General features: G+C 74.4%; 49 protein-coding genes and 1 tRNA gene. 26 read left to right on the forward strand and 24 right to left on the reverse strand.

What is annotated here, in order from left to right; genetic code table 11:
- Window positions 1-169 precede the first annotated feature (169 nt).
- Genes ACUN9U_RS16365 through ACUN9U_RS16375 form a run of 3 tightly spaced genes read left to right on the forward strand, consistent with a single transcriptional unit; the run spans window position 170 to window position 5,232 of the window.
- On the forward strand, window positions 170-2,170 hold the full coding sequence (locus ACUN9U_RS16365) for a proton-conducting transporter transmembrane domain-containing protein (protein ID WP_445486081.1): 2,001 nt from the start codon (window positions 170-172) through the stop codon (window positions 2,168-2,170).
- 17 nt (window positions 2,171-2,187) lie between these two features.
- Window positions 2,188-3,795 (forward strand): complex I subunit 4 family protein, encoded by a 1,608-nt coding sequence (locus ACUN9U_RS16370; protein ID WP_445486082.1) that lies wholly within the window; start codon window positions 2,188-2,190, stop codon window positions 3,793-3,795.
- Between the two features lie 21 nt (window positions 3,796-3,816).
- Complete coding sequence (locus tag ACUN9U_RS16375; protein ID WP_445486123.1) at window positions 3,817-5,232, forward strand: NADH-quinone oxidoreductase subunit N; 1,416 nt, start codon at window positions 3,817-3,819, stop codon at window positions 5,230-5,232.
- A gap of 143 nt (window positions 5,233-5,375) precedes the next feature.
- Here ACUN9U_RS16375 and ACUN9U_RS16380 read toward each other — a convergent pair whose 3' ends face one another.
- The 3 genes from ACUN9U_RS16380 to ACUN9U_RS16390 all read right to left on the reverse strand — a co-directional run bounded on the left by ACUN9U_RS16380 (window position 5,376) and on the right by ACUN9U_RS16390 (window position 8,820).
- Entirely contained in the window at window positions 5,376-5,708 is a 333-nt protein-coding gene (locus tag ACUN9U_RS16380; protein WP_109775253.1) for a metal-sensitive transcriptional regulator, read from the reverse strand.
- Window positions 5,709-5,924: 216 nt separating this feature from the next.
- Complete coding sequence (locus tag ACUN9U_RS16385; RefSeq protein WP_445486083.1) at window positions 5,925-8,327, reverse strand: heavy metal translocating P-type ATPase; 2,403 nt, start codon at window positions 8,325-8,327, stop codon at window positions 5,925-5,927.
- 283 nt (window positions 8,328-8,610) lie between these two features.
- Window positions 8,611-8,820 (reverse strand): heavy-metal-associated domain-containing protein, encoded by a 210-nt coding sequence (locus ACUN9U_RS16390; RefSeq protein ID WP_445486084.1) that lies wholly within the window; start codon window positions 8,818-8,820, stop codon window positions 8,611-8,613.
- A 217-nt stretch (window positions 8,821-9,037) separates the two neighbouring features.
- Here ACUN9U_RS16390 and ACUN9U_RS16395 point away from each other — a divergent pair, with 217 nt between their 5' ends.
- The 4 genes from ACUN9U_RS16395 (at window position 9,038) to ACUN9U_RS16410 (ending at window position 13,080) form a co-directional block, all read left to right on the forward strand.
- Complete coding sequence (locus ACUN9U_RS16395; RefSeq protein WP_445486085.1) at window positions 9,038-9,517, forward strand: hypothetical protein; 480 nt, start codon at window positions 9,038-9,040, stop codon at window positions 9,515-9,517.
- A 388-nt stretch (window positions 9,518-9,905) separates the two neighbouring features.
- Window positions 9,906-10,760 (forward strand): GNAT family N-acetyltransferase, encoded by an 855-nt coding sequence (locus tag ACUN9U_RS16400; protein WP_445486086.1) that lies wholly within the window; start codon window positions 9,906-9,908, stop codon window positions 10,758-10,760.
- A gap of 181 nt (window positions 10,761-10,941) precedes the next feature.
- Entirely contained in the window at window positions 10,942-12,138 is a 1,197-nt protein-coding gene (locus ACUN9U_RS16405; RefSeq protein WP_445486087.1) for an acyltransferase family protein, read from the forward strand.
- A gap of 285 nt (window positions 12,139-12,423) precedes the next feature.
- Entirely contained in the window at window positions 12,424-13,080 is a 657-nt protein-coding gene (locus ACUN9U_RS16410; protein WP_445486088.1) for a hypothetical protein, read from the forward strand.
- Window positions 13,081-13,592: 512 nt separating this feature from the next.
- On the opposite strand, the gene ACUN9U_RS16415 is transcribed toward ACUN9U_RS16410, so the two are convergent.
- Window positions 13,593-14,381 carry a DUF4352 domain-containing protein gene (locus tag ACUN9U_RS16415; RefSeq protein WP_445486089.1) on the reverse strand — a complete coding sequence of 263 codons (789 nt, stop codon included), beginning with the start codon at window positions 14,379-14,381 and terminating at the stop codon, window positions 13,593-13,595.
- Between the two features lie 767 nt (window positions 14,382-15,148).
- Here ACUN9U_RS16415 and ACUN9U_RS16420 point away from each other — a divergent pair.
- Window positions 15,149-16,069 (forward strand): hypothetical protein, encoded by a 921-nt coding sequence (locus tag ACUN9U_RS16420; protein ID WP_445486090.1) that lies wholly within the window; start codon window positions 15,149-15,151, stop codon window positions 16,067-16,069.
- Window positions 16,070-16,169: 100 nt separating this feature from the next.
- Here ACUN9U_RS16420 and ACUN9U_RS16425 read toward each other — a convergent pair whose 3' ends face one another.
- From ACUN9U_RS16425 to ACUN9U_RS16445, 5 genes are all read right to left on the reverse strand, one after another.
- Window positions 16,170-16,343 (reverse strand): hypothetical protein, encoded by a 174-nt coding sequence (locus ACUN9U_RS16425; protein ID WP_445486091.1) that lies wholly within the window; start codon window positions 16,341-16,343, stop codon window positions 16,170-16,172.
- Window positions 16,344-16,628: 285 nt separating this feature from the next.
- Entirely contained in the window at window positions 16,629-17,261 is a 633-nt protein-coding gene (locus tag ACUN9U_RS16430; RefSeq protein WP_445486092.1) for a phosphoesterase PA-phosphatase, read from the reverse strand.
- Window positions 17,258-18,463 carry an MAB_1171c family putative transporter gene (locus ACUN9U_RS16435; RefSeq protein WP_445486093.1) on the reverse strand — a complete coding sequence of 402 codons (1,206 nt, stop codon included), beginning with the start codon at window positions 18,461-18,463 and terminating at the stop codon, window positions 17,258-17,260. The genes ACUN9U_RS16430 and ACUN9U_RS16435 overlap by 4 nt, the downstream gene beginning before the upstream one ends.
- Window positions 18,460-18,885 (reverse strand): hypothetical protein, encoded by a 426-nt coding sequence (locus tag ACUN9U_RS16440; protein WP_445486094.1) that lies wholly within the window; start codon window positions 18,883-18,885, stop codon window positions 18,460-18,462. Before ACUN9U_RS16440 ends, ACUN9U_RS16435 begins: the two co-directional genes overlap by 4 nt.
- A gap of 106 nt (window positions 18,886-18,991) precedes the next feature.
- Complete coding sequence (locus ACUN9U_RS16445) at window positions 18,992-19,501, reverse strand: helix-turn-helix domain-containing protein (RefSeq protein WP_445486124.1); 510 nt, start codon at window positions 19,499-19,501, stop codon at window positions 18,992-18,994.
- Between the two features lie 285 nt (window positions 19,502-19,786).
- On the opposite strand from ACUN9U_RS16445, the gene ACUN9U_RS16450 reads away from it, so the two are divergent.
- The 3 genes from ACUN9U_RS16450 to ACUN9U_RS16460 all read left to right on the forward strand — a co-directional run bounded on the left by ACUN9U_RS16450 (window position 19,787) and on the right by ACUN9U_RS16460 (window position 21,862).
- A complete protein-coding gene (locus ACUN9U_RS16450; protein ID WP_445486095.1) occupies window positions 19,787-20,374 on the forward strand; it encodes a hypothetical protein in 588 nt (195 codons plus the stop codon).
- Between the two features lie 67 nt (window positions 20,375-20,441).
- Window positions 20,442-20,636, forward strand: coding sequence for a helix-turn-helix transcriptional regulator (locus ACUN9U_RS16455; RefSeq protein ID WP_445486125.1), 195 nt, complete (start codon window positions 20,442-20,444; stop codon window positions 20,634-20,636).
- A gap of 95 nt (window positions 20,637-20,731) precedes the next feature.
- On the forward strand, window positions 20,732-21,862 hold the full coding sequence (locus ACUN9U_RS16460; RefSeq protein WP_445486096.1) for a tyrosine-type recombinase/integrase: 1,131 nt from the start codon (window positions 20,732-20,734) through the stop codon (window positions 21,860-21,862).
- An 80-nt stretch (window positions 21,863-21,942) separates the two neighbouring features.
- On the opposite strand, the gene ACUN9U_RS16465 is transcribed toward ACUN9U_RS16460, so the two are convergent.
- Window positions 21,943-22,014 (reverse strand) — tRNA-Arg (locus ACUN9U_RS16465).
- 133 nt (window positions 22,015-22,147) lie between these two features.
- Here ACUN9U_RS16465 and ACUN9U_RS16470 point away from each other — a divergent pair.
- Window positions 22,148-23,923 carry an ABC transporter gene (locus ACUN9U_RS16470; protein WP_445486097.1) on the forward strand — a complete coding sequence of 592 codons (1,776 nt, stop codon included), beginning with the start codon at window positions 22,148-22,150 and terminating at the stop codon, window positions 23,921-23,923.
- Window positions 23,920-25,686, forward strand: coding sequence for a GTPase (locus tag ACUN9U_RS16475; RefSeq protein WP_445486098.1), 1,767 nt, complete (start codon window positions 23,920-23,922; stop codon window positions 25,684-25,686). Before ACUN9U_RS16470 ends, ACUN9U_RS16475 begins: the two co-directional genes overlap by 4 nt.
- A 26-nt stretch (window positions 25,687-25,712) precedes the next feature.
- On the opposite strand, the gene ACUN9U_RS16480 is transcribed toward ACUN9U_RS16475, so the two are convergent.
- Window positions 25,713-26,312, reverse strand: a complete 600-nt coding sequence (locus ACUN9U_RS16480; RefSeq protein ID WP_445486099.1) for a GNAT family N-acetyltransferase — start codon at window positions 26,310-26,312, stop codon at window positions 25,713-25,715.
- A 151-nt stretch (window positions 26,313-26,463) separates the two neighbouring features.
- On the opposite strand from ACUN9U_RS16480, the gene ACUN9U_RS16485 reads away from it, so the two are divergent.
- Both ACUN9U_RS16485 and ettA read left to right on the forward strand, forming a co-directional pair.
- Entirely contained in the window at window positions 26,464-27,090 is a 627-nt protein-coding gene (locus ACUN9U_RS16485; RefSeq protein ID WP_445486100.1) for a single-stranded DNA-binding protein, read from the forward strand.
- Between the two features lie 69 nt (window positions 27,091-27,159).
- The gene (gene ettA / locus ACUN9U_RS16490; protein WP_445486101.1) at window positions 27,160-28,842 is read left to right on the forward strand and encodes an energy-dependent translational throttle protein EttA; all 1,683 of its coding nucleotides are present in this window, start codon (window positions 27,160-27,162) and stop codon (window positions 28,840-28,842) included.
- Window positions 28,843-29,033: 191 nt separating this feature from the next.
- On the opposite strand, the gene ACUN9U_RS16495 is transcribed toward ettA, so the two are convergent.
- Complete coding sequence (locus tag ACUN9U_RS16495) at window positions 29,034-29,789, reverse strand: DUF6882 domain-containing protein (protein ID WP_445486102.1); 756 nt, start codon at window positions 29,787-29,789, stop codon at window positions 29,034-29,036.
- A 147-nt stretch (window positions 29,790-29,936) separates the two neighbouring features.
- Window positions 29,937-30,842: an acyl-CoA thioesterase gene (locus ACUN9U_RS16500; protein WP_445486103.1), complete on the reverse strand. Its 906-nt coding sequence runs from the start codon at window positions 30,840-30,842 to the stop codon at window positions 29,937-29,939.
- A 64-nt stretch (window positions 30,843-30,906) separates the two neighbouring features.
- Here ACUN9U_RS16500 and ACUN9U_RS16505 point away from each other — a divergent pair, with 64 nt between their 5' ends.
- Both ACUN9U_RS16505 and ACUN9U_RS16510 read left to right on the forward strand, forming a co-directional pair.
- On the forward strand, window positions 30,907-31,365 hold the full coding sequence (locus ACUN9U_RS16505) for an acyl-CoA thioesterase (RefSeq protein WP_445486104.1): 459 nt from the start codon (window positions 30,907-30,909) through the stop codon (window positions 31,363-31,365).
- A 22-nt stretch (window positions 31,366-31,387) separates the two neighbouring features.
- Window positions 31,388-32,011, forward strand: coding sequence for a hypothetical protein (locus ACUN9U_RS16510; protein WP_445486105.1), 624 nt, complete (start codon window positions 31,388-31,390; stop codon window positions 32,009-32,011).
- 90 nt (window positions 32,012-32,101) lie between these two features.
- Here ACUN9U_RS16510 and ACUN9U_RS16515 read toward each other — a convergent pair whose 3' ends face one another.
- Both ACUN9U_RS16515 and ACUN9U_RS16520 read right to left on the reverse strand, forming a co-directional pair.
- Window positions 32,102-32,860: an ABC transporter permease gene (locus ACUN9U_RS16515; protein WP_445486106.1), complete on the reverse strand. Its 759-nt coding sequence runs from the start codon at window positions 32,858-32,860 to the stop codon at window positions 32,102-32,104.
- Complete coding sequence (locus ACUN9U_RS16520; RefSeq protein ID WP_445486107.1) at window positions 32,860-33,831, reverse strand: ATP-binding cassette domain-containing protein; 972 nt, start codon at window positions 33,829-33,831, stop codon at window positions 32,860-32,862. Before ACUN9U_RS16520 ends, ACUN9U_RS16515 begins: the two co-directional genes overlap by 1 nt.
- A gap of 213 nt (window positions 33,832-34,044) precedes the next feature.
- Here ACUN9U_RS16520 and ACUN9U_RS16525 point away from each other — a divergent pair, with 213 nt between their 5' ends.
- Together ACUN9U_RS16525 and ACUN9U_RS16530 are read left to right on the forward strand one after the other, a co-directional pair.
- Window positions 34,045-34,863 (forward strand): SDR family oxidoreductase, encoded by an 819-nt coding sequence (locus ACUN9U_RS16525; RefSeq protein WP_445486108.1) that lies wholly within the window; start codon window positions 34,045-34,047, stop codon window positions 34,861-34,863.
- Window positions 34,864-34,917: 54 nt separating this feature from the next.
- The gene (locus ACUN9U_RS16530; protein ID WP_445486109.1) at window positions 34,918-35,271 is read left to right on the forward strand and encodes a PRC-barrel domain-containing protein; all 354 of its coding nucleotides are present in this window, start codon (window positions 34,918-34,920) and stop codon (window positions 35,269-35,271) included.
- A 223-nt stretch (window positions 35,272-35,494) separates the two neighbouring features.
- On the opposite strand, the gene ACUN9U_RS16535 is transcribed toward ACUN9U_RS16530, so the two are convergent.
- The 5 genes from ACUN9U_RS16535 to ACUN9U_RS16555 are packed head-to-tail and all read right to left on the reverse strand — an operon-like array spanning window position 35,495 to window position 42,103.
- On the reverse strand, window positions 35,495-35,968 hold the full coding sequence (locus ACUN9U_RS16535) for a globin (protein ID WP_445486126.1): 474 nt from the start codon (window positions 35,966-35,968) through the stop codon (window positions 35,495-35,497).
- Between the two features lie 10 nt (window positions 35,969-35,978).
- The gene (locus ACUN9U_RS16540) at window positions 35,979-36,875 is read right to left on the reverse strand and encodes an SDR family NAD(P)-dependent oxidoreductase (protein ID WP_445486110.1); all 897 of its coding nucleotides are present in this window, start codon (window positions 36,873-36,875) and stop codon (window positions 35,979-35,981) included.
- Complete coding sequence (locus ACUN9U_RS16545; protein WP_445486111.1) at window positions 36,865-38,487, reverse strand: DUF2867 domain-containing protein; 1,623 nt, start codon at window positions 38,485-38,487, stop codon at window positions 36,865-36,867. Before ACUN9U_RS16545 ends, ACUN9U_RS16540 begins: the two co-directional genes overlap by 11 nt.
- Window positions 38,488-38,542: 55 nt before the next feature.
- Entirely contained in the window at window positions 38,543-39,790 is a 1,248-nt protein-coding gene (locus ACUN9U_RS16550; RefSeq protein ID WP_445486112.1) for a mechanosensitive ion channel family protein, read from the reverse strand.
- Entirely contained in the window at window positions 39,791-42,103 is a 2,313-nt protein-coding gene (locus ACUN9U_RS16555; RefSeq protein ID WP_445486113.1) for a prolyl oligopeptidase family serine peptidase, read from the reverse strand.
- 256 nt (window positions 42,104-42,359) lie between these two features.
- On the opposite strand from ACUN9U_RS16555, the gene malQ reads away from it, so the two are divergent.
- A complete protein-coding gene (gene malQ / locus ACUN9U_RS16560) occupies window positions 42,360-44,546 on the forward strand; it encodes a 4-alpha-glucanotransferase (RefSeq protein ID WP_445486127.1) in 2,187 nt (728 codons plus the stop codon).
- Window positions 44,547-44,587: 41 nt separating this feature from the next.
- Window positions 44,588-45,850 (forward strand): GNAT family N-acetyltransferase, encoded by a 1,263-nt coding sequence (locus tag ACUN9U_RS16565; protein WP_445486114.1) that lies wholly within the window; start codon window positions 44,588-44,590, stop codon window positions 45,848-45,850.
- A 99-nt stretch (window positions 45,851-45,949) separates the two neighbouring features.
- Here the strand turns inward: ACUN9U_RS16565 and ACUN9U_RS16570 are convergent, their stop codons facing one another.
- The 3 genes from ACUN9U_RS16570 to pepN form a co-directional block, all read right to left on the reverse strand.
- Entirely contained in the window at window positions 45,950-47,026 is a 1,077-nt protein-coding gene (locus ACUN9U_RS16570; RefSeq protein WP_445486115.1) for a hypothetical protein, read from the reverse strand.
- Window positions 47,023-47,592, reverse strand: coding sequence for an RNA polymerase sigma factor (locus ACUN9U_RS16575; RefSeq protein WP_445486116.1), 570 nt, complete (start codon window positions 47,590-47,592; stop codon window positions 47,023-47,025). The genes ACUN9U_RS16570 and ACUN9U_RS16575 overlap by 4 nt, the downstream gene beginning before the upstream one ends.
- 249 nt (window positions 47,593-47,841) lie before the next feature.
- Window positions 47,842-50,496, reverse strand: a complete 2,655-nt coding sequence (pepN, locus tag ACUN9U_RS16580; RefSeq protein ID WP_445486128.1) for an aminopeptidase N — start codon at window positions 50,494-50,496, stop codon at window positions 47,842-47,844.
- 121 nt (window positions 50,497-50,617) lie between these two features.
- Between pepN and ACUN9U_RS16585 the strand changes: the two genes are divergently transcribed.
- From ACUN9U_RS16585 to ACUN9U_RS16600, 4 genes are all read left to right on the forward strand, one after another.
- Complete coding sequence (locus tag ACUN9U_RS16585; RefSeq protein WP_445486117.1) at window positions 50,618-51,262, forward strand: mycothiol-dependent nitroreductase Rv2466c family protein; 645 nt, start codon at window positions 50,618-50,620, stop codon at window positions 51,260-51,262.
- Window positions 51,263-51,372: 110 nt separating this feature from the next.
- Window positions 51,373-51,846 carry a ribose-5-phosphate isomerase gene (locus ACUN9U_RS16590; protein WP_445486118.1) on the forward strand — a complete coding sequence of 158 codons (474 nt, stop codon included), beginning with the start codon at window positions 51,373-51,375 and terminating at the stop codon, window positions 51,844-51,846.
- Between the two features lie 57 nt (window positions 51,847-51,903).
- Complete coding sequence (locus ACUN9U_RS16595) at window positions 51,904-52,863, forward strand: Fpg/Nei family DNA glycosylase (RefSeq protein ID WP_445486119.1); 960 nt, start codon at window positions 51,904-51,906, stop codon at window positions 52,861-52,863.
- A gap of 134 nt (window positions 52,864-52,997) precedes the next feature.
- Window positions 52,998-54,131: a PP2C family protein-serine/threonine phosphatase gene (locus tag ACUN9U_RS16600; protein ID WP_445486120.1), complete on the forward strand. Its 1,134-nt coding sequence runs from the start codon at window positions 52,998-53,000 to the stop codon at window positions 54,129-54,131.
- A gap of 21 nt (window positions 54,132-54,152) precedes the next feature.
- On the opposite strand, the gene ACUN9U_RS16605 is transcribed toward ACUN9U_RS16600, so the two are convergent.
- Window positions 54,153-55,661, reverse strand: coding sequence for a putative bifunctional diguanylate cyclase/phosphodiesterase (locus ACUN9U_RS16605; RefSeq protein ID WP_445486121.1), 1,509 nt, complete (start codon window positions 55,659-55,661; stop codon window positions 54,153-54,155).
- Window positions 55,662-55,865: 204 nt separating this feature from the next.
- Here ACUN9U_RS16605 and ACUN9U_RS16610 point away from each other — a divergent pair, with 204 nt between their 5' ends.
- Window positions 55,866-56,921 (forward strand): NAD(P)-dependent alcohol dehydrogenase, encoded by a 1,056-nt coding sequence (locus ACUN9U_RS16610; protein ID WP_445486122.1) that lies wholly within the window; start codon window positions 55,866-55,868, stop codon window positions 56,919-56,921.
- The last annotated feature ends 54 nt before the right edge of the window (window positions 56,922-56,975 follow it).

Consider the following 56,975-nt stretch of genomic DNA (forward strand, 5'->3'; position numbering starts at 1 on the left):
GCCCCGTGGGGGCGGGTGGTGGGGCCCCGGGTGTCCACGGTCCCCTGGGAGGGGGGTTGGGGGGGGGGGGTGGGCCCCCCCCCCCACCGCGGTTCGGACATGACCGACTCCGCCACGGAGCTGTCCCAGTGAGCCGGGTCAGAGCGGCGGCCACCGAGTGAGCGCGCAGATGAGCTCACTGCTGTGGGCGGTCGTGCTGTTGCCAGCTGCCATCGGTGCCGTCTTGGCGCTGGTCGGGCACCGGCTAGACAAGGCAGCTGCGCCAGCAGCGGTCGTGACCGCCGCAGCCGGCCTGGTGCTGGCGGTCACGGCAGCGGTGCTGCACCCCTCCGCCGGTGCCCCGCTGGTGGTGGCCGGTGGGCTCGACCTGGCAGTGGACCCCCTGGGCGCGCTGATGCTGGTCACCTCGGCCTCTGCCGTGCTGCTGATCGTGATCTTCGCCGCCGGCGACGTCCAGGAGCACCGAGCCCGCTTCTTCGGCCTGCTGCTCATCTTCAGCGCAGCAGCGGCCACGACGGCCACGGCGACGGCCCTGCCCGGGTTGCTGCTGGCCTGGGAGCTGATGGGGGCCTGCTCCTTCGCCCTGATCGGCTTTCCCTGGCGCCAGGCGCGGACGGTGGGTTCTGGGACCACGGCCTTCCTGGTGACGCGGACCGGTGACCTGGGCCTCTACCTCGCTGCAGCGGCCGCCGTGGCAGGGGCTCCAGGGCTGGCCCTGGCAGACCTGCCCGCCGCGCACGAGCCCTGGCGCTCGGTGGCCGCTGCTGGCGTCCTGGCCGCCGCGATCGGGAAGTCAGCTCAGCTGCCGGCCTCGTTCTGGCTGTCACGCGCCATGGACGGCCCCAGCCCGGTCAGCGCGCTGCTGCACTCCGCGACGATGGTGGCGCTGGGGACCTTCCTGCTGCTGCGCACCACCGACCTGCTGGCGGCCACGAGCTGGGCGTCGGCCACCGCCGCCTGGGTCGGGGTGGTGACGGCGGTGGTGCTTGGTGCGGTCGCCCTGGCCCAGCGCGACCTGAAGCAGCTGCTGGCCGCCTCGACGGCTTCGCAGCTGGGCTACGTGGTGCTGGCCGCGGGCATCGGGTCGGTCTCCGGTGGGGCGGTGCAGCTGGTCGCCCACGCGGCGACCAAGGCGCTGCTGTTCCTCGCGGCGGGCGCCTGGTTGTCCTTGCTGGGCACGAAGCAGCTGTCGGCCTTGCGCGGAGCGGGGCGGCGCTGGCCGGTGGTCGGAGTGTGCGCCGCGGTGGGCCTGGCATCGCTAGCGGGCTTGCCGCCGCTGTCGCTCTGGGCGGCCAAGGACGGCGTGCTGGCCGCAGCGCGAGAGGTCTCCCCGGCGCTGTACGTCGCTGGTCTGCTGGGCGCTGCCCTGGCGGCTGCTTACACCGCCAAGGCGTTGGCGGTGCTGTTGGGTCCTGAACCGAGAATCACCACGAGCCCTACGACCCGCGAGGACGAGGACCGCACGGGCACCGGGGACCACGGCTCTGCCGCCGCACACCGGACGTCCGACGCCGGTGGTGTCGTTGGGCTGCAGCGGGTGCCGCTGGTGGTGCTCGCGGCGGCAGCGGCGGTGCTGGGAGCACTTGTCCTGCCGCCAGTGGCGCAGCGTCTGCGAGGGGCTCTCGACGGTGCTGACGCTCCACCGGCCACACCGAGCGTCGGTGAGTTGGTGCTGTCGGGGGTGGTTGCTCTCGTGGTGGTTGGCGTGGTCACCGCGACACAGCTGCGCCGCTCGTCACCCACCACCTCGTCGGTGCCCTCCTCGTCGTCCTCCTCCTCCTCCTCTACTGCGGCGGGTCCGGGTGCCCGGTGGCGACAGGGCAGGCTGCGGACCTGGCTGCAGGACTGGCTGGGGCTGGAAGCCGCCGCACACGCCCTGGTGGTGCGCCCCGTGGTGGGCCTGGCCACCGTGCTGGCGCGCTGGGATGACCGTGGGCTGGACCGCGGCGTGAGCGCTGTTGCGGCCGCCGCCACCTCGACGGCGCGCGGCGCTGCTCGTTTCGATGACCGGCGCGTCGACGGTGCCGTGCGCAGCGTCGCCGCCGCCGCCCGCGCTGCTGGCCGTCTGGCGCGGCGCTCCCAGAGCGGACAGCTGCACCGCTACTACGCGGCGGCTGCGGTGGTGCTGCTGCTGGCTGCTGTCTTGCTCGCCCTGGCGCCGAGCGCCTGACCGGAAGTGGTGACCTCGTGCTGAGCCTGCTCGTCTTCATGCCGCTGGTCGCGGCCGGTGCCCTAGCCGTACTGCCGCGCGTGCCCGACGCGGCAGCGCGCTGGGCCTGGGTGGCTGTTGCCGGCGCCGAGCTGGTCCTGGTCGTCGCGATGGCCCTCGCCTACCGCACCCCCGCCCCCGGTGGCCTGGCCTTCGAGCAGCGGGTCCGATGGATTCCGGCTGTCGGGACCAGCTACCACGTGGGCCTGGATGGCATCTCCTTGCCACTGGCGGCGCTGACGTGTGTGGTCTTCCTGGCCTGCGCGGTGTACGCGCTGCGCGAGGCGCACCGCCCGCGGGCTCAGGCAGCGCTGTTCCTGTTCCTGCAGACCGCCTGCCTGGGCGTCTTCGCCGCGCAGGACCTGGTGCTGTTCTTCGTCTTCTTCGACCTGTCGATCGTGGGGATGTACTTCTCCATCGCGGGGTGGGGCCATGGGGACCGGGCGCGCTCAGCGCTGCGCTTCTTCCTCTACACCTTCCTGGGCTCCCTGGCCCTGCTGGTCGCCTTCATCGGGCTGTACCTGGGATCGGCACCGCACACCTTCGACATCGTCGAGCTGGCGGCGAACCCGCCGCTGCAGGGATCACCGACCACCGGGGTGCTGGTGCTGGTCGCGGCGCTGGTCGGGTTGGGCATCAAGACGCCCGTGGTGCCCGTGCACACCTGGCTGCCACCCGCGCACACCGACGCGCCGACCATCGGTTCGGTGGTCCTGGCGGGGGTGATGCTCAAGCTGGGCACCTACGGCCTGGTGCGGGTCGTGATGCCGCTGCTACCCGATGCCTGGCGCGCTGCGGCATGGGTCGTCGTGGCCCTCGGGGTCGTCTCCGCGCTGTACGGGGCGCTGGTGGCGTTGGCTCAGAGCGACTTCAAGCGGATGGTGGCCTACACCTCGGTGAACCACATGGGGTACGTGGTGCTCGCGCTCGGAGCGGCGGGCCTGGCGGGGGGTTCTGCAGCATCTGCGGCTCCCGGCGCGCCCGCAGGTGGGGCTGGCAGCGCCCTGGGGGCCGCCGCGGCCAGCAGCCAGCAGCTCGCGGTGATGGGGGCCGTGACGCAGATGGTCAGCCACGGCTTGATCACTGCTGCGTTGTTCCTGCTGGCCGGGGTGCTGCGCGACCGCACCGGCAGCTACGCGATGGGGCCTGGCAGCACCGGCAGCGGCCTGGGGCGGCTGGCGCCGCGGTGGGCAGCGCTGTTGGCGGTGGCCTCCTTCGCCTCTCTCGGGCTGCCGGCCTTCAGCGGCTTCGTCGCCGAGCTGCAGGTCTTCGCCGGCAGCATCGCGACAGCGCCGGTGACCGCGGTCGCACTGCTGGGCATCTTGATCACCGCCGCGCTGTTCCTGAGGGCACTGCAGAACCTGCTGACCGGTCCTGCGCGAGCCCCGCGGGGCGGGTTCGCCGACGTGCGGGCGGCCGAGGCGGTGCCCGTGGTGGTGCTGCTGGTGCTGGCAACGGCGATCGGTGTGGCACCCCAGCCGCTGCTGGACGTCATCGCCCCGACGTCGGCGTGGATCACCTCGGTGGTCACCCCCTTCGCGACGGACGCGGTCGCGGCCTCGGTGGCGGCACCGGCGGGGAACTGAGCCGTGGAGCACGACGTGGCCATGCTGACCCCAGAGGTCTGCCTCCTGGTCGGCACCGTGACGTGCCTGCTCATGGGCAGTTTCGTGGCGCGTGAGCGGCAGCGCTGGTCGCGGGTGGTCGCCGTCCTGGCTCTGGTTGCGGCCGCGGTCACCGCGCTGGTGGGGCCGGCCTCGCCCGCCACGGGTTCACTCGCCTTCCAGGCCAGCTACGCCCTGGACGCGCCGACCACGACGGCGCGGGTGCTGATCTGCGCTGCCACGCTGCTGGTGCTTCTGCTGGGACGCGATGAGCTGGCGGGTGACCCGCGCGAGAGCGAGATCTGCTCGCTGCTGCTGGCTGCAGCGCTCGGCGCGGTGGTCCTCGCCGGCGCCAGCGACCTGCTCGTGCTGGCGGTGGCCTACCTGCTGGCGAGCATCCCGCTGTACGCGCTGGTGGGACTGGCACGGACACCAGCAGCCGCTGAGGCCGCCTTGAAGACGTACCTGCTCGGCGCGCTGCTGGGCATCGTCATGCTCTTGGGCGTGGTGGTGCTGGTGGCGCTGGCCGGCGGCAGTACCTATGCGGAGCTGGTCAGTGGGCTGCGTTCTGGCCAGGTGCCACCACCACTGGTTGCTGTCGGGGTCGTGGCGACGCTGGGAGGGCTGCTGTTCAAGGCCGGGGCGGTTCCTGGTCACTTCTGGGTGCCCGACACCGCACAGGGAGCACGGACCGCGCTGGCCGCCTTCGCCACCACCGTGCCCAAGATCGGCGGCCTCATCGCGGCCTACCGGCTCGTCGATGCCACCGTCCAGGGCGGGGCCGTCCAGACCGGCACCGTCGTTGCCGGCATCGCGGCGGCGACGGCGCTGCTGGGCGTGCTGGCGGCCTTCGGGCAGGAAGACGTGCGCCGACTTCTGGGGTGGTCCACGGTCTCCCAGGCCGGCTTCCTGCTGTTCCCGGTGGCGGCTGCGGGCCGCAGCGATGTGGCGCAACCCTCGCTACTGCTGTACCTGGCCGGGTACGCCGCCGCCAACCTCGCTGCCTTCGCCGTGGTCGCTGCTGAGCCACACCGACGCACCCGCGAGGCTTGGCGCGGGGCCGCCCGGCGACGGCCCTGGGTGGGTGCAGCTCTGCTGGTGTCGCTGCTGGGTCTGGTGGGAACACCGCCCACAGCGGTCTTCGTCGGCAAGCTCACCACCTTCACCGCGGCCTGGGACGGGGGACTGGCCTGGCTGGTGGTGCTGGGCGCGGTCGCGACTGCCGCTTCGTTGTTCCCTTACCTGCGCTGGTTGGCGGCTGCTTTCGCGAAGGCACCAGCCGATGAGGACGCCGGACAGGTCAGCCGGGGACCTTCGAGTGCTGCGGCCGCAGCAGTCAGCGCCGCTGCCGTGGTCCTCGTGCTCGGAGTGGGGGCTGGGCCGCTGTGGACGGCCCTCAGCGGGCAGGTTCTGAGGTGATCTGCCGGCGGCTGGAGCTCCCCGCCGCAAGTGAGCTGACCCAGATCGTGTGGTGACCTACTGGTCAGGCTCCTGCCCAGCTGCCGGCCGGCTGCCGGTCAGTTGAGCCTCACCGCCGGCGACGGCCGGGCGGGCGAAGAGGATCAGGACTTCACCAGCCGGGCGATGGCCGCGGAGGCTTCGGCGATCTTCTCCTCGGCCTCAGGGCCGCCCGCACGAGCCGCGTCGACCACGCAGTGCTTGAGGTGGTCATCCAGGAGGCCGAGGGCGACGTTCTCGGTGGCCGCGGTCATGGCGCTGATCTGGGTGAGGATGTCGATGCAGTAGGCCTCGTTCTCCACCATGCGCTGCAGGCCCCGGACCTGACCCTCGATGCGCTTCAGGCGCGTGAGGTAGCGGTCCTTGTCGCTGATGTAGCCGTGGTGGTGGGCGCTCGGGGTGTCCTCGGTCGCCTCGGGGGCGGGGTGGTCGGTCATGGACGACTCCTTGGGCCTGCACCGACGTGCGGGTAGGGGTGACGGGGTGGGTGGGGTGGCTCAGCGCCACCATGGTGGCTCACGCGCTCGCTCGTGCGTGCAGGCCGGCTTCGGTCACCCGCGCAAGATCGCGGTCCGCTCCTGTGCGACGTTGGCCGGCCGTGAGCACCTGGACGCGTGCCGCGGGCAGGGCTCGGGGCCACCTGCACGGTGGTGCTAACGGGAGCCCATGGGCTCGGTCGCGGTGAAGCGGCGCAGGCGCAGGCTGTTGCCCACCACGAAGACGCTGGAGAGGGCCATGGCCGCTCCGGCCAGCATCGGGTTGAGCAGCCCCAGCGCAGCGACCGGGATCGCAGCGGTGTTGTAGGCGAAGGCCCAGAACAGGTTGGACTTGATCGTGGCCAGGGTCCGCCGGGACAGGCGGATCGCATCGACCACGCCGAGCAGGTCCCCTCCCACCACGGTCAGGTCTGAGGCCTGCATGGCGACGTCGGTGCCGGTGCCCATCGCCAGGCCGAGGTCGGCCTGGGCTAGGGCGGGGGCGTCGTTGATGCCGTCCCCGACCATGGCGACCTTCTTGCCCGCCTGCTGGAGGGCGCGCACGGTGGCGACCTTGTCCTGGGGCAGTACCTCGGCGATGACGTGCTCGATGCCCACCTGGGCGGCGACGTCACGGGCGACGGCCTCGTTGTCGCCGGTGAGCAGGACCGGGGTCAGGCCCAGCTTCTTCAGCGCGGCCACGGCCTGGGCGCTGGTGGCCTTGACGGTGTCGGCGACGACGAGCAGGCCGCGGGCCGCGCCGTCCCACCCGACAGCCACCACCGTCGACCCCCTGGACTCGGCCTCCGCCTTGGCGGCGGCCAGAACCTGGCTCAGGGGCGCGCCGTGCTCGGCCAGCAGCGAGGCCCGGCCCACCACGGCGGAGCGGCCTTCCACGGTGCCGTGCACCCCGCGGCCCTCGTCGGTGGTGAAGCTGGTGGGCGCGGGCAGCACCTGGCCGACGGTCTGGTCGTCCGCCCGGTCGTCCTCCCGCTCGTCCACCAGATCGTCGCCCTGGGCGCTGGTGCGGGCGCCAGCGACGACAGCTCGGGCGATGGGGTGTTCGGAGGCGTCCTCGAGTGCGGCCGCCAGGCGCAGCAGCTCGGCCTGGTCGACGCCGGGGGCGGGGATGGTCCGGACCAGGCTCATCTGGCCGGTGGTGACGGTGCCGGTCTTGTCCAGGACGACGGTGTCGATGCGGCGCGTGGACTCCAGTACCTCCGGGCCCTTGATCAGGATGCCCATCTGGGCGCCGCGCCCGGTGCCGACGAGCAGCGCGGTCGGGGTAGCCAGGCCCAGGGCGCAGGGGCAGGCGATGACCAGGACGGCCACTGCGGCGGTGAAGGCCGCCGAGGCGGGGAAACCAGCCCCCAGCCAGGCGCCCAGGGTGATGACGGCGATGACCAGGACGACCGGGACGAAGACCGCGGAGATCTGGTCAGCCAGGCGCTGGACCTGGGCCTTGCCGTTCTGGGCGGCCTCGACCAGGCGGGCCATTTGGGCCAGCTGGGTCTGCTCGCCCACGCGGGTGGCGCGCACCACCAGGCGCCCGCCGACGTTCAGCGTGGCGCCCACGACCTCGTCGTCGGCGCTGACCTCTACGGGCACCGACTCCCCGGTGAGCATGGAGGCGTCCACGGCGGAGGTGCCGCTGACCACGACACCGTCGGTGGCGATCTTCTCGCCGGGGCGGACGAGGAAGTCCTCGCCCACGGCGAGCTCGTCGATGGCGACGGTGTGCTCCACCCCGTCGCGCAGGACGGCGACCTGCTGGGCACCCAGGTCCAGCAGGGCCCGCAGGGCGGCTCCGGCGCGCCGCTTGGAGCGCTTCTCCACGTAGCGCCCCGCCAGGACGAAGGTGGTCACCCCCGCGCCGACCTCGAGGTAGATGTTCCCTGCCCCGTCCGAGGGGGCCAGGGTGAGCTTGAAGGGGTGGACCATCCCGGGCACGCCCGCGGTGCCCAGGAAGAGGGCGTACAGCGACCAGGCCAGCGCTGCGGCGGTGCCCACGGAGACCAGGGTGTCCATGGTGGCGCTGCCGTGGCGCAGGTTGACCCACGCAGCCCGGTGGAAGGGCCAGGCTCCCCACACGATGACGGGGGCGGCCAGGGCCAGGGAGGCCCACTGCCAGTAGGTGAACTGCAGCGCGGGGATCATGGCCATGGCGACCACGGGCACTGTCAGGACCGCTGCACCGATGAGCCGCTGGCGCAGGGAGGTCAGCTCGCGCTCGGCGCTGGTCTGCTCACCGCTGTCCGCGGCCGATGCCCCGGCTGCCGGGGCTGAGGCGTCGGTCTCCGAGCCATCACCGGGCACCGGTGGGCGCCTGGGGGCAGGGTCGGGAGGCAGGACCGCGGTGTAGCCGGCCTTGCTGACCTCGGTGATCAGCACTGCGGGGTCGAAGCCCTTGGGAATGCTGACCTGGGCCTTCTCGGTGGCGTAGTTCACCGTGGCGTTGACGCCGTCGAGCTTGTTCAGCTTGCGCTCGATGCGCATGGCGCAGGAGGCACACGTCATCCCTTGGATCTGCAGGGCGAGGGTGGACGAGTCCGCGGGTGCGGAGGGGTTCGTCGTGCTCATCGAGGTGCCTTCCGTGCGGTCTTCGAGCGGTGGGCCGACAGCCGAGTGAACGGTGCGGCCACGGTCAGCGGGCCCAACCGGTCCAGCCGGTCAGCTGATCGACCCAGCTTGTGGGCCTAAGGGTTCATCGCGTGATCGCTGTCTTCGCCGTGTGAGGTGTCCGCGGTGGACTGCTGCCAGCGCTGGGCTGCCTCAGGCGGCGCCAGTGCCGAGGCGGTGGCGTAGGAGGCGCCGAAGGCCAACGCGAGGCCGGCGGCGAAGACGCCGAGCCGTCCTGCGCTGTTCACGGCACGGGGACAGCGGTGTAGCCGGCCTCCTCGACCGCGGCCAGCACCTGGGAGGTGGGCACGTCCTGCGTGGCCTTGACGACCAAGACTCCGGTGCTGGCGTCCACCTCGACCTCACGCACTCCGGCCAGGACGCTGACCTCCTCGCGCACGGAGGCCTCGCAGTGGCCGCAGGTCATGCCGCTCACCTGGTAGCGCTTGTCCATCGTCAGCTCCTCTCGACCCGTGTACCCCTGGGGGGTACTACCTCGTCAATAGATTACCCCCCAGGGGTATTCCACAAACCCGTCTCCTCCGGGCGCTGTCCGCCTTCTAGAACACCCGCTTCCGGCCTGCCCATCTCCACCTGACCACTGGCGTTCAGACGGGTGATCAGAGGTCGGCTGCACCCGCCCGGGCGTTGAGAGCAGTTAGCCTGCTGGTGTGCCCGCCACAGCCACGGCGCCTGCTCAGGTGCAGGCGCACCTCGGCCGGCCGCGACGACGCGGCCACGTCGAGGTGTCCGGGCTGCCGGGTGCAAGCATCCTCCTGCTGGTACTGGCTCTGCTGGTGCTGACCATGGCCAGCCCGCTGGACCGGGCCGGGCGCAGCGCCCACGCCGGACCGCAGCTGAGCGCCTCAGGTGTGGCCGCTCACACCCACGCGAACCTGGCCACCCTCGCTCAGTCACCCCATGCCTCGGCCTCCACGGCGCCGAGCTCGGCCCAGGACGCTCCAGCGACCCCGGCCCTGGGACAGGACGCCCCCTCGGGGCACAACGGTGACCATCACCACCACGTCGACCTGGATCCCGTCGGCGCCGGTGCTCTGCACTCGGCTGGCGCTTCAGCCTTCGCTCTGACTCCCGCCCAGCACCTCTCGGTGCTGCTGGTTGCTGCCGTCACCTTGACCTACCCCGACTGAGCCTTCGGGCAGCGCTTCGCCCAGCAGGCCTCTTCGTGCCTGCCGCCACGCCGCCATCGCGACCCCCAACGGGGCGCTGAGTGCGGCTGTGACCTCGGGCGACTGCCGCTGCTCCCGCCCCGGCCCACACCCGGCGCCCCGCCCCCAGGCGACTGCGCATGCAGCGCCTGATGAAGCACACGGACGCCCTGCGTCGCGCCGCCGCGGGCTGCCCGGCTCATTCGACGACCCCACGCACCAGAGGTGACCCATGCCCTCCCACCAGCACAACGACCCCGGCCACCCCCGCTTCACCCCCCGGCCCCATGCGCGCGCGGGCAGAGCCCCCGGGTACAGCCCTGGACACCTCGACAGCGCAGATGGTCCGATGCGACTCAGCGGTGCTGGAGTGCGCGAGCGTCTGCGCGCCGCGACCTGGTCTGCGGCCGACACCGCGCACCTCATGAACATCCGCGAGATGACGCCTGCCGACCTGCCGCGCACCGCGTTCTGGCACCGCAAGGCTCTGCCACAGGCCTTCTTCACCCGGCTCGGTCCTCGCTTCTTGAGGCGCTGGCAGCACACCTACCTGGACTCCCCCCACGCCATCGCGCTGATGGCTGAGCGCACCGACGTCCTGCCGCCGCAGCCGGTGGCCTTCCTCCTCGCGGCCACTGACGCCCAGGCTCACCAGGCCCACGTCCTGCGCCACCACCGACTGCCGCTGACGGCCCTCGGCCTGGGCGCCCTGCTGGTCCGCCCGGCGGTGCTCGTGCGCTTCCTGCGCACCCGCGCCGGTCGCTACATCCAGCGCATGACCCACCTCCCCACCACCGGCGGGCTCGCTCGCCAGGCCAGCCCCATGGCCGCCGACGCTGCTCGTGGGTGCCCGACCCCCTCGTCCACCTCGTCCACCTCGTCCGCCTCGTCCACGGACCCGGCGCAGGCCCATCGAGCCCGTGTGGCCGTGGTCGTCGCGCTCGTGGTCGACGTCAAGGTCCGCCGCAGCGGCGTAGGACGAGCGCTCCTCGACGCCTTCACCACCCGGGCTGCCCAGGCCGGGGCCGACAGGGCCGAGCTGGTGACCGCATGGGCATCAGACGCTGAGGTCTTCTACGACGAGTGCGGCTGGTCGAGGTCCACCATGCGCCCCAACCGCGATGGCAGCTTCGTCACCCCCTTCCACCTCGCGCTGGGCGCTGAGGTGCCCCCGGCCGAGTGCGCGCGGCACGCCGCCGGCCCCGTCGCGACGTCCAGCGACTGACGCCGCGCGGGGCTGTAGCGACGTCACCGCTCACCGGCGCCACGTCCTGCCTCGCCCGTACTCGCTGACCTGCGCGCTCCCCTCGAACGCGCGGCACCTCGCGTCGCCACGACCTGCGTTGAGCGCTCCTTCCTCAGCGGTCCTGGCGGCGGCCCTCGCTCAACGACCTTGGAGAAACGTCGTGACCCAGACCGCTGTCCCCGTCCTCAGTGCCCGGCCACCTGCGCGCCGCCCGGGCTTTCGCCCTGACGTCGAGGGCCTGCGCGCACTGGCCCTCGGGCTGGTGCTGCTGTACCAGGCCGGAGTGCCCGGCACCGCAGGAGGACGCCTGGGCGTCGATGTCTTCTTCGTCATCTCCGGCTTCCTCATCACCGGGCTGCTGGTGCGCGAGGTGGAGACCACAGGCCGCATCGACCTACCTCGCTTCTACGCCCGCCGAGCACGGCGCATCCTGCCCAGCGCAGTCAGCGTCAGCATCGCCGTTCTGCTCATCGTCGCCGTGGTCGCCCCGACGACCTTGGCGCGCGTCGGCATCGACGCGGTCGCTGCAAGCCTGCAGGTCGCGAACTGGCGCTACGTCGTCGCCGACCTGTCCGGCCTCAACCCGGTCGGCGTCGGTAGTCCCCTGCTGCACTACTGGTCCCTGGCCGTTGAGGAGCAGTTCTACCTCGCCTGGCCACCACTGGTGGTCCTGACGGCGTGGCTGGCGCGCAGGCGCCAGCGGTCGCTGCGCAGGTGGCTGGCTGCTGTCGCCGGCGGACTGGCCCTGCTCTCCTTGGGCGCCTCGGTCTTCCTGACGCCCCTGTCCGGCACGGTGGCCTACCTTTCGACCCCCACGCGCGCCTGGCAGCTGGCCGCCGGTGCACTGCTGGCACTGGCGGTCCCGGCTCTGCTGGCGTTGGCGCGCAAGGCGTGGTGGCCCGCTGCTGCAGCTGGCTCCGCTGTTCTGGGGCTGGCGATGGTCTTGACCAGCGCTCACTGGACCGGCGCTGTGGACTACCCCGGTTCAGCCGCCCTGGTCCCCACGCTGGGCACCGTCGTCCTGATCGCCAGCGGCGTAGGTGCCCCAGGAGTGGTGCAGCGCCTGCTCTCGTGGGCGCCGGTGCAGGCCGCGGGACGCCTGTCCTACGTCTGGTACCTCTGGCACCTTCCGGTGATCTACGTCGCCGAAGAGATGGGGGTGCAGTCGTGGTTGGTCCTGTTGGGCGCAGAGGTCTTCCTCGGAGGCGCCTTGGCCTGGCTGACGGCTGTGCTCATCGAACGCCCCTGCCGTTTCGCGCCGAGATGGGCGGCCAACTCGAGCCGAGGGCTGATTCTTGGTGCTGGACTGACGGCACTAGGCGTGCTCGCGGGCATAAGCGCTGTCATCTTGAGCTGATCGGCGTTCGGGTAGCGATCGTCAGCGTGCCGCTGACCGGACAGCGATCGTCTTCGTGCCGCTGACCGGAGCGGGATCGCCAGCGGCACATGCTCGCGCCGAGGTCAGTAGCTCGGGCGGACTGACAATCACTGAGAAGCCGATCGCTTGCCCAAGTCCCTTCCCGTCATCGACACCTCTCACTGCTGGACGTGGGCTGCAACACGACGCCTTCGAGCACCGTCTGACCATCACACGCACACCAGCACCGCCAGACTGCTGCGCGACCACGACAGGGAGACCACGGTGCGTACACCACTTGGGGCCACCGCCATCCTCGCGGTAGTCGCGCTGACAATCCTCAGTGGTTGCGCCCGAGGCGGCACCAGCGCCATCAGCATCGCGGCTGCTCAGGCCGACCCGAGCACCCCGCAGCCCATTGCCTCCGCCTCAGCCACCTGCATCGCGGACTACCCGCAGTACACCTCCGCCAGCGACCTGGTCTCCCGCGCTGACCTCATCGTCCGCGTCACCGCCACCGGCCCCTCCCGCGACTACGACGCCTACCCGTTACCTCATTCCAGCGAGGGCTCAGGGCTTCAACCTCAACCACCTCAAGAGGGCCTGACGGCCCAAGAGCAGCAAGAGCGAGACCTCACCGCCCTCCCCGCAACAGCGATCACCGTGCGTGTCGAGGAGGTGCTCAAGGGAGAGGTCACTGTCGGAGACGTCTTCGAGGTCAACCAGAACCCCTGCACCGCTCGCCCGCTGCCCACCGGGGGCGACCTCCAGTACCTGCTGGCGTTGGAGTCCTACCAGCTACCACCCGGTACCCCGCGCAACCAACTCAACGACAGCCAGGCCGCCTGGCAGGTCGGCCAGGACCGCTCCTTGGTGCCGGTCAACCCCGACAACGACCTGGGCATCACCTCCGTCGACCAGCTCCTCGCTGTCGCACGGTGACGCTCCTGGATGTCGCCTTCCAGAGGGGACGATGACGAGGACGGACGCAGTCGGGCTCGATGCTCATCTTGATCCCGATGACGTTTCTCAGCGCCTGCGCCGAAGGCCACGCCGCCACGGAACCCCCGGCGAACGCCGGCACCGTGGAGGTGCTCCTGGACGGGGACGACGCCGGGCGACCCCTGCTTGTCCGAGCCGGTCGACGCAATGTGGCTCCGGCAGGTCTATTCTCTGACCCTGGCTCTGCAAAAGCTCGTCACCACTGTGGTCGCGGCGCAGGACGTCGCCTCGCACTACGCCGAGACGAAGGCTCAGGCCATCGGCGGCAGCCCTCACTCCCACCTGGCCCGCGACGAGCTTGATGAGACCTGGCACGTGGTGTCCCACAGCCTGCAGCAGCTTGAGGGCAGCACCAGGCTGCTGTCGATGATTGCGGAACAGTGCTGGCCCCCGAGACACACGAACGCCCCGCCCCTGATCAGGGGCGGGGCGTTGTGCGGTAGCGCGTCAGATCACTTCAGCGAGACCTGCACTCCACCGGAGAAGGCCGAGTCGTGCAGCTCCATGGTGGTGATGTCGGCGCCCTCAGGGACGTCAAAGACGACCTTGCCGTCGAGCTTGTTGCCGGGGTTGATCTCCTCCATGAGGCTGGAGGAGTCGTCGAGGTAGATCGCGGCCTCGGTGTCCGCGGAGTACTCCTGGCCCGCCGCGTTGATGAGCTTTGCGTTGTCGCCGAAGAAGTACTGCGCCTCGTCGCCGATGTTGGCCACGGTCAGGTCGACGATGCAGAACTGGCCCTGCGCCTTGGCGCCGAAGGCGTCCGAGCCGATGAGCGTCTCGCCGCATTCCATGCCGTGAACGGTGAACTCGAACTTGCCGTCGCGGACGGCAGTGTTCAGGCCAGCCACGTCCTCGGCGGGCTCCTCCGCGGCGGGCTCCTCGGCGGCGGGCTCGGCGGCCGGCGCGGCGGCCGCGTCCGCCGGTGCAGCCTCGGCAGCAGGGGCCGCCTCGTCCGTCGTAGACCCAGATGAGCCGCCGGCGAGAGCGGCGATGACCAGGATGCCAATGAGACCGAAGACGGCACTCAGGATCAGGCCGGCAAGAGCCAGGCCTCGTCCCTTCTTGCGGCCCGGCTTGGTGTGGCTGATGCCCACGATGGACAGCACCAGTCCAAGCGGCCAGAACAGGAAGGCGAAGACCAGACCGGTGATGGCCGCCACCGACGTCGGTCGGTTGTCGTAGCCGGCGGGCTGGCCGGTGTAGGGCTGCTGACCCGGCTGCGGGTCGATGGACGTGGACATGGATCCCCCGATGGTCATCAACAGGAACTGGGTAGTTGCCGTGAGTGCGGTCGCGGGAAAGTGTCAGTAGAACTGTTGTGATCGAGTGTGGCTATCGACGTGCGTCACCTTCGCGGCTTCCTATAGGCCCGCACGGCGCCGCGGAGCAGGTTCTGGGTTCTCGCTCTGCCCACGTCACAGCGTCTTGATCAGTTAGTGCACTCCAACACTGATCCACATCCTTGGTGTCCCCCGAACTTCATACAAGGATCGTCGTCGATCGGATAGCCGTTTCTAGCCAACCCCGCTACCGCCCCCTCCCTCCCGTGCCCGCCGAGCCGCCGAAGCCCTCAGTGATCGGGACAGAGATAGTCCTCGGCGGCGTACACCAGCGACATCGCGGTAGTCGGTCCCCGTGTGCGACGAGTCCGTGTGCGGCGGCGGCATAGGTGTGGTGGTAGCAAGAGAGCCGCGAGGGCCTCGTCGTCACCGCGGCTGCCTCCCAATCCAGCAGCGGTGTCTCCCACACCGCCCGGACCCTGGAGTGTCCGGAGGCGCCCGGTGGGTGTCGCATGAGCCACGATCTCCCTGAGAGAGCCGTCCAGAGGCCGACGAAGGGACCGCTTCCGTGTCTTATGACCTGCAGGTCTTCGCCCAGCGGCAGATCTCACCCGCCGAGATGAGTCGGTAATCAGCAAGAGGCGTGGTCAGTGGCGTGGGCCGGCCCTGACCACCTCGCGGTGGTCCGCGGTCACGCACGCATCAGCGGAGACGGTCCCGGGCAGCTGGTGCTGGCCGCTGCCGATGGCAGCGACGAGGGCACCCCCATCGGTGGCGTCGCCGACATCAGGGAGGTCACCAGCAGCGCCGACGGAAAGCACCTGGCGTTCCTGGGGCGCAGCGAGACGTCCTCGGGCGCCTGCCTGGACCCGGCACCGACCCAGCCGATGAGCCTGTACCTGGCCGCCGTCGACGGCAGCGGCACCCGACGCGTCGTCGACGTGCCGACCGCGTCGCGCTCCCTGGCCCTGTCCCCGGACGGACGCACCGCCGCTGTGGTCGACCTGGGCGACGACTCCGCCATCCCGGCCGGCAGGGACTGGTGCAATCCCGGGGAGGCCCGGCTGGTGCTCATCGACACCACCACCGGAGCCATCCGCGTTGTGGAAGGTGCGACCGCGATGCCGGGCACGCCCCGCTTCTCCGCCGATGGAAGGACCGTCGTCCTGGACGGTGGTGACTCCGGCTACCCCGACCGCGACATCGTCCTGGTTGACGTCGCCTCGGCCCAGGCCAGGCGGCTGAGCACGCCGGGGGTGGTGGAGACCAACCCGGTCTTCTCTCCTGACGGGCAGTTTCTGGCGGTGCTGCGCCACAGCGCCGACCAGGCTCATGGCGCGACGGCGGCCATCGCGGTGGGTGCTGCCGACGGCAGCGGGCTGCGCGACGTCGCGACAACGGGCACCGAGGATTACGGCTTGGCGTGGACCTCGGACGGGTCCCACCTGGTGGTGGCTGGCGCGAAGGTGGAGATGGCCTGCGGCGGCGGTGCGGTCGTCGACCTCGGCGCAGCCGCCCCTGGAGGTTGCGACGTCGCGACAGCGACCACGGACCTGCGCCTTGTCCCAGCCAGCGGTGGGCAGCTGCATCAGGTGTCGGAGACCGTCACCGGCTTCGACGCCGGTCTGGTGTCGGCACCCCTTGCTTGACGGCCCGTACGCCCGGCGGCGCGCTGAGCCCACTGCCCGATCGGCGTCTCGCTGACGACTCACATCGCCGGGCTCACCGGGCTTGAGGTCGTGGGGGCGCTCACGCCGTGAAGCTGCCGCCTTGGGCGCTGCTTTCCGGCATGCCCGCGATCGGCGGCTTCTTCGTGCCTGCCTTCGCTGGTGCTACGCCATCGAGCGGTGTCAGCAGGCCGCTGAAGGCTGCGGCCAGTGGCCGCAGCAGCCACCGGAAGAGCGCTGTGAGGTGTTGCGTCATCGTCGCCTCCCTGCGAGGGCTCCATGGTCATCGGCGGGGATGCCAAGTGCAATAGCCGACCGCTCACCGTGCACAGGCAGACACGGCGCGGAGGGTCCATGACAAACGGTGATCGAATCGCGAATACCCCACCCGGCGGTGGTGTCTCGTCTCGGTGGGCTCAACGGGACAGCGGGCAGCGCAAGGGCCAGCTCTCGTGACCGCCTGATGCGACTCCTCGCGGCCGGCCGCCTCCGGACGTGACAGGCGCTCTTGCCGCTACGGCAATCGCGCCGACGCGTCAGTTCAGGGGCTCAAGGCGATCAGTGACAGGACTGCTGCGCCAAGCAGTGCCCCCGCACTCACTTGCCCGGTCGTGTGGTCGCCGAGCACGACCCGGGCCCAACACACCGCCACCACCGCAAGCCCCGCCAGCAGGGCCCATGGACCTAGCACCACGACGAGCGCCGCGGCCGTGCCGGCCGCCACGGCCGCGTGCATCGAGATCTTCCAGGCCCTCGAGATGGCCAGGCAAATCAGCACGAGCAGCACCTCACCCGCCAGCAGCCAGACCAGCAGGACTGGCGCTCCGAGCAGCGCGAGGACGGCGATCCCGCCCGCCAGACACACCAGCACCGCGGCAAGCACCTTCGGGCGGTCCTCGCGGCGGGAGACGTGACGGTCCGTGGCCCCCCCAGTGCGGATCAGCCAGGCGATGTAGGCGTACGGCAGACCGATGGCGAAGACCGCCCCGAGCAGACCCAGCCTTGCACCGCGCCACGGGTTCGTGTCGCTGAGCGCTCCGACGGCCACGGGGCAGACCACGCCAGTCACCGACGGCGCCAGGACCTCGGTGAGCACCCGCGCGACACGCTCCCGCTTGGGCACCGGTCTTGCCGAGTCCGCGGCTTGCTTGGCGCCCGTCACCGGTTCGCTCATGCCTCGGTCTCCTCGCTTTGTTGTTGCTGCTGCCGGCGGCGCAGGCGGTACCAGCGGGCCACCCTGGACCACCACGCCACTTCCTGCTCGACAGATGCCGCGGCCGGCACCACCGGAACCATGAGCGGCGACACGGCCGCTCCTGCTTCGTCGGCGGCCACGGCCTCAGCCAACGCCGTCGCGGTGCGGTCCGCGGCGCGGTCGACCTCGCGAGGTGTAGCCGACTCGCGCATATGCACCGCGCGTCCGCGCAGCATGCGAACCGCGTCGCGCAGCTCGATAACGCGCCGGTACAAGCGCCAGCGCCCGTTGCGCGGGCTCAGCGCCGCGCGCACGGGGCCGGGATCGGGCTCCATCGCCACCGCTGGGCGCAAGCGCACCAGGTCGCTCCACATTGGGTAGAGCTGCACGCTGGTGGCGTGCGCCGACAGGTCTGCGGACAAGGCCCGGGCCCGGGACCGCGCGGCCGGCCACAGCGTCCCGGTCACGAGTAGGACGCTGGCCGCCGCTGCCAGCAGCGCTCCTGGCCAAGCCAGCACCGTGGGGACCTCCGAGCGTCCCGCTCCGACGGCGGCGAGCCCCAGCAGTCGAACCAGCACGAAGCAGCACCCGGCCGCCGCGCCGGCCGTGATGAGCCACCCGCTCGTCAGCAGCGGACCGACCAGGGTGGCGCGCATCCGCAGGCCCAAGCGGAGCAGGTCGGCGAAGGCAGCGCCGACGAAGCTGAGGAAGACCAGCAGGTAGGCCATGACGGCCGGATCGCCGGCGTAGGTGACGATGTAGGAGTTCACCGGCCCCGCGTGCGGCCCCACTGCGAAGCACGTCCACAGGACGGCCACGGCGAGGGCCAGCCAGGTGCGGCGCCGACGCAGCCAGTGGCGACCTTCCTCGGCGGGCGCCTCGGCGTTGGCGCCGGCGAGCTGGGAGATCATCGTCAGCACCCCTACGGCGCAGGCCATCAGGGCGGTGCGGGCTAGAGGTTCCCCGACGTTCGCCAGACCCGTCAGGCGTCCCAGCGCGTCGTAGACCGGCGAGACCAAGGCGGTCGTGCCGACCGCCAGACCTGCCAACGCCAGTGCCAGTCCTTGCCGGTCGCGTCGACCGCCGGGCAGCAGGTCACGGGCCCTCAGCGTCGCGGCGACGGCGACGGTGACCGCTACGGCGGGGATGACGACTGCAGAGACCAGCGCGGACAGGCTCACCGCGGGCCGTCACGGCGTGAGCCGAAGGTGCCCGCGATACCGGCTGCCCGCTCCGGCACCGGATCTGGCAGGTCGCCGAGGCGCCTGCCGGCGGAGCGCTGCAGCAGCATCGACGCGAACACCTCAGCCTCGCGCTCCTCGGTGTCGGAGTAGGCGCCGCGCCGCAGCATGCGCCGGACGGTCCGCGGGTCGAGGTCGGGGAAGAGCGCGGCGATGACGTCCGGAGCGACGACTTCGTCGTGCCCGTGCCCGAAGGCGATGTGAGCCAGCTCGTGGGCGATGACGTGCTCGCGGTACATGCCGTGCAGGGCTTCGTCGTAGAAGACGACGTCGCCGTCGTCGAGCGCGACCCACGTCCCTGACAGCTCTCCGAGTCCGGGGTGGGGGAGTAGGCGCAGCGACCGCCCACGCCGGTGGCTCAAGTGGTCGACGAGATCGTGTACGCCGGCGTCACCGTCGATGCCGAGCTCGACGAGCAGCTGTATGCAGCGAGCACGTACAGAGCCCAGCCGCACCTGCCCACCCCTCTCACCCGCCGGCGGGCCCTCCCTCGGGGCTGCCGGCAGCTGTGGGCTCGACGTCGTCACCGTCGGTGCCTTCCGGCAGACCCTCCAGGGCCCGTACCCGCTCGATCATGTCCGCGATGGTTCCCAGGCTCTCGGGGGAGAGCCCAGACGCCCTGAGGGCGACCTTGCGTACCCCGGCGTCCCTCATGGCCGCAACCAGAGACAGCTGCTCGTTGACCGCCGCGGAGACCTCGTCGTCGAAGAAGTAGGCCGCTGGGACGCCGAAGAAGGACGCCAAAGCTTCCAGGTGCTTCATGGTCGGGTTGTCCCGCTTGCCGTTGCGGAGCATCCAGACGTACGCAGCGCTGATGGTCGGCCCCCCAGCGTCACGGATTTCACTGGCGACCTGCTCGTAGGTGTACTCGCCGCGCGAGGAGCGCACCGTGCGGAACAGGTGGTCGACCTTCTCGGCCAGGGAACGAGCCGTTCCCCCGTTCGGAGCAGCCTCGACCGCGGGCGCGGCGGGCTCCACGGCGTCCTCGGCCACGTCTCGCTCCTCCCGTCAGCCGGGTCGCTGTCCCGGCCAGGCACCTGCGTCTTGACACGCGTTCACACGGGCTTAGCATCTGAAGCGGCATCACAACTGATGTAAATGACGCCGAGCCGGACACCAACTGGCGCGGCGGCTCATGCCGTCGCCCTCGCGTCCACACCCGCCGACACGACGTCGGTGAGCATCGACCCGTCCACACTGCCGCCTCGACCACCACGCGTCGAGAGCGGCACTCGAAGGCTAGCCGCATGGGGGTGACCGACCGTGAACATCACAGCCCCCTCGTCGACGTCGACGGGCGCCGTCGTTGTCCTCGGGCTCGTCACCGCCGTGGTCCTCATCGGAGGAGCGATGAGCCTCGACGTACTGCCTTCCGCTGGCTCGCCCAACGGCACGCCGACGGAGACGGGAGGTGCCACGCCCTTCACCGGCGCCTCCGGAGGGTGCTCAGTGCCGGACCCCACGGGTACCGGCGGCTGCGTCACGCCGGCGACCGCGTGGGTCCTCCAGCAGGTCGACGACCACTTCGGGCAGGAGCCGACGAGCTGCTGGGACGCCCACGCGTGGAACCCGACGTCTGACCATCCCCAGGGCCGTGCGTGCGACGTCACGTTCGGGACGGCAGGCCGGTTCCCCGACGAGGCCGACAAGGCCGCCGGTTGGGCACTGGCGGGCTGGCTGGTCGCGAACGCACAGCCCTTGCACGTCTCATACGTCATCTGGCAGGGCCAGATCTGGTCCACCGCTCGCTCAGACGAGGGGTGGCGGAAGTACACCGGCGGAGGCGTCTACGACCCCACCAGTCCGGTCGGCGGCCACTACGACCACGTCCACGTGTCGGTGCTGCCGTGAAGGCTGCCATCGAGCCACCAGGACCTGTGACCGGACCACGTGCACCGGAGGCACCGTGACGACCGTGATGCTCACCGAGGAGCAGGTGCGGACCCTGCCGCCGGTCGTCGACGTGCCCACCGCGGCCGCGGTCCTCGGCATCAGCCGAGCGACCGCCTACCGCCTCATCCGGGAAGGGGCGTGGCCGACCCCGGTGCTCAAGCTCGGGCAGTACCGCATCCAGCGCACGGCGCTGATCCGGGTTCTGGGACTCGAGCCGTGAAGGCCGGGACCGTCCGGCAGCGCCACACCAAGGGCTGCCCACCAGCCGTCGACGGACGGCGTCCTGCTCATCGTTGCCGGGGGCCGTGGGAGTACGTGATCGACCTGGGGCTGGACGGCACGGGTCGGCGGCGGCAGCGCTTCAAGAGCGGGTTCCCCACCAAGGCCGCAGCCGCCGCTGCCCTACGAGAGCTCCGCGAGACGCTCGACGGGGGAGTCCACGTCTCGGACACCACGCTGGGGGAGTACCTCGACCGCTGGCTGCAAGGGAAGCACAAGCTCCGCCCCAGCTCCCGCGCCGCCTACGAGAGCCACATCAAGCTCTACCTCAAGCCCCACCTCGGTCACGTGCAGCTGCTCGAGCTGCGCGCGCACCACCTGGACCGCCTCTACACCTCCATCAGCACCGGCGTCAGCGGCGCTCCGCTCAGCGCCTCGACGGTGCGCCGCGTGCACGCGACGCTGCGCTCGGCCCTCAACAGCGCGGTCAAGCGCCGGCTCCTGCCGCACAACCCTGCGGTCCAGGTCGAGCTGCCCGCGGAGTCACCGAAGCGACCAGAGCCCTGGACCGTCCAGGAGTGCCTGACCTTCCTCGACTCCGCGCGCAGCGACCGGCTGTACGCCATGTACCACCTCTACCTGTTGACTGGGCTGCGTCGCGGTGAGGGCGTCGGGCTCCGCTGGGGCTCGGTCAACCTCGACAGGCGCACCATCTCGGTGACCGAGCAGATCACCACGGTCGCCAACCGCTCACAGACCGGGGCACCCAAGACGCGCAGCGGGGTCCGGCGGGTCCGCCTCGACGAGACCACCGTCGAGCTGCTGCGCCAGCACCGCGAGACCCAGCTCGCCGAGCGGGCCTTCTGGGAGCAACCTGACGAGGGCAACGGCCTGGTCTTCACCCGCGAGGACGGATCGCCCCTGCTGCCGGACTACGTGACCAAGCACTTCTACGTCCTCACCCGCCGCGCCGGGCTGCGCAGGGTGCGCCTGCACGACCTGCGACACACCAGCGCCAGCCTGGCGCTGGAGGCGGGGGTGGCGATGAAGGTCGTCTCGGACCGCCTCGGCCACTCCTCGATCGCCATCACGGCGAACCTGTACACGCACGTCTACGACTCCGTGGCGCTCGACGGCGCGGACCGCCTCGCCGCCCTGCTCGGCGCGTCGTCGCGTGCAGATGTTGGCGAGATGTTGGCGTCGGAGCCGGCGGGAGGGGCCTTGTGAACGCGCGCGCGCCGCCACACCCGGTCGCTTCGGCGACAACTCTCCTGCTCAGAGACCTGGAGCCCGCGACGCGCGGTCGGCGCCCCCGGCTGGATTCGAACCAGCGACCGACGGATTAGAAGTCCGGTGCTCTTCCGCTGAGCTACGAGGGCGAGGCGCGAGCGCGCGCCGCCGCACAGCGTAGGCGGCGCGACGCGCCGCCGCGGGCCCCGGACGCGCCGCCCGGCGGGGCGCAGGGCGCACCCGGTGGTGGCGCGGGCCAGGGGCTGGCGGCAGGCTGAGGGGGTGAGCACCCCGGCGGCAGCGGCGCCCTCGCCGCCGTCCTCCCCGGCCCTCCTGGAGCCGGTGGAGCGGCTGCGCGCGCTCGTGGGCGGCCTGGAGCTGCCGCTGGAGGCCGCGGGCGCACCGCGGGCGCGGACCGAGCGCGACCAGCTCGTGGCCCAGCTCGACGACTACCTGCTGCCGCGCCTGCGCCGCCTGGACGCGCCGCTGCTCGCCGTCGTCGGCGGGTCCACGGGGGCGGGCAAGTCGACGCTGGTGAACAGCCTGGTCGGCCAGCACGTCACCACGTCGGGGGTGCTGCGCCCCACCACGCGCTACCCAGTGCTGGTGCACCACCCCGCCGACGGCCAGCACTTCGGCTCCGACGCCGTGCTGCCGGGCCTGGCGCGCACCACCGGCGCGGACGTGCCCGACCCCGCGCACCCCGGCGGCGCCGCGAAGGGGCTGCGCCTGGTGGCCGCCGATGCGCTGCCGGCCGGGCTGGCCCTGCTGGACGCCCCCGACGTCGACTCCGTGGTCGAGGCCAACCGCGACCTGGCCGTCCAGCTGCTCGGCGCGGCCGACCTGTGGCTGTTCACCACCACCGCCTCCCGCTACGCCGACGCGGTGCCGTGGGAGGTGCTGCGCACGGCCACCGAGCGCGGCACCGCGGTGGCCGTGGTGCTCGACAGGATCCCGCCGGAGGCGGTGGCCGAGGTCCGCGCCGACCTCGCCCGCATGCTCGCCGAGGCCGGCCTGAAGGGGGCGCCGCTGTTCACCGTCGCGGAGTCGCCCCTGGAGGGCGGCCTGCTGCCGCCCGAGCAGACAGCACCCCTGCGCCGGTGGCTGGCCGGCATCAGCGCCGACGCCCGCAGCCGCGACGTCGTCGTCCGCCGCACCCTCTCGGGGGCGCTGGCCTCGCTGGCCACCCGCGTGCCGCGTCTGGCCGACGCCGCCGACGCCCAGGACGCCGAGGAGCGCTCCCTGCGCGCGGACCTGCACGGCGCCTACGCCGACGCCACCGCCTCCCTGCAGGAGCACCTGTCCGACGGGACGCTGCTGCGCGGGGAGGTGCTGGCCCGCTGGCAGGAGTTCGTGGGGACCGGGGAGCTGTTCGCGAGCCTGCAGGCCGGGGTCGGCAGGGTCCGCGACAGGATCGCCGCGGCCGTGCGCCGCAAGGCCCCGCCCGCGGACCGGCTGGGGGAGGCCCTGGCCACCGGCGTGGCCGCGCTCGTGGTCGACGCCGCCGGCCGCGCCCGACAGAGCGCCCTGCTGCGCTGGCGCGCCCGCCCCTCGGGCGCCGCGCTGCTGTCCGCGGCCCCGGCGGTCGCGGCCGACCCGCAGGTGCGGCCCGGCTTCGCCGCCGACGTCGAGAGGCTCGTGCGCGACTGGCAGCAGCACGTGCTCGACCTGGTGCGCGCCCAGGGGGAGGGCAAGCGCAGCCGCGCCCTGCTCTACAGCCTGGGCGTCACCGGCGCCGGTGCGGTGCTCATGCTGGTCGTCTTCGCCGCCAGCGCCGGCCTGACCGGCGCCGAGGCCGGCATCGCGGCGCTCACCGCGGCCCTGGCCCAGCGCGTGCTCGAGGCCGCCTTCGGCGACCAGGCGGTCCGCCAGCTGGCGGCCGCGGCCCGCGCCGACCTGGTCGCCCGCGTGGAGGACCTGCTCGAGCGCGAGCAGCACGCCGTCGCGGCGCTGCTGCCCGAGCGCGCCGGGGCTGGTGAGGAGGCGGGCTCGCAGCTGCGCCAGGTGGCCGCCGAGGTCGCGCGCGCCGGTGAGGACGGCAGGGGGAGCGACGCGTGAGCGCCCAGACCCGCGAGGAGCTCGAGGACCACGACGACGAGCGCGCGGCGGTGCTGGCCGGCGCCGAGGCGCCGCCCGCAGCGCTGGCGCACGACACCCCCCTGGGCGCTGCCCTCGCCGAGCTGGAGGCGGCCCTGGACGCCGGCGGGGACGAGCTGGACCCGGCCGCCGCCCAGCGCGCCCACGCCGTGGCCGCCCGCGCCCGCCAGCGCCTGGCCGGTGACACCGGCGCCTCCGTGGTCGCCCTCGCGGGCGCCACCGGCAGCGGCAAGTCGAGCCTGTTCAACGCCATCGCCGGCCTCGAGGTCGCCACCGTGGGGGTGCGCCGCCCGACGACGTCGTCCCCCACCGCCTGCGTGTGGGGGGAGGTGCCCGAGGCGCTGCTCGACTGGCTGGAGGTGCCGCGGCGCCACCGCACCGAGCGGGTCAGCGAGCTGGACGCCCACCGCGAGGACGCCCTCACCGGGCTGGTGCTGCTGGACCTGCCCGACCACGACTCCACGGCGCTGTCCCACCGGCTGCAGGTCGACAGGCTCGTGGCCCTGGCCGACCTGGTGGTGTGGGTCGCGGACCCGCAGAAGTACGCCGACGCCGCCCTGCACTCCCAGTACCTGCGCCACCTCGCCGACCACCAGGACGTCGTCGTCGTGGTCCTCAACCAGGTCGACACCCTCGACGAGGCGGCCGCCGCGGTGTGCGAGGCCGACCTGCGCCGCCTGCTGGCCGCCGACGGGCTGGACAGGGTCAGGCTGCTGAGCACCTCGGCGCGCACCGGCAGGGGCGTCAGCGCGCTGCGCCAGGTGCTCACCGACGTCGTGCAGGCGCGCACCGCCGCCCGCCGCCGCTCCGAGGCCGACGTGCTGGCCGCCGTCCGCGAGCTGCAGGCCTCCGTGGGCGAGCGCGAGCCCGACGTCGCCACCGCCGAGGGCACCCCCGCGCTGGTCGACGCGCTCGCGGTGGCCGCCGGCGTGCCCGCCATCAGCGACGCGGTGCGCGGCAGCGAGCTGCGCGCGGGCGTGGGGCGCACCGGGTGGCCGTTCACGCGCTGGGTGCGGCGGCTGCGCCCGGACCCTCTCAAGCGGCTGCACCTGCCGCCGTCCTCCGCCGCGCCGGGCAGCGGGGCCGCGGCGCTGCCCAGCGCCGAGCTGACCCGCACCTCGGTGCCCGTGCCCACCCCGTCGCAGCGAGCTCAGGTCTCCACCGCGGTGCGCGGCGTGGTCACCTCCGTGGCGCAGGCGGTCCCCCCGCGCTGGGGCGACGCCGTGCGCGCCTCCTCCGGACCGGTCGCCGACGACCTCGCCGACTCCCTCGACCAGGCCGTGCAGACCGTCCCGCTGGCAGCGCCCGCACCGCGCTGGTGGGGGCTGGCCGAGGCGCTGCAGCTGCTGCTGGCGGTGTGCGCGGTGCTCGGGGGCCTGTGGCTGGCCGCGATCGGCGTCATCGCCTGGCTGCAGCTGCCCGCGCTGCCGCTGCCGCGGGTCGGCCCGCCGGCCGGCTCGGGCTACGAGGAGTGGGCGGTGCCGCTGCCGACGCTCCTGCTCGTGGGCGGGGTGCTGCTGGGGTGGCTGCTCGCGGCGCTCTCGCGCTCGCTGGTGCGCCGCCGCGCGGAGCGCCTGCGCCGCCGGGCCCGCGAGCGGCTGCGCGAGGTGGTCGCGTGCACCGCGCAGGAGCGCCTGCTCGCCGCGGTGGCCGCCGTCGTCGCCCGCCACCGCGAGGTGCGTGAGGCGCTCGCGGCCGCGGGCGGCCGGCTCGGCCGGCGCTGACGCCCGCCGTCGTCGTCAGCCCGCTGTCAGGAGTGGCGGGACAGCGAGGCGCGCAGCGTGGCGCGGACCGCCGGCCACTCGTGCGGCAGGACCGAGTAGACGGCGGTGTCGCGCAGCACGCCGTCGGGCCCGATCCGGTGGTTGCGCAGCACCCCGTCCAGCTTGGCGCCCAGCCGCTCGATCGCCGCGCGCGACTGGCGGTTGTGCCAGTGCGTGCGCAGCTCGACGGCGATGGCGTCGCACGCCTCGAAGGCGTGGCCGAGCAGCAGCAGCTTGGCGGCGGAGTTCACCGCGGTGCGCTGGGCGCCCGGCACCAGCCAGGTGGCGCCGACCTCCACGTGCCGGTCCGCCTGGGTGACGTTGCAGAAGGTCGTGCAGCCCACCAGTGCGCCGTCGGCGAGGCGGCGCACCGCCCAGGGGTTCATGGAGCCGGCCGCGTGCAGGCGCAGGCGGTCCTCGACGTCGTCGGCCACCGTCAGCGGGGTCGGGACAGCGGTGTACCAGGCGTGCTCGAGCCCGCCTCCCGCGAGCGCCGCCGCCAGCTCGGCGACGTGGCCGCGGGACAGGGGCTCCAGGCGCACGTGGGCGTCCTGGAGGACGACGGGCTCGGTCAGCGGGACGGGCACGACCGGGCACGGTAGCGCTGCCGTCCGCCCACAGGCGGGGTGCGCCGCCCCCTCGTCCACAGGCGCCCGGCGGCTGCTCGCGGGGGGCGCGGCGACGTCGGCAGGGTCGTCGCAGCGCTCGCGCTGGGCGGGCCGAGAAGAGGAGGCCGGCGTGCCGAAGTCGACGTTCACCCTGGTCGGGCACCTGGGCGCGGACCCCGAGCTGCGCGAGACCCCGTCCGGGACCAAGTACCTGCGGTTCCGCGTCGCCGAGAGCGACTCCTGGCGCGACCAGGGCACCGGGGCGTGGGTGGACGGCCCGCCGAACTGGTGGGACGTCACCTGCTGGGACGAGCTGGCCGAGAACGTGGCCGAGTCGGCCAGGCGCGGCTCGCGCGTGGTGGTGTCCGGGACGTTCGAGCAGCGCGAGTACGTGGTGGGCGAGGGGGAGGGGGCCGAGCGGCGCCGGGCCACCACGCTCAAGGCCCGCTCGGTGGCGCTCGACCTGCGCCGCGGCGCGGCCAAGCAGTGGGTGAGGGACCGGACCGAGCAGGCGGGGGCCGGCGGCTCCGCCTCCCGGGTCGACGCCACCACGGGCGTCGTGAGCGGTGGTCCCTGGGACACCGGCGGCGTGCCCGGGCAGGGGGAGGCGCCGGCCGCGGAGCGCTTCAACGCCCGCTCGCTGACCGACTACGGCGCCGAGGACGCCGCCGGCGCTGACGACCCGCTGCCGGACGCGCCGCTCGAGGCCGCCGGGGAGGCCGCCGGGGAGGGCGCGCTGCTCTCGCGCAGCGCCTGACCGGCCGGCGGCGCACGGCGCCGGGGCGGGCGGCTTGGCAGGGCGCCGTCCGCCCCTAGGCTGGAGGTCATGGCGGAGTTCATCTACACCATGTACAAGGCCCGCAAGGCCTTGGGCGACAAGCTGATCCTCGACGACGTGACCATGTCGTTCTACCCCGGGGCGAAGATCGGCGTCGTCGGCCCCAACGGTGCGGGCAAGTCGACGATCCTCAAGATCATGGCCGGTCTCGACCAGCCCTCCAACGGCGAGGCCCGCCTCTCGCCGGGCTACTCGGTGGGCATCCTGCTGCAGGAGCCGCCCCTCGACGAGGACAAGACCGTCCTGGAGAACGTCCAGGAGGGCATGGGCGACCTCAAGCGCAAGGTCGACAGGTACAACGAGATCACCGCCGCCTTCGAGGACCCGGACGCCGACTTCGACGCCCTCATGAAGGAGATGGGCGACCTGCAGGAGGAGCTCGACCACGCCGGCGCGTGGGACATGGACTCCAAGCTCGAGCAGGCCATGGACGCGCTGCGCTGCCCCCCGGGCGACGCCGACGTCACGGTCCTGTCCGGGGGTGAGCGCCGCCGCGTGGCGCTGTGCCGGCTGCTGCTCAGCGAGCCCGACCTGCTGCTGCTCGACGAGCCCACCAACCACCTCGACGCCGAGTCGGTCACGTGGCTCGAGCAGCACCTGGCCAGCTACCCCGGCGCCGTGCTCGCCGTCACCCACGACAGGTACTTCCTGGACAACGTCGCGCAGTGGATCGCCGAGGTCGACCGCGGGCGCCTGTACCCCTACGAGGGCAACTACTCCACCTACCTGGAGAAGAAGCGCGAGCGCCTGCAGGTGCAGGGCAAGAAGGACGCCAAGCTGGCCAAGCGCCTCGCCGACGAGCTCGAGTGGGTCCGCTCCAACGCCAAGGCCCGCCAGACCAAGTCCAAGTCGCGCCTGGCGCGCTACGAGGAGATGGCCGCGGAGGCCGAGCGCACCCGCAAGCTCGACTTCGAGTCCATCCAGATCCCGCCGGGCCCCCGCCTGGGCTCGCAGGTCATCGAGGTGGAGGAGCTCAAGAAGGGCTTCGGCGACCGCCTGCTCATCGACGGCCTGAGCTTCACGCTGCCCCGCAACGGCATCGTCGGCGTCATCGGCCCCAACGGTGTCGGCAAGACCACGCTGTTCAAGACCATCGTGGGGCTCGAGGAGCCCGACGACGGCTCGGTGAAGGTCGGGGAGACCGTCAAGATCTCCTACGTCGACCAGAACCGCGGCGGCATCGACCCCAACAAGTCGCTGTGGGAGGTCGTCTCCGACGGGCTCGACCACATCCAGGTCGGCAACGTCGAGATGCCCTCGCGCGCCTACGTCTCCGCGTTCGGCTTCAAGGGCCCGGACCAGCAGAAGAAGGCCGGCGTGCTCTCCGGTGGTGAGCGCAACCGCCTCAACCTGGCGATGACCCTCAAGCAGGGCGGCAACCTGCTCCTGCTCGACGAGCCGACCAACGACCTCGACGTCGAGACGCTGAGCTCGCTGGAGGAGGCGCTGCTCGACTTCCCCGGCTGCGCCGTGGTCATCAGCCACGACCGCTGGTTCCTCGACAGGGTCGCCACGCACATCCTCGCCTGGGAGGGCACCGAGGAGGACGAGGCGCAGTGGTACTGGTACGAGGGCAACTTCGCCGGCTACCTCGAGAACAAGATCTCCCGCCTGGGCGAGGACGCGGCGCGCCCCCACCGCGTCACCCACCGCCGCCTCACCCGCGACTGACGCCCCGGGCTCGCGCCCGGGGAGCTCGCCGGGCCCGCCGCTGCACGTCCGCAGCGGCGGGCCCGGCGTCGTCCTCCCCCTCCCGCGACGATCAAGGAAGGTGCGCACGTCAGGTCGTGAGCACCTTCCTTGATCGTCGCGCGGGGGGGAGCAGCGGGGGAGGAAGAGCAGGCGGCGGGTCGGGCTGCGGGTCAGGCGGGCGGGAGGTCGCCGTCGACGCCCGCGAGGCGGCCCCGCTCGTCGAAGCGCACGCGCAGCTCGAAGCCCGGGCCCGTGAGCCGTACGGCCGCGTGGCCGGCCTCCCAGCGCTGCTGCAGCCCGCGGCCGCCGGCGTAGGCGGCGACGGCGCGGCGGTGGTCACCGACCGCCGCGCCGGACAGCCGCTCGATCAGGACGCGCAGCACGCGCGGTCCAGACGGCTCGGGGAGGGCGAAGGCGGGGTGCTCGAGCAGGAACGCCGCTCGGGTGCCGCCCCCGGCGTCCCCGGTGTAGGAGGTCCAGCGCTGGGAGGCGGCCTTCGCAGCGTCGACCACCACCCCCACCGCCGCTGACGGCTCCGGCGGCGACCCGGCCAGCTCGGCGAAGGGGACCTCCGACCGCGTCAGCTCCGGCACCCCGTGGCGGTCCCCGAAGCCGCGCACCCAGCGGGCCAGGTCGGTGACGTCCTCACCGAAGCCGGAAGGGTTGGCCCACGACCACAGCCATGAGCGCGGGCCCGGCGCCGCCGTGCCCAGCAGGTGCGTCCGCGCGGCCACCACCTCACCGCCGGGCGCACCGGCCAGCAGCGGCCCCGCGCCCTCGCCGGCGGCGCGGAAGGCGAAGCGGCCCTGCGCCAGGTCGACGTCCCAGGAGTGCTCTCCGAGCAGGTCCCCGAGGTGGAGCTGGTGCTCCAGGGACAGCAGGGCGGCGTCGTCGAGCAGCTGCTGCAGGGTCACCGGGTCGCTCACCGCGCCGAGTCTGCCGCAGCGGTCCCGGCCCGCAGCAGCGCCGCCGCAGCAGCGCCGCTGCAGCCGCGCTGCCGCAGCAGCGCCGCGGCGCGGGCGCCGCCGCTGCCGCACGGGCGCGCCGCCGCGCGCAGGGCCAGGCGCCGGCGGTCAGGGCAGGCGGGTCATGCCTTCCTGCGCGACCGTGGCCACCAGCGCGCCGGCCCGGTCGTAGACACGTGCCAGCCCCAGGCCGCGCGCCCCGGACGCCGACGGCGTCTCCTGCACGAAGAGCAGCCAGTCGTCCGCGCGCAGCGGCCGGTGCCACCACAGGGCGTGGTCCAGGCTGGCCACCCGGATCCCGGGCGTCGCCCACGCCGCGCCGTGGCGGCGCAGCACCGGCTCCAGGACGGTCACGTCGCTGACCCAGGCCAGCACGGCGCGGTGCAGCGCCTGGTCGTCGGGCAGGGGGCCGGCCACGCGCAGCCACACGGCCTGAGAGCCGTCGCCGTCGTCGTCGCGCTCACCGGGCGCCGCGGGCAGGTACAGCGCCGAGCCGACGTGGCGCACGTCCACCGGGCGCTCACGGGCCCAGTACCGGGCGAAGGGGTGCTCGAGGGAGCCCACCAGGTCGGCGATGCTCGGGAGCTCCTCCGGGCCGGGCACCGCGGGGGCCGGCGCGGCGTGGTCGGGCCCGTCCTGCTCCTCCTGGAAGGAGGCGATCATCGACAGGATCGGCTGCCCGTGCTGGAGGGCGTGCACGCGCCGCGCGCTGAAGGAGCCGCCGTCGCGCAGGCGCTCCACGCTGAAGGTGATCGGCGTGGTGGGGTCGCCCGGGCGCAGGAAGTAGCCGTGCATGGAGTGCACGCGGCGGGCGGGGTCGACGGTGCGGGTGGCGGCCACGACCGACTGCCCGAGCACCTGACCGCCGAAGACCCGCCCGTGCGGGGAGCGCTGGTTCTGGCCGGTGAAGAGGTCCTGCCCGGAGGCGTCGACGCCGCCCGGGGCCAGGTCCAGCACGCCCAGCAGCCCCGCGAGGCCCTCCGCCCGGGCAGCGTCGTCACGCTCGTCAGCCACCCGCCGGAGACTAGGGGGCCGGGGTGGGCGCTGCAGCAGCCCCCGGGTGCGCCAGCATGGCGGCGTGGCGAAGAGGTGCGTGCCGGTGACGGTGCGGTGGTCGGACATGGACGCCTTCGGGCACGTCAACAACGTGCAGGTGCTGCGGCTGCTGGAGGAGGTCCGCGTGCACGCCTTCGAGGACCTGCGCGACGGCGGCGGCCCCAGCCTGCTGGAGAGCGGCGTGGTCGTCGCCCGCCACGAGGTGGAGTACCTCGCCCCGCTGGTGTGGCGCCTCGCGCCCGTGCCCGCCGACATCTGGATCACGTCGGTGGGCGGCGCGAGCTTCGAGGTGGGCTACGAGGTCTACGACGTCGAGGAGGGCCCTGCCGAGGGGCGCCGCACCACCTACGTGCGGGCCGCCACCACGTGCGTCGCCTTCGACCTGGCCACCGGCGCCACGCGGCGCCTGTCGCCCTTCGAGCGGGAGGTGCTCGAGGGGTGGCTCGACGAGCCGGTGCCCTTCCGCCGGCGGGCGCAGTGAGCGCCGCGGGGCCGGTGGCCCGGTGAGCGTCCCGCCGCCGCGCCACGAGCCGGGCGCGCCGGCGCTGGTCCCCGCCGACCCGCGCGCCCTGGACGACCTCGCGGTGCTCGTCGCCCGGGCCGCCCGCGCCGACGCCGGCGGCGCCGCCCGCCTGGTGGCCGCCGGCGGGGTGCTGGCGGTGTGGGTGAGCCCCCTTCACGGGGCCGGCCTGCCGACGGTGCTCGGCCTGCGCACGCTCGCGCTGGAGCCCGAGCCCGAGCCGCGGCGCCTGGACGTGGTCGTGGAGCTGGCGGCCCTGGCCGACAGGCTGGCGCGGCGGTCCGGCCCGGCGGGGGAGCCGCTGGGCCAGCTGGCCGTGCCGCCCGTCGACGTCGGCCCCGCCACCGCCTGGGCGGGGCTGCTGCCCCCGCGCACCGGGTGGCGACCCGCGCCGCCGCAGGAGGTGGCGGCCCTGCGCCGCCAGGCCGCCGCCGACCCGCGAGACCTCGCCGCCGCGCTCGCCCGCGCCGCCGAGGCGCTCGGCTTCCTGCCCCCCGAGGACGGCGAGGGCGCGCAGGCGCCGGTGACCGCCGCGACCGCCGGGCCGTGGCGGCGGCTGAGCACCCGCCGCGGCCACGTGCTCGGGCGGCGCCCGCTGCTGCTCTGAGGCAGCTCTGCTGCTCCGGCGGCCCGGCGGCCCGGCTCTGCTGCTCCGCGGGCCCGGGCGGCCCGGCGGCCCGGCGGCCGGAGCCGTCCGTCAGGAGGACTCGCGCCGGAAGGTGCGCGTGCCGTACCAGAGGCCCACCGCGACCAGCGCGACCGTGATGAGGGCGCCCACCCAGGAGTCGGTGGCGCCGACGTCGCCGGCGAAGGCCGCGCGCACGCCGTCGACGACGTGCTTGAACGGGTTGACCTCCGACAGCCCCTCGAGCCACCCCGGCGCCAGCGACATCGGCAGCAGGATGCCCGAGAGCAGCAGCACCGGGAAGGCGACGGCGTTGAGCAGCGGGGCCATGACGTCCTCGCTCTTGACCGTCAGCGCCACCGCGTACGAGGCCGAGCTCAGCGCGGCGCCGAGCAGCGCCACGACGACCACGCCGAGCACCACCCCCGCCACGGGGGCGCGCAGCCCCATCGGCAGGGCGACGAGCACGAGCAGCACCGCCTGGACCAGCAGGACGACGACGTCGCGCAGCACCCGGCCCAGCAGGAGCGCGGTGCGCGAGGCGGGCGTGACGCGCTGGCTCTCCACCACCCCGGCGCGCAGCTCGGCGATGAGGCCGAAGCCGACGAAGAGGGCCCCGAAGATGCCCAGCTGCACCATGATCCCCGGCACGAACAGCTGGTAGGCGTTGCCGGTGCCCAGCTGGCCCGCCAGAGGCTCCAGCAGCGGCCCGAAGAACACCAGGTACAGCACGGGCTGCGCCAGCCCGATGATCACCCAGGCGGGGTTGCGCAGGGACATGCGCATCGCCCGCCAGAACACCGTCCAGGTGTCGCGCCAGAAGACGCGCATCAGCCCTCTCCTCCTTCGCGCAGGGACCGCCCGGTCATCTCCAGGAACACGTCGTCGAGCGTGGGCCGGCGCACGTCGACGGCGGCCAGCGCCACGCCGGCGGCGTCGAGCTGGCGCAGCAGCCCGGGCAGCGCCCGGCCGCCGGAGGGGACGCGCACGCGCACCCGCGGGGCGGCACCAGCGGTGTCCGCGGTCGCCTCGGTGGCTCCTGGGAGCGCCCTGACCAGCGCCAGCGCGTCACCGGTGCGGCCGGCGTCCTCCAGCTCCAGCTCCACCGCGTCCCCGGAGACCCGCTGCTTGAGCTCGTCGGGGGTGCCCTCGGCCACGATCGAGCCGTGGTCGATGACGAGGACCCTGTCGCACAGCGCGTCGGCCTCGTCGAGGTAGTGGGTGGTGAGGAACACCGTGGTGCCGTGGGCGTCGCGCAGGCCGGAGATGTGCGTCCACAGGTTGGCGCGCGACTGCGGGTCCAGCCCGGTGGTCGGCTCGTCGAGGAAGACGAGCTCGGGCTCGTGGACCAGGCCCTTGGCGATGTCCAGGCGGCGGCGCTGCCCGCCGGACAGGGTGCGGACGGTGCGGTCCCACACGCCCTCGAGGTCGAGGCGGGCGAAGAGCTCCTGCCCGCGCGCCCTCCCGGTGGCCTTGGCGATGCCGTAGAGGGCGGCGTGGTCGACCAGCTCCTCCCCGACCCGGGCCTCGGGGGAGGAGGAGCCTGACTGCGGGACGTAGCCGATGCGGCGGCGCACGCCGACCGGGTCGGTGCGCAGGTCGCAGCCCACCACCTGCGCCTCGCCGGCCGTGGGGGCCAGCAGCGTGGTGAGCATGCGCATGGTGGTGGTCTTGCCGGCCCCGTTGGGGCCGAGGAAGCCGACCACCTCCCCGCGGGCGACGTCGAGGTCGACCCCGCGGACGGCCTGGACCTCCCCGCGGCGGGTGGTGAACGTGCGGGCGAGCCCGCGGGCGCGGATCAAGCGGTGCCTCCTGGGGTGGGGTGCGTCTGGGGCCAGGGTGGTGGCTCCAGGCACTGGAGTCGACGGAGTTCGGCGTCCGGACTCATCGGTGGACGTCGATCGCGCCGCGCGCCGCTGCCCCCTCCCGCGACGATCAAGGACGTCGCGCGCACCCGGGCGTGCGCGACGTCCTTGATCGTCGCTGGGGCGGGGAGCACGGGGTAGGGGGTCGGCATGAGCCGCCCCGAGAACGCCACCGCCATCGTGACCGCCTCCGACTCCGGGATCGGGCGCGCGACAGCCGTCGCCCTGGCCCGCGACGGGCTGGACGTCGGCATCACCTACCACTCCGACGAGCAGGGCGCCCAGGCCGCCGCCGAGGAGGTCCGCGCGCTGGGCCGGCGCGCCGTCGTCCGACAGCTCGACCTGGCCCACGACCTGCCCGCCGGCGCCGCCACCGTGGACGAGGTCGCTGAGGAGCTGGGCGGGCGGCTGTGGGCCTTCGTCTCCAACGCCGGCGGCGGCACCGCCGACCAGCCCTTCCTCGAGCTGCCCTACGACGTGTGGCGCCACGACGTCGCGCTGAACCTCGACGGCGCCTTCGTGGCGCTGCAGGCCGCCGCCAAGCGCATGACCGACGGCCAGGGGGGCCGGCTGGTGGCCATCACCAGCGTCCACGAGCACACCCCGCGCGTCACCTCCAGCCCCTACGTCGCCGCCAAGCACGGCCTGGGCGGGCTGGTGAAGAACGCCGCGCAGGAGCTGGCCCAGCACGGCATCACCGTCAACGCCGTCGCCCCGGGCGAGATCGCCACCCCGCTGACGGGCAACGAGGACGCCGACGTCACCTCCGGCAGCGACGACGTGCGCCGCCCCGGGGTGCCGCTCGGCCGCGTCGGGTCGGCGTGGGAGATCGCCGACGTCGTGGCGTTCCTGTGCCGCGACGCCGCCTCCTACCTCACCGGCGCCAGCATCCCCGTGGACGGCGGCATGCTCCTGCAGGCCGCCATGGGCGCCTCGACGCTGACCGACGACACCTGGCGCGAGGGCTGAGCGCCGCGCCGCCTCGACGGGCGGCCCGGGGCGCCGATCGCTAGCGTTCCGGCCATGCCAGTGCGCGTGGGGAACATCCGGGAGTGGAGCGGCGAGGACGTCGTCGACGAGGCCGGCGACAAGATCGGCAAGCTGGAGTCGGTCTACGTCGACACCGCCACCGACCAGCCCGCCTTCGTCACCGTCACGGTGGGCGTGATGAGCAAGAAGCTCGTCTTCGTGCCCATCGACGACGCCGTGGTCGGCCCGGGCTACGTCAAGGTGCCCTACTCCAAGAACCAGGTGAAGGAAGCCCCGCACATCGAGACCGACGGCGAGCTGCGCGCCGAGGCCGAGGGCGAGGTCTTCTCCCACTACGGCCTGCCCTACACCGCCGCGCCCTCCGAGCGCCGGCTCGGGCGCCGCTGAGCCGCAGCCTCCTCCGGCGGTCCGCCGCCGCCCGACGGCCCGAGGCCCTCGCCCCTGCTGGGGACGGGGGCCTCGCGGCGCGTCCCGCCCCGGCGCCCCTGTCCGCAGCCGAGCGCTCGGTTGCGGTTCCTGACCGTGTGCGGACCGCAGCCGAGCGCCTGGTTGCGGTTCCTGACCGTGTGCGGACCGCAGCCGAGCGCCTGGTTGCGGCACGGGGGCGGGGTCAGTCCTCGAAGGTGTTGAGCAGGCTGTGGGCCGCGCGCTCGAGGTAGTCCCACAGCACCTCGTGCTGCAGCGGCGGCAGCCCCAGGGAGCCGACCGCTGCGTGCATGTGCCGCAGCCACGCGTCGCGCGCCGCGGGCCCGATCCGGAAGCCCGCGTGCCGCATCCGCAGCCGCGGGTGCCCCCGGGTCTCGGAGTACGTCGTCGGCCCGCCCCAGTACTGCTCCAGGAACAGCGTCAGGCGCTCGCGGGCGCCGTCCAGCTGCTCCTCGGGGTACATCGGGCGCAGCAGCGGGTCGGCCGCGACCCCCTCGTAGAAGGCGTCCACCAGGCGCACGAAGGTCGCATGCCCACCGACGGCCTCGAAGAAGCTCTGCTGCTCGGCGGGCACGGCACGGCCCACGCGCAGGCCCGGGCGGGCCCCCTGCGGCAGACCGGGCTGCGCACCGTGCGGGGAGGAGGACGACGACGGCATCACCCGTCCATCATCGCCGCTGGCGCAGGCCCTCCTCGTGCGGCTGGGGGCTGAGCACGTTGCCGGGGCCGACCGGGCGCTGGCCGCGGGCGAACCCGAGCGCGCGCATCGCCGGGCGCGAGAGCAGGTCGAACAGCCCCGGGGCCAGCGCGTACGCGGCCTTCATGGCGGGGTTGGCCCACCCCGCGTCCAGCTCGCGGTGCGCCGGCGCGCTGCGGTCGGCGGCGCGCAGCACCTTCTCCGCGACGTGCTCGGGGGAGGAGACCGGGTAGGGCGGCCGGTTGCGCCGGCCCAGGACCGTGGCGGACTGGTCGTAGATGGGGGTGTCCACACCGCCCGGCGCCACCAGCGAGATCCGGATGCCGGGCACGTCGCGGTTCTCCTGCTGCATGGTGCGCACCAGCCCGCGCAGCGCGAACTTGGTGGCGTTGTAGGCGCCCATCCACGGCACCGTGACCCGCCCCAGCACCGAGCCGACCACCACGAGGGTGCCCTCGCCCTGCGCCCTGAAGGTGCGCACCGCCTCGGCGGCCACGAAGGCGGCGCCGAGCACGTTGGTGCGCAGCACCCCCTCGAGCACCTCCGGCGGCACCTCGTCGACGCGGCCGTAGGCGGCGACCCCGGCGTTCTGGACGACGACGTCGAGCCGCCCCCACCGGCGCACGGCGTCCGCCGCCGCGCGGCGGACGGCGCCGTCGTCGGCGATGTCCAGGGGAGCGACCACCACGTCGGCGGCGCCGAGGGCGCGGCACTGGCGGGCGACCTCCTCCAGCGGCGCCTGCGCGCGGCTGGACAGGACCAGCCGGTCACCGCGGCGGGCGCAGGCGTGCGCGGTGGCCATGCCGATGCCGCTGCTGGCGCCGGTGACCCAGACCACCCGCGGGGAGGCGTGCTGCTCAGGAGGCACGCGAGGGCCTCCAGTGCTCGTCGCTGTCCTTGACCGCGGCGGCGGCGGTGGCGATGTTGCGCTGCATCCCGCCGAACACGATGCCGTGGAAGGGCTTGATCGCCTGCCAGTAGAGGAAGCCGGGCACGCCCTTGGGGTGGAACAGCGCGCGCTGGCGGAAGACGGTGCGCCCCTGCTCGTCGGTCTCGACGCACAGGTCGAGCCACGCCTCCCCGGGCAGGCGCATCTCGGCGCGCAGCCGCAGCAGCTCCATGTCGCGGATCTCCTCGACGCGCCACCAGTCGAGGGCGTCCCCGACGGAGAGGTCGTAGGGGTTGGCGCGCCCGCGGCGCAGCCCCGGGCCGCCCACGCCGATGTCCATGAGCCCGCGCACGCGCCACCCCAGCGACCAGGAGTACCAGCCGTTGACGCCGCCGATGCCCTCGATGACCGTCCACAGCTGGCGGGGCGTCGCGTCCACGGGGCCGGACCTGTCGTCGACGTAGAGCGCGCCGCCGGACCAGTCGGGGTCGCTCGGCAGCGGGTCGGAGGGAGCGCCCGGGGTGGAGGCGGAGCGCCAGGAGGTGGTCACGTCGAACTCCTGCACCTTGGCCAGCGCCAGGCGGATGGCGTCGTCGACGCCGAGCAGCCCCGTCGGCGGGTCGGGCACGTGCTGGGCGAGGTCGCGCTCCTTGACCACGACCTCGTGGACGATCGAGGAGACCAGCGCCCCGGCGATGGTGTGCGGCACGGGCGTGACCAGGTTGATCCAGTGGCTGGACAGGTGCGGCGTGAGCACCGGCACGGGGATCGCGTACCGCTTCCGGAGCCCGGCCACCTTGGCGTAGCGCTGCATGAGCTCGAGGTAGGTGACGACGTCGGGGCCGCCGATGTCGAAGCCGCGGCTCACCTCCGGCGGCAGCGAGGCGGCGCCCACGAGGTAGCGCAGCACGTCGCGCACGGCGATCGGCTGGATCCGGTTGGCCAGCCACTTCGGCCGGATCATGATCGGCAGGCGCTCGGTGAGGTAGCGCAGCATCTCGAAGGACGCCGAGCCGGACCCGAGGATCACCGCGGCGCGCAGCACGGTCACGGGCACCCCCGAGGCCAGGAGGATGTCCTCGACCTCCTTGCGGCCCAGCAGGTGCGGGGAGAGCTGCTGGCCCTCGGGCAGGTCGGGGTACAGGCCCCCCAGGTAGACGATGCGCCCGGTGCCGGCCTCGCGGGCGGCCTTGCCGAAGCACAGGGCGAGGTGCCGGTCGCGGGCCTCGAAGGTGCGCCCTGTGCCCAGGGAGTGCAGCAGGTAGTAGGCGACGTCGACGCCGTCCAGGGCGCGCGCGACGGCCTGGGCGTCGGAGGCGTCGCCCTCGACCATCTCGACCTGGCCGGCCCAGGGCCTGTCGCGCAGGCGCTGGGGGTTGCGGGCGAAGGCCCGCACCCGGAACCCCGCGGCGAGCAGCTCGGGCACCAGGCGGCCGCCGATGTAGCCGGTGACGCCGGTGACCAGCGCCAGGCGGCCCTCGCCGCGGGGCAGGCCGGCGAGGTCGATGCTGGCGGGCAGCGGGGAGTCCGCGGAGGAGTCCGGGGCGTCGGGACCGGGCGTGCGGGCGCGGGTGCCGGGCGAGTCGGCCATGCCGTGATCCTCCGCCGCGGCGCCTCCCCCCGCGACCCGACCGCCGGCCCGCGCCTCAGCGGCGGGCGTCGCCCCGGTCCCCGCGGCCGGTGGAGGCCCCCGCGGGCGGCACGGCCCGCTGCTGCCCGGTGGAGGCGACGTCGTCGGCGATGACGTCGGCCTCACCCCGCGGGGGTGGCTGGCGCAGCTCGTGCTCGGGCGGCGCGGCGGCGGTGCGCGCCTTCGCCCCCTCCTCCCCGGTGCGCAGCCACACGGTGCGCTGGGCGAAGGGGAACTCCACGCCCTCGGCGTCGAAGCGGGCCTTGATGCGCCGGCGCAGCTCGCGGGCCACCGTCCACTGCTGCAGCGGGACGGTCTTGACCACCAGGCGCACGACCACGGCGTCCGCGGACAGCGCCTCGACGCCCCAGACCTCCGGCTCCTCGAGCACCAGCGCCGACCACTCCGGCTCGGCGGAGAGCTCCTGGGCGGTGCGCTCGATGATGCGCTGGACCCTGCCGACGTCCTCCCCGTAGGCGACGTCGACGTCCAGGACGGCGCGGGCCCAGCCCTGCGACTTGTTGCCGACGTTGAGGATCTCGCCGTTGCGGACGTACCACAGGGTGCCGTCGACGGCCCGCAGGCGCGTGACCCGCAGGCCCACCGCCTCCACGGTGCCGCTGGCCTCACCGCCGAGGTCGACCACGTCGCCGACGCCGTACTGGTCCTCGGCGATGAGGAAGAGCCCGGACAGGAAGTCCTTGACCAGCGACTGCGCGCCGAAGCCGAGGGCGACGCCGAGGACGCCGGCGCCGGCGATGAGGGGGGCCAGGTTGACCCCGAACTCCCCGAGGGCGAGCAGCACCATGATGACGAAGACCGTGCCGGTCGTGACGCTGGTCAGGACCGAGCCGATCGTCCGCGCGCGCTGGGCGCGGCGCTCGTAGGCGATGGCCCCGCCCTCCGGGCGGACCTGCGCCGCACCGCCGCGGTGGCGCCGGAAGCGCAGCCGCGGCGGCGCCTGCCCGGTGGCGATCCCCTCGGACAGGTGCCGGATGGCGCGCAGGAGCAGCGCGCGCACCACCAGGCCGATGACGACGATGAGCACCAGGCGCAGCGCGGTGTCGCCGATGCCCGTCAGCAGCCGCGCCCAGCCCTCGCTGACCCCGACGTCGCGCAGCAGCCCGCAGATGCTGCCGTCGCCGACGACGCACGGGTTGGTGGAGGCGTTCCGGGCGTCGTTGATGGCCCCCGTGCCGTCGAGGATCTCCGTCGAGGAGGGCGTCGGAGCGGGAGCGCTGGTGGACGTCAGGGCTGACAGCACTCAGGGACCCTTCGAAGGCTCGGCGTCGGTCGTGGCCTGCGGCGGGAGCCGCAGGCCGGTGTGCGCGGCCGCGAAGCAGAGGGTGTCGGCGGCCAGCTCCACCGTGCGGGACACGGCCCGCGCCCCGTGGCCGACGCCGGCCTCGCGCCGCAGCAGCACCGGCCTCTCGCGCTGGTCCGAGCGGGTGGCGTGCTGCAGCGCCGCGCACAGCTTGCGGGCGTGCAGGGGGTCGACGCGGGAGTCGCCGTCGAAGACGGTGAAGAGCACCGCCGGGTACTCCACGGACGCCGGGTCGGGGGAGCACGCGTGGTAGGGGGAGTAGGCGAGCAGCCAGCCGAGGTCGTCGGGGCGCTCCGCGTCCCCGTACTCCGGCGACCACGTGGCCCCCAGCCCGTGCAGCTGGTACCTGACCATGTCGAGCAGCGGCGCCGAGCACAGCACCGCCGCGAAGGCGTCGGGGCGCTGCGTGAGGGCAGCGCCGACCAGCAGCCCGCCGTTGGAGCCGCCGCTGACGGTCAGCTGGGCGGGCGTGGTCCAGCCCCGCTCGGCCAGGGCGTCGGCGACGGCGAGGAAGTCGTCGAAGACGTTCTGCTTGGCCGCCAGCATGCCGGCGCGGTGCCAGGCCTCGCCCTCCTCGTTCCCGCCGCGCAGCCCGGCGACCACCCACACGCCACCGGCCTCGACCCACGCCAGGGCCGAGGCGGAGTAGCCGGGGGTCATGGTGTGGCCGAAGCCGCCGTAGCCGTAGAGCACGGTGGGGGCGGGCGCCTCCGGCGCGGCCGCGCCGGGGGAGGAGAACGCGTCGGCCCGGGCGACTGCGAGGGCGCGCACCACGGTGCCGTCCAGGCTGGTCACCTCCAGCTGGCGGGTGACGACGGCGGGCAGCTCGCCCATCGAGGCCAGCCCCGGGGCCGTCGACTCCACGGACAGGTCACCGGTGCGCGCGTCCCAGCGCAGCACGCAGGGGAGCTCAGCCGTGGAGGTCCAGGTGAACCACGCCTCGTGCCCGCCCTCGGGCCGCCCGCGCAGCCCTCCCAGGCTGCCCGCGCCCGGCAGCGCGACCACGCCGCGCTCGCCGGGCAGCTGCTCGCCGCTGGCGAGGTCGTGCACGGTGAGCCGGGCCACGGCGTGCTGGGTCCAGGCCACGAGCAGCACCGGCTGCTCCAGCTCCGGCCCGTCCAGGACGGCGTAGTCCTCCAGCACCGCGTCCTCGCGCTCGCCGACCAGGTCGCGCCAGCGCTCCGGCCCGCGGCCGGCCGGGTCTGTCGGGTCGGCGACGGCCAGGCGCCCCCGCGGCGCCCCGAGGTCGGTGCCGACGTAGAGGCGGCCGTCGCGCCCGACGCCGGCGCTCGTGTGGGCGTCCAGGCCCACCGCCACCGGGCGCAGCCGGGGCGGGCCGGCGGCAAGGCCGCCGTCGGCGGCGAGGTCGGCGAGGTAGCAGTCCGAGCGCGGGGAGGTGCCCACCGACGTCGTCACCGCGAGCCAGCGGCCGTCCAGCGACGTGCCGACCCCGTAGTAGGTGGTGATGGGCTGGTCGGCGCCGAAGACCTCCACGTCGCCGCCGTCGGCCGGGGCGGCGTCGGGGTCGGCGCCGACGCGGTGCAGCCACACGCGGCGGTGGTACTTCTCCTCACCGGCCGGCAGGCCCTCCGGCGGCAGCCGCCGGACGTAGAAGAACCGCGCACCCGCACCAGCGGAGCCGTCGTCGGGGTCCTCGGGCAGCCAGGAGACGGGGGAGTAGCGGACCCGCTCCACGGGGCCGTCGACGACCTCGCCGGTGGCGACGTCGAGCACGCGCAGCACGCTCTCCTCGCTGCCGCCCTCGGACAGCTGGAAGGCCAGCAGCCGGCCCTCGCGGGAGGGCTGCCAGGCGTCGAGGGTGGTGCGGCCCGAGGGGTCCCACGCCAGGGGGTCGACCAGGACGCGCTCCGCGCCCGCGGCGCCGTCGGGCCCGACCTCGCTGACGAGCAGCTGCGGGTGGTCGCGGCCCGGGTCGCGCCGGGCGCGGAAGCAGCGCTCCCCGCGCCACACCGGCGGCCCGACGGCCCCCGCCGAGAGCAGCTGGGCCACGCGGGCGGCGACGGCGTCGCGGCCCGGCCAGGTCTGCCGGTGGGCGGCGAACAGCGCGTCCTGCGCGGCCGACCACGCCCGGGTCCGCTCGTCCTCGGGGTCCTCCAGCCAGCGGTAGGGGTCGGCCACGCGGTAGCGGGGAGCCGCCGCGGGCAGCTCCTCGACCAGGCCGAGCCGCTCGGCGGGCGGGTACCCCGGGTGCGCCGGGGAGGCCGGGGGTGAGGGCGACGGGGACGGCGACACGGCTCCCGACCCTAGGGGGCGGCGCCGACGAGGGTCCTCCGAGCGGGGTGGGTCCGCCCCGGCGCGCCCGCTCGCGCGGCGCGCCCCCGCCGGGCAGGCTGGCGACGTACTCTCCCCGTCGGCCGAGACGACGCGCGCCGGCGCGCCCGCACCACCCCAGGAGCTCCGCGTGAGTGACAGCCCGCAGTCCGTGCTCGCCCGCAGCGGGGACGACGGGCGGGGGGCCTGGTCACCCGACCCGGAGGTCCGCACAGCCGTGCCCGCCGACGACACCCCCTCGCTGGTCATCGACCCCTCCGAGCCGCCCTCGGCGCGCCTGGGGGAGCTGGCGGCCGCCCACGGCGTGGCCACGGAGTACTGGGACTGGAAGGGCGGGCACATCACCGTCTCCCGCTCCACGATCGTCGCCGTCCTGAGCGCCATGGGCATCGCCTGCGCCTCCGAGGAGGAGGTCGCCCGCTCCCTGGCCGAGCACGAGCTGGCGCCGTGGCGGCGGGCGCTGCCGCCGGTCGTCGTCGTGAGGTCCGGGAGCCAGCACGAGCTGCCGGTGCGCGTGCCCGCCGGCGCGCAGGTGCACGCCTCGGTGGTGCTGGAGGACGGCGGGCAGCGGGCGCTGCAGCGCACGGCCACCGGCGCCGCCCCCGCGGCCCGAGAGGTCGACGGCGAGCGCCGCGAGGAGCAGCTGTTCGTGCTGCCGGAGGACCTGCCGCTGGGCTACCACGAGCTGGTCGTCACCACCGGCGGCTCCGGGGCCGCCGCGCAGGAGGCCACCGCCTCCCTGGTGGTCACCCCCGACCGCCTGGAGCTGCCCGCCGCGATCGCCGGCCCGGGGCACCGCTGGGGCTTCATGGCCCAGCTGTACTCGGTGCGCAGCCGCGCCTCCTGGGGGATCGGCGACCTGGCCGACCTGGCCGAGCTGCTCGACTGGTCCGGCCGGGACCTGGGCGCCGACTTCCTGCTCATCAACCCGCTGCTGGCCGCAGAGCCGGTGGGCCACCAGCAGGACAGCCCCTACCTGCCCACCACCCGCCGCTTCACCAACCCGCTCTACCTGCGGGTGGAGGACGTGCGCGAGTTCGCCTACCTGCCCGCCACCGACCACGCGCTCGTGGAGTGGCAGGCCGAGCCGCTGCAGGCGCGCAACACCGACCCCGGCCAGCTCGACCGAGACGCCGTGTGGGCCGCCAAGCGCGCCGCCCTCAAGACCGTCTTCCACGCCGGGCGCAGCCACGCCCGCCAGGCCGCCTTCGACGCCTTCCGCGCCCGCGAGGGCCAGGGGCTGGCCGACTACGCGCTGTGGGCGGCGATGATCGAGCACTTCGGCGAGGGGCAGCCGTGGCCGGCCGAGGCCTCCCGGATCGGCTCGCCGCTGGTCGAGCGCCTGCGCGAGGAGCTCTCCGCGGACATCGAGTTCCACGAGTGGCTGCAGTGGCAGTGCGACGAGCAGCTGGCCCGCGCCCAGGCCGCCGGCGTCGAGGCGGGCATGGCCCTGGGCGTCATGCACGACCTGGCCGTCGGCGTGCACCCCTCCGGCGCCGACGCCTGGGCGCTGCGCGACGTGCTGGCCACCGGGGTCTCGGTGGGCGCCCCTCCGGACGCCTTCAACCAGCAGGGCCAGGACTGGTCCCAGCCGCCGTGGCAGCCGGTGGCCCTGGCCGAGGCCGGGTACGCGCCGTGGCGCGACATGGTCCGCACGATCCTGCGCCACGCCGGCGGCCTGCGGGTCGACCACGTGCTCGGCCTGTTCCGCCTGTGGTGGGTGCCCAACGGCTCCGGCCCCGGGATGGGCACCTACGTCCGCTACGACCACGACGCGCTCGTCGGGATCCTGTGCCTGGAGGCCGCCCGCGCCGGCGCAGTGGTGGTGGGGGAGGACCTGGGCCTGGTGGAGCCGTGGGTGCGCGGCTACCTCACCGAGCGCGGGGTGCTCGGCACGTCCGTGCTGTGGTTCGAGAAGGACGGCGAGGGTCGGCCCCTGCCGCCGAGCGCCTGGCGCGAGCTGTGCCTGGCCACGGTCAACACCCACGACCTGCCGCCGACCGCCGGGTACCTCGCGGGCGAGCACATCGAGCTGCGCGACAGGCTCGGCCTGCTGACCCGCTCCCTGGAGGAGGAGCGCGCCGCCGACGAGGCCGACCGCGCCGCCGTGCTGGACCAGCTGCAGGAGCTGGGGCTGCTGGGGGAGCGCCCCACCGAGCGCGAGGTGGTCGAGGCGCTGCACGCCTTCCTGCTGGCCACGCCGGCCAAGCTGGTGGGCGTCGCGCTCACCGACGCCGTCGGGGACCGCCGCACGCAGAACCAGCCGGGCACCTCCGACGAGTACCCCAACTGGCGGGTGCCGCTCACCGACGGCTCCGGTGAGGTGGTGCTGCTGGAGGAGCTGCGCGAGCGCCCGCGGGTCCTCTCGCTGGCCGAGCTGGTCAGCAGCGGCGAGGAGGACTGACACCCGGCGCCGGGGCGCTGCCCGCGCCCTAGCGTGGTGGCGTGAGCGGGCAGCAGGGGCAGGTCGAGGTCAGGGCGGTCTCCGAGGGCGAGCGGCTGGCCTGGCTGAGGTCGGTGGCGCGGACGTTCCTGGACCCGGCGGTGATCACCGAGGAGGGCCTGCGCCACCGCAGCCCCTCCTGGGAGGGCCACCGGCTCACCGGCGCCTTCGACGGGGACCGCGTGGTCGGCACCTACCGCTCCTGGGACGCCCCCCTGCCCGTGCCCGGCGGCGCCGGCCACGGGGTGCTCGCCGACCACGTCAGCGCGGTGACGGTCGCGCCCACGCACCGGCGCCGCGGGCTGCTCACCCGCATGATCACCGCCGACCTGCGCGCGGCGCGCGAGCGCGGTGTCCCGCTGGCCTACCTCGTGGCCGGCGAGGCGCCCATCTACGGCCGGTTCGGCTTCGGCGCCGCCGTGGGCACCCAGTCGCTCCAGGTGCGCGCGCCCGCCCCGCTGCAGCACGTGCCCGCGGGCGCCGAGGACGTCGTCGTCGAGCTGGTGGAGGACGCCGACCTGCGCCCTGAGGCCCCCGCCCTGCACGCCTCGGTGGCCGCGGGCTCGCCCGGGGCGGTGGCGCGCACGCAGCGGTGGTGGGACGTCGCGCTCGGGCTCGACCCGGCGCCCGGGGAGGACACCAAGCAGCGGCGCACCGCCCTGCTCGCCCGCGACGCCGCCGGAGCGGCCGTCGGGGTGGCGCGCTACCGGGCGCAGGAGCAGTGGGCGGGCATGCGCCACGACAGCACCGTGGAGGTCACCGACCTGTTCGCCGCCACGCCCGCGGCGCAGGCGGCGCTGTGGCAGCACCTGGTCTCGATGGACGTCGTCGACACCGTCCGCCTCACCGACCGCCCCCTCGACGACCCGCTGCCGGAGCTGCTGCACGACCGCCGCCGGGCGCTGCCGGCCGAGGCCAGCGACCAGTTCTGGGCCCGCCTGCTCGACGTGCCCGCGGCCCTGGCGGCCCGGGGGTGGCTGGGCCCGCCCGGCGCCTGCGTGCTGGAGGTGCACGATGCGCTGGGCCTGGCCGGCGGCCGCTGGCGGCTCGAGCTCGCCGGCGGGCGGGTGGAGGCCTCGGCCACCGCCGACGAGCCCGACGTCACCTGCGACGTGGGCGCGCTGTCGGCGGCCTACCTGGGCCAGACGCCGCTGGTGGCGCTGGCCGCCGCCGGCCGGGTGCGTGGCGAGGCCCCGGCGGTGGCGCAGCTGTCGGCGCAGCTGGCCTGGCAGCCGACCACCTGGCCCAGCCACACCGGCTTCTGAGCCCCGCCCCCGGGCCTCCCTCCTCGCAAGCAGGCGCCCGGCTGCGGTTCCGACCCGGTCGGGAACCGCAGCCGGGCGCCCGGTTGCGAAGAGGGGGTGTCAGTGGCCCTTGCCGTGGCCGTTGCCGCCGCCGTTCCCGGAGCCACTGGAGCCGCTCCCGCTGCCGCGGCCGTGCGAGGTGCCGCCGTCGTCGTCGCCCTCGACCTCCGAGGACGACGAGGAGGAGCCCTCGGTCGCGGGGGCGCTCGTCGACGGCGCGGGCGGGGTGCTGGGCGCGGCGCTGCCGCCCGAGCCGGCGCCGGTGCGGCCGTCGCGGCGGGCGTCGTTGCGGGCGTGCGCCGCGCCGCTGACCGCCTTGCCGTCCACCCCGCCGGAACGGGCCTGGCTGCTGACCCACGGGCCCATGCCGCCGCTGGTCGGCGGGGCGACGGGCGCGGAGGTCGGCGTCCCGGAGGGGGCCGAGCCGCCGTCGTCGTCGCCGTCCTCGGCGTCCCCACCGGTGCTGGGCGCCTCGGTGGACCCCGGGTCCGGGTCGCTCGTCCCGCCGGCGCCGGGGGTGCCGGTGGGCGTGCCGGTCGGTGCGTCCTCGGGCGCACCGGTCGGCGCGTCGGCCGGCGCGCCGGTCGGCTCAGCCGTCGGGTCCGCGCCGGTGTCCGTCCCGGTGTCGCCGGTGGGGTCGGTGGTGGGGTCGGTGGTGGTGTCGTCGCCGCTGGTCGGCGCCTCCAGCGGGGTCACGGCGGAGACGGTGGCGGCGAAGCCGTCCTGCACCGGCCCCGGCAGGGCGCCGGCGGCCCCCGCGCCGACGACGGCCACGACGAGCGCCGCACCGGCGGCGGCGCTGACGCGGGCGGCGCCCGCTGCGGCCACGCGGCGGCCGGCGGCGGACAGGAGCTGGCGGGTTGCGGTCACGGGCTGCCTCCACGGGCGAGCGGGCCGCTGCGGGTGCGCCGCGGCCGGGTCTGCGCCGCCGGCCCGGGCGGGCGCGTCGGCGGTGTCGGTGAGGTGACCGGTGGCCAGCAGGACGGCGAGGTCGGCGCTGGGGCGGTGCGGCTGGCGTGCCACGGCGCGCACGTCGCGCGCGAAGGCCTCCAGCCGCGCCGCCGACGGCGCGTCGCCGTCCGCGCGCAGCGCGCGGACGTCCTCGTCGAAGGACCGCGTCCTCGGGTTCTCGGTCATCTCGTCTCCGTCATCGCCGCGGAGCCCCGCGGGGTTGCGCGGTCTGCGCCGCACTGGGCCGACAGGGTGAGCAGGCCGCGCCGCTGCAGGGCCTTCACGGACGCCGGGGTCCTGCCGAGCACCCGCGCGACCTCGTCGACCGAGAGGTCGCCGAGCACCCGCAGGAGGACGACGGCCCGCTGGTCGCGGGGGAGCTGCGCGCACAGGTCGTGGACGCGGGAGGTGCCGAGGGAGGCGAGGGCCTCCTCCTCGGCGTCACCGCCGGGCAGGGCTGCCGTGGCGGCGTCGTCGTGGACGTCGACGTCGGCCAGCGCGGGGCGGCGCGACGCACGGCGCCAGGAGTCGGCCAGGCGGCGGTGGGCGATGGTGAAGACCCAGGCGCGGAAGCCCGCCTCGTCGCCGGTGAAGCCGCCGACGCCGGTGAGCACGCCGACGAAGACCTCGCTGGCCAGGTCGTCGGGCTCGGCGGCGCCGTGCAGCCGCAGGTAGCCGGTGACCGGCCCGGCGAGCTCGCGGTAGAGGGTCTCCAGCGCCCACGGCGCGCCGGTGCGCGCGGCGTCGAGCACCCGTGGGAAGGCCGGCCCGATCACCGGGCGGCCCGGGTGTCTGCGCGCGGGCCGGCGGCCGGTGGCGCGAGGTGGTGCACGCCGCTGCATCGGCGCCGGCGCCCGGTCCCTTGAGCCCCCCGCTCACCGCAACCGAGCGCCCCGTTGCGGTTCCCAGGACCCCCCGGACCGCAGCCGAGCGCCCGGTTGCGGTTCCGGAGGGGTCAGGAACCGCAACCAGGCGCTCGGCTGCGAAGGACGCGGAGCGGGTCAGCGCAGCAGGTCGCGCTCCTGGGCGCGCAGCGCGCGGGCGACGCCGTCGCGCTGCTCGCTGACGAGGCGCTTCAGCGCCGGGAGGTCCTCGGGCGCCTGCGCGAGCCACGCGTCGGTGCGCTCCAGCAGCGCCGGCGAGGCCAGCAGCACCGGGTAGAGCCCGGTGACCACCTGCTGGGCGATCTCGTTGGTGCGCATCCGCCACGTGCCCTCGATCGCGGCGAAGTACGGCTCGACGAACGGCTCGAGCAGCGCCGCGTCGTGCACCCGCGCGAAGCCGCCGATGACCGCGGCCCGCTCGGCGTTGGCCAGGCCCGGCTCCGCCGAGGACGCCACCAGCTGCGACCACGCCGCCTGCTTGGCGCCCGGGTCCGGCACGGCGGCGCGGGCGCCCGCGGCGGCCAGGCGCCCGGAGGCGGTGTCGTCACGGGCCAGCTCCGCGGCGATCTCCGCCTCCCCGGCGCGCCCCTCGACGACGAGCGCGGTCAGCAGCTCCCAGCGCAGGTCCGTGTCCACGGCCAGCCCCTCCAGCGGCGCGTCCCCGGAGAGCCACCCGGCCACCGCGTCGAGCTGCGCCGGCGTCCGGGCCCAGCCCGCGGCCGCGGTGGCCAGCTGCAGCTGCGCGTCGCTGCCCGGCTCGGCGGCGACCGCGAGGTCGAGCAGGGAGGCGGCCACCCCGGCCACGACGTCGTCGCGGTGGCCCGGCGCGGTGTACAGCCGAGCCGCCGTGGTCAGCTGCTGCAGCAGCGTGCGCAGCACCGAGGACGTCGCGGGCGTGGACTCCACGGCGGCGTTGTCGAGCACGAGGTCGACGAAGTCGCGGGCCGCCATCTCGGCGTCGCGGGCCATGTCCCACGCCGCCGACCACACCAGGGTGCGCGGCAGCGGGTCCTCGATGGCCGACAGGTGCTCCACCGCCGTGGCCAGCGAGGACGGGTCGAGCCGGATCTTCGCGTAGGCGAGGTCGTCGTCGTTGAGGAGGAGCAGGTCGGGGGCGTCCCTGCCGGCCAGCGACCCGAGCTGCGGCGCGATGTCGGTGCGCTCGCCGTCGACGTCGACCTCCACCCGGCCCGTCCGCACGAGGCGCGGGGCGGCGCCGGCGGCCGGCGCGTCGCCCGCGTCGCCCGCGTCGTCGTCGTCCTCAGCTGCCGTGTGGCCGCCGGAGCCCGGCACGTGGAGGTCGTAGAAGCCCACGGCCAGCCGGTGCGGGCGCTGGACCGGGTGCTCGGGCGGGGTGGTCTGGGTGACCACGAGGGAGGTGATGGCGCCGTCCTCGGCGGTGTGCACCTCGGGCTTGAGCGTGGTGACGCCGGCCCGCTCCAGCCACACGCTCGACCAGGAGGCGAGGTCGCGGCCCGAGGTCGCCTCGAGCTCGCGCAGCAGGTCGGCGAGGGTGGCGTTGGAGAAGGAGTGCGCGCGCAGGTAGCGGCGCACGCCCTCGAAGAACGCGTCACGGCCCACGTAGGTGACCAGCTGCTTGAGCACGCTGGCGCCCTTGGCGTAGGTGATGCCGTCGAAGTTCACCTCCACCGCCTCGAGGTCGACCATGTCGGCCACGATCGGGTGGGTCGAGGGCAGCTGGTCCTGGCGGTACGCCCACGCCTTCTCCATGGAGGCGAAGGTGGTCCAGGCGTCGGTCCAGCGGGTGGCCTCGGCGGTGGCCAGCGTGGAGGCGTACTCCGCGAAGGACTCGTTGAGCCACAGGTCGTCCCACCAGCGCATGGTCACGAGGTCGCCGAACCACATGTGCGCGAGCTCGTGGAGGATCGTCACCGCGCGGCGCTCGACCACGGCCTCGGTGGGCTTGGACCTGAAGACGTAGCGCTCCAGGAACGTCACGGCGCCGGCGTTCTCCATCGCGCCGGCGTTGAACTCCGGCACGAAGAGCTGGTCGTACTTGGGGAACGGGTAGGGGATCTCGAACAGGCCCTCGTAGAAGGCGAAGCCCGCCCGGGTGATGTCCATGACCTCGCCCGCGTCGAGGTGCTCGGCGAGGCTCTTGCGGCAGAACACGCCCAGGGGCACGGTGCGGCCGTCGCTGCTCGTGAGCTCGCCGCGCTCCACGTGGTACGGCCCCGCGATGATGGCCGTGACGTAGCTGGACAGCACCGGGGTCGGCGCGAAGCGCCAGGTCGCCGCACCCTGCGCCGGGCCGGGCTCCGGCTCCGGGGTGGGGGAGACCGACACCACGGTCCAGTGGTCGGGGGCGGTGACCGTGAAGGTGAAGACCGCCTTGAGGTCGGGCTGCTCGAACACCGCGAACACGCGGCGCGAGTCCGCCACCTCGAACTGGGAGTAGAGGTAGACCTCGCCGTCCACGGGGTCGACGAAGCGGTGCAGCCCCTCCCCGGTGTTCATGTAGGCGCAGTCGGCGACGACGACGACCTCGTTCTCCGCCGCCAGCCCGTGCAGCTGCACGCGCACCCCGTCGGCGACCTCGTGGGGGTCCAGCGCGGTGCCGTTGAGCACCACCTCGTGCACGTGGGGGGCCACCAGGTCGAGGAAGGTGGAGGCGCCCTCGCGGGCGGTGAACCTGACCGCGGTGCGCGAGCGGAAGGTCGTGGGCCCCGTGGTGAGGTCCAGCTCGACGTCGTAGCTGCTGACGCCGACGAGCGCGGCGCGCTCTGCGGCCTCCGCCCGGGAGAGGTTCATGCCCTGCTGGTGGTCGGCCGGCTGCCCGGCCCCGTCTTCGTGGTGGCTGGTCCGCACCCGCCCGATGCTGCCACGCGGCCACTGCGAGCGCTCCGCCCGCTCCGGTGGTGGGATCTGGGGCATGAGCGAGCCATCGAACAGCGCAGCGAAGAGCCCCGTCGACTTCTGGTTCGACCCCATCTGCCCGTGGGCGTGGATGACCTCCCGCTGGATCCTCGAGGCCGCGAAGGTCCGCGACATCGACGTGACCTTCCGGGTGATGAGCCTGGCGGTGCTCAACGACGGGCGCGACCTGCCCGAGGAGTACGCCGAGATGATGAAGAAGGCGTGGGGCCCGGTGCGCGTGGTCACCGCCGCCAAGGAGCTGCACGGCCAGGAGGTCGTCGAGCCCCTCTACACCGCCATCGGCACGCGGATCCACCCCGGCGGTGAGAAGGACTTCCACGCGGCGGTGGTCGGCGGCCTCGCCGACGCGGGCCTGCCGGCCGAGCTCGCCCGGTACGCGGACAGCACCGAGTACGACGAGGCGCTCAAGGCCTCCCACCACGAGGCGATCAGCCGCGTCGGTGACGACGTCGGCACGCCCGTCATCGGCGTGGCGGGGAAGGACGGCGAGCAGGGCCCGGCGTTCTTCGGCCCCGTCATCACCCCCGCGCCCAAGGGCGAGGAGGCCGGGCGCCTGTGGGACGGCGTCACCGCGGTGGCCGCCTACCCGGGCTTCTACGAGCTCAAGCGCACCCGCACGCAGGGCCCGGTCTTCGACTGACCCGCCCCTCCCGTCCGTGATCATGGGAGTCCGCCACCCTCCCCCGCACCCCGGCGGTCGGGTGGGTGGCGGAAGTCCATGATCACGGTGGCAGTGCCAGGATGAGCGCCGTGCGCGTCCACATCGCCAGCGACCACGCCGCCTTCGAGCTCAAGCAGCACCTCGTGCAGCACCTCGGCGCCGCCGGTCACGACGTCGTCGACCACGGCCCCGCCGCCTACGACGCCCAGGACGACTACCCCGACTTCTGCATCCCGGCCGCCCTCGGCGTCCGCGCCGACGTGCGCTCCGGCGCCGAGGCGCTCGGCGTGGTGCTCGGCGGTTCCGGCAACGGCGAGCAGCTCGCCGCCAACCGCGTGCCCGGGATCCGCGCCGCGCTGGCGTGGAGCCTGGAGACCGCGCAGCTGGCGCGCCAGCACAACGACGCGCACGTCGTCAGCGTGGGAGCGCGCATGCACTCGCTCGAGGACGCCACCGCGATCGTCGAGGCGTTCCTGACCACGCCCTTCAGCGGCGACGAGCGCCACCAGCGCCGCATCGACCTCATGACCGCCTGGCAGGACGAGCACCTCACCGAGCGCTGACCCGGCCGCCGCCTCCCGACGGGCGGAACCGCCGTGCAGGCGGCATGGTCGACCTCCGTGCCTGAAGGTCACACCCTCCACCGCCTCGCCCGCTCCGTGCGCGACGCCTTCGGCGGCCGCGTCGTGGAGGCCAGCAGCCCGCAGGGCCGCTTCGCCGAGGGCGCGGCGCTGCTCGACGGGCACCGCGTCGTGCGCTCCGACGCCGTGGGCAAGCACCTGCTGGTGGGCTTCTCCCCGGCCGCCGCCAGCGCGCGCCGCGCGCCGCAGCGGTGGCTGCACGTGCACCTGGGCCTGTACGGCAAGGTCTTCTTCGGCGCCGCGAACGGCGCCGTCGACGCCGGCTCGACCGACGACGACGACGGCGAGGGCGGCGGCGCGCTCGCCGCGCCTCCGGCGCCCGTCGGGCAGGTGCGCCTGCGCCTGGTGACGCTGGACGCCGCGCAGGGCGCCGGCCCGCTGCGCTGGGCCGACCTGCGCGGCCCGACGGCGTGCGAGGTCATGGTGCGCCCCGAGGTCGACGAGCTGCGCGCGCGCCTCGGCCCGGACCCGCTGCGCGCCGACGACGGGCCCGAGCGCTTCGTGGAGCGCGCCGGGCGCTCGCGCGTGAGCATCGGCGCGCTGCTCATGCACCAGGACGTGCTGGCCGGCGCCGGCAACATCTACCGCGCCGAGGCGCTGTACCGGGCGGGCATCGACCCCTTCGCCACCGGGCGCGACGTCGCGCCCGAGCGGCTGGCCGGCGTCTACGAGGACCTGCGCGTGCTCATGCGCGCGGGCGTGCGCTCCGGGCGCATCGTCACCACGCGCCCCGTCGACCGCGGCAGGCGCGACGACGAGGTGGACGGCACGCCCGTGCGGCGCGGCCAGGCCGGCGCCCACTACGTGTACCGGCGCACGGGCCTGCCGTGCCGGCTGTGCTCGACCCCGGTGGCGACCACCGTGGTCGAGGGCCGCAACCTCTTCTGGTGCCCGACCTGCCAGGCGCCCGGCACGCAGGTCTCGCCCTTCGACGCCTGACGCCCCTCTCGCGGGCGCAGCCGGGCGCCCGGTCGCGGCGTCCGGTCGCGGCGCGCGGCGGGGTGCGCGGCGGGGTGCGGGCGGGAGTCGGCGAACCGCGGAACGCCGTCGCGGCCCACGGCTAGGGTCGGCACGTGCGCCCGCGCCTGGACCGCGCCGCGCGCTGGCTCGACCGGCGTCGTCGGCGCCTGACCCGCCGCCTCGCCGCGCGCTTCCGCCCCCGCACGATGCCGCGCCAGGCGTGGCTGCTGCTGTGGCTGACGGCGCTCGCCGTCGTCGTCGCCCTGACCGGCGCCCTCGCGCCGCAGTGGGCGCCGACCAGCGCCATGGTCTTCGTGCTGCTGCTGGGCGGGTTCTTCCTGCGGATGCGCACGATGGTGCTGCTGTACCTGGTGGCGGCGGCCGGGGCGGCGCTGACGGTGTCCGTGCCCGACCCCGAGAGCCTGCGCACCCGCCCCGGGGACCTGCTGCTCCTGGCGGCCACCGGCGTGCTCGTGGCGGTCTTCGTGCGCAGCCGCGAGCGGCTGGGGGTCCAGGGCACCCTGGGCGACACCATGCTCGTGGACCTGCGCGACAGGCTGCGCAGCCAGGGCCGGGTGCCCCCGCTGCCGTCGCAGTGGCACGTGGAGACCGAGCTGCGGCCGGCGTTCGGCGACGGCTTCAGCGGCGACTTCGTGGTGGCCACCCGGACCCCGCGCGACGGGCAGGACCTGCTCGAGGTGGTGCTGGTCGACGTCTCGGGCAAGGGGCAGGGCGCCGGCACCCGCGCCCTGCTGCTCTCCGGGGCGTTCGGCGGGCTGCTGGGGGCCATGCCCGTGGAGGGCTTCCTGCCCGCCGCCAACGCCTACCTGCTGCGCCAGGACTGGCCGGAGGGGTTCGCCACCGCCGTCCACCTGGCCGTGGACCTGGGCACGGGTGACTTCCGCGTCAGCTGCGCGGGGCACCCGCCGCCGGGCACGGGCGGGGGCGGGCGGCCCTGGCGGCTGCTCGACGACTTCGGCGGCCCGGCGCTGGGACTGGTGCCCGACGTGCGGTTCCCGCACGTGTCCGGGCGGCTGCTGCCGGGCCAGGCGCTGTACCTGTGCACCGACGGCATGGTCGAGGTGCCGGGGGAGGACCTCTCGGTGGGCACGGCCACGCTGCTGCGCCTGGCCGAGGAGGCGGGCCGCAGCGGGTGGCGCGCCGGCGCTGCGGAGCGCCTCGTCGACGCCGCGGCCGTGGAGGAGACCGACGACCGCGCGCTCGTGCTGGTGTGGCGCGGCGCCTGAGCGGGGGTGGGCCGCCCGGCCTCAGCCGGTGGCGGGCGAGGTCGGCGAGGCGCTGACCTCCGCGCCCGGCGCGCCCGCCGCCCGTGCGGCCCCCGGCTGCCAGCGCTCCAGCGCGAGGTCCGCGCTCATCGGCCGGCCCACCCAGTAGCCCTGCAGCTCGTCGCAGCCGAGGTCGCGCAGGCGGTCGGCGGCGGCACCGCTCTCGACGCCCTCGGCGATGACGCGCAGGCCCAGCCGGTGCCCCAGGTCGATGATGCTGGCGGCGATCGCCTCGTCCTCGGGGCCGCCCAGCAGGTCGGTGACGAACTGCCGGTCCACCTTGAGCTGATGCACGGTCAGCTCGCGCAGCTGGCCCAGGCTGGTGTAGCCCGCGCCGAAGTCGTCCACGGAGATGCGCACGCCGCGCTCCCCCAGGGTCCGGACCACCTCGAGGGCCTCGCCGGCGTCGCTGGCCACGGCCGTCTCGGTGATCTCCAGGACCAGCTGCTCCGGCGGCCAGGAGCCGCGGGCGAGCGCCTCGTCGACGATGCCCAGCAGCCCGGGCTCCAGGACCGAGGCGCTGATGTTGACGGCGACGGTCGTGTCCAGCCCCGCGCGGCGCCACGCGGCGGCCTGGCGGACCGCGGTGAGCACCACCCAGCGCGTCAGCGGGCTCACGAGCGTGGTGCGCTCGGCCAGCGGGAGGAACTCCACGGGGGTGAGCAGCCCCCGGGTCGGGTGCTGCCAGCGCAGCAGCGCCTCGAAGGCGCACAGCTGGCGGGTGCGGGCGTCGACCACCGGCTGGTAGAGCAGCGTCAGCTCCCCCTGGTCCATGGCCTGGCGCAGCGCGGACAGGGTGGTCAGGGCGTCGCTGCTCTCGGGGGCCAGGTCCGCGGTGTAGGGCAGCACCCCGGCGCGGGAGCGCTTGGCCTCGTACATCGCCAGGTCGGCGTGGCGCAGGAGCTCGCCGATGGTGCGGCCGGCGGTGGGGGCGACGGCGACGCCGACGCTGCTGGTGATGTCCAGGTCGACCCCGTCGGCGGAGAAGCCCCCGGCGCCCAGCGCCGCGAGCAGCCGCTTGCCGTGCAGCACGGCCTGCGCGGTGGTGACGGGGGTGGTGAGCAGCACCGCGAACTCGTCACCGCCGAGGCGGGCGACCACCGCCCCCGCCGGCGCGGCGTCGTCCAGGCGGCGCGCCACCTGGACCAGCAGCGCGTCGCCGGCGGCGTGGCCGAGGGTGTCGTTGACGTCCTTGAAGCCGTCGAGGTCGAGCAGCAGCAGGCCGGGGCCGTGGCGGCCGTCGCCGTCCAGCTCGGGCAGCGCGGCGAGCACCCGCTCGCCCACCTCGGCGAGCAGGACGCGGTTGCCCAGGCCCGTCAGCGGGTCGGTGCGCAGCAGGGAGTTCTGGCGGCGGTGCTGGCGGCGCAGCAGCACGAGCAGCGAGACCAGCACCGCCACGGCGACGACGCCGGCGGCGACGAGCAGCTGCTCGCCGGGGGACAGCCCGAGCTCAGCAGCCGACGCTGCCAGCGCTGCTGACGTCTCGACCACGTGCGGGCTCCTTCCGGCGGCGGTGCCGGGAGAGGCACCTCCTCCGGGTTCGTCGCGCGCGGCCCCGCGCTGGAGGCCGGGCGGCCCGCCTCACCCGGTCGGCGGCGCCCGCCCGGGGCTCGCGCGCCGCGGACCCGTCGTGCACGACCTCCGCGGCGCGCGCAGGATGGTGAGCAGACCACCCGGCACAGACCAAGGAGAACCGTGCCCACCACCGTGCACGCCCGCAGCACCGCCGGCCCCGGCCAGCCGTTCGAGGCCACCACCATCGAGCGCCGCGACCTGGGCCCCAAGGACGTCCTCATCGACATCGCCTACGCCGGCATCTGCCACTCCGACATCCACACCGGCCGCGGGGAGTGGGGCGAGACCCTGTTCCCGCTGACCCCCGGCCACGAGATCGCCGGCACCGTCTCGGCCGTCGGCTCGGAGGTCACCAAGCACGCCGTGGGCGACCGCGTGGGCGTCGGCTGCATGGTCGACTCCTGCCGCGAGTGCTCCGAGTGCACCGCGGGCCGCGAGCAGAACTGCCTCAAGGGCAACGTCGGCACCTACAACGCCATCGGCAAGGACGGGCGCCCCACCGAGGGCGGCTACAGCGAGAAGATCGTCGTCGACGAGGACTTCGTGCTGCGCATCCCCGAGGGCATCGACCTCGACGTCGCCGCGCCGCTGCTGTGCGCCGGCATCACCCTGTACTCCCCGCTGAGCCACTGGGGCGCCGGACCGGGCAAGCAGGTCGCGATCGTCGGCATGGGCGGCCTGGGCCACATGGGCGTGAAGATCGCCCACGCCATGGGCGCCGAGGTCACCGTGCTCTCGCAGTCGCTGAAGAAGCAGGAGGACGGCCTGCGCCTGGGCGCGGACCACTACGTCGCCACCGGTGACGAGGGGGCGCTGGAGTCCCTGCGGGGCACCTTCGACCTCATCATCACGACGATCTCCGCCGACGTCGACATCAAGCCCTACCTCGCGGCGCTCAAGCCGGAGGGCGTGCTGTGCACCGTCGGCCTGCCGAGCAAGCCGTTCCAGGTGCCCGCCGGCGCGCTGATCATGGGCCGCAAGAGCCTGGCCGGCTCGAACATCGGCTCCATTGCCGAGACGCAGGAGATGCTCGACTTCTGCGCCGAGCACCACATCGGCGCCGAGGTCGAGGTCATCAGCGGCGACCAGGTCGACGAGGCCTGGGACCGGGTCGTCAACTCCGACGTGCGGTACCGCTTCGTCATCGACGCGTCGACCCTGGCGCCCTCCGCCTGATCCGTCCCCCGTCCGTGGTCATTGGGGTGCGCCCCCCCCCCCCGGGGGGGGGGG

The organism is Quadrisphaera sp. KR29 (assembly GCF_052644995.1).

Bases quoted from the DNA above. Each gene is read 5' to 3' on its own strand.
- ACUN9U_RS16365 (WP_445486081.1), top strand. From the start codon at position 170: ATGAGCTCACTGCTGTGGGCGGTCGTGCTGTTGCCAGCTGCCATCGGT.
- ACUN9U_RS16375 (WP_445486123.1), top strand. From the start codon at position 3,817: ATGCTGACCCCAGAGGTCTGCCTCCTGGTCGGCACCGTGACGTGCCTG.
- ACUN9U_RS16380 (WP_109775253.1), bottom strand. From the start codon at position 5,708: ATGACCGACCACCCCGCCCCCGAGGCGACCGAGGACACCCCGAGCGCC.
- ACUN9U_RS16385 (WP_445486083.1), bottom strand. From the start codon at position 8,327: ATGAGCACGACGAACCCCTCCGCACCCGCGGACTCGTCCACCCTCGCC.
- ACUN9U_RS16390 (WP_445486084.1), bottom strand. From the start codon at position 8,820: ATGGACAAGCGCTACCAGGTGAGCGGCATGACCTGCGGCCACTGCGAG.
- ACUN9U_RS16415 (WP_445486089.1), bottom strand. From the start codon at position 14,381: ATGTCCACGTCCATCGACCCGCAGCCGGGTCAGCAGCCCTACACCGGC.
- ACUN9U_RS16425 (WP_445486091.1), bottom strand. From the start codon at position 16,343: ATGACGCAACACCTCACAGCGCTCTTCCGGTGGCTGCTGCGGCCACTG.
- ACUN9U_RS16430 (WP_445486092.1), bottom strand. From the start codon at position 17,261: ATGAGCGAACCGGTGACGGGCGCCAAGCAAGCCGCGGACTCGGCAAGA.
- ACUN9U_RS16455 (WP_445486125.1), top strand. From the start codon at position 20,442: ATGCTCACCGAGGAGCAGGTGCGGACCCTGCCGCCGGTCGTCGACGTG.
- ettA (WP_445486101.1), top strand. From the start codon at position 27,160: ATGGCGGAGTTCATCTACACCATGTACAAGGCCCGCAAGGCCTTGGGC.
- ACUN9U_RS16515 (WP_445486106.1), bottom strand. From the start codon at position 32,860: ATGCGCGTCTTCTGGCGCGACACCTGGACGGTGTTCTGGCGGGCGATG.
- ACUN9U_RS16525 (WP_445486108.1), top strand. From the start codon at position 34,045: ATGAGCCGCCCCGAGAACGCCACCGCCATCGTGACCGCCTCCGACTCC.
- ACUN9U_RS16530 (WP_445486109.1), top strand. From the start codon at position 34,918: ATGCCAGTGCGCGTGGGGAACATCCGGGAGTGGAGCGGCGAGGACGTC.
- ACUN9U_RS16535 (WP_445486126.1), bottom strand. From the start codon at position 35,968: ATGCCGTCGTCGTCCTCCTCCCCGCACGGTGCGCAGCCCGGTCTGCCG.
- ACUN9U_RS16545 (WP_445486111.1), bottom strand. From the start codon at position 38,487: ATGGCCGACTCGCCCGGCACCCGCGCCCGCACGCCCGGTCCCGACGCC.
- ACUN9U_RS16570 (WP_445486115.1), bottom strand. From the start codon at position 47,026: ATGACCGAGAACCCGAGGACGCGGTCCTTCGACGAGGACGTCCGCGCG.
- pepN (WP_445486128.1), bottom strand. From the start codon at position 50,496: ATGAACCTCTCCCGGGCGGAGGCCGCAGAGCGCGCCGCGCTCGTCGGC.
- ACUN9U_RS16585 (WP_445486117.1), top strand. From the start codon at position 50,618: ATGAGCGAGCCATCGAACAGCGCAGCGAAGAGCCCCGTCGACTTCTGG.